Origin of the sequence: Dactylosporangium sp. NPDC050588, assembly GCF_040654975.1 — a bacterium.
In the GTDB taxonomy this organism is placed as follows: domain Bacteria; phylum Actinomycetota; class Actinomycetes; order Mycobacteriales; family Micromonosporaceae; genus Dactylosporangium; species Dactylosporangium maewongense.
In genome coordinates this window covers 57,672-114,373 of record NZ_JBFAJA010000034.1, presented here as the reverse complement: position 1 = coordinate 114,373, position 56,702 = coordinate 57,672, and the positions used below count along the sequence as shown (strand labels likewise).

Here is a 56,702-nt window from a genome sequence, read left to right as displayed (position 1 = left end):
CGGTCTGGCCGCCAGCACGACCGGGGCGGTCCTTCGATCATGGGGTGGCGGCCGGGCGGCGGGGTGTCGGGGGTCAGCCGCAGGTGTCGCGTAGGACGCGCAGTGTGTTCTCCCACCCTAGGCGGCGCAGGTCGGCGTCGGACCAGCCGCGGGTCCGTAGCTCCTCGAACAGGGACTGGTACGTCGACACGTCGTGGAGGCCGGTGGGCAGGACCTCCGTACCGTCGAAGTCGCCGCCAATGCCGACGGCGGTGATGCCGGCGACGTCGCGGACGTGCTCCACGTGGTCGGCGACGTCGCGGACGGTGGACGGGGGGCAGGGGTTGGCGGCGATCCAGTCGCGCTGCAGGCGTTCGAACTCCTGGGAGCCGTACTCGGCGGGGATGGCGTCCTCCACGCGGACGAGCTCGTCGCCCCACTGGCGGCAGGTCTCGTTGAGGAAGAACGGCACGAACGTCACCATCACCACGCCGCCGGTGTCGCGGACCCGGGTGAGGACGTCGTCGGGGACGTTGCGTGGGTGGTCGCACAGGGCGCGGGCGGAGGAGTGCGAGAAGAACGCCGGCGCCGTGGACACGTCGAGCGCCGCGTGCATCGTCTCGGGGGCCACGTGCGACAGGTCGGCCATCATGCCGAGCCGGTTCAGCTCGCGGACCACCTCCACGCCGAACGCCGACAGGCCGCCGACCGCGGGCTCGTCCGTCGCGCTGTCGGCCCAGGCGGTGTTCTTGCCGTGGGTGAGCGTGAGGTAGCGGACGCCCAGGCGGTACAGACTGCGCAAAACGCCGAGAGAGTCATCGATGCAATGCCCGCCCTCGGCGCCGAGCAGCGACGCGATCCGTCCGGTTTCGCTGATCCGCTCGACCTCGTCGGCGGTCGTCGCCAGTGCGAGCTCGCCGGGGTGCGCGTCGACCAGCCGGTGCACCAGGTCGATCTGCTCGAGCACCTTCACGGTGGCCTCGGACTGAGGGATGCCGCACGGGACGTACACCGACCAGAACTGCGCCTTGACGCCGCCCTGCCGGAGGCGGGGGAGATCCGTGTGCAGCCCTGCGGCGTGACCCGCGATGTCGGCCGGGCCGCGCATCCGCAGCCGCCACGGCAGGTCGTTGTGGCCGTCGATGACTGGTATCGCACCGCTCATCCCCACGACTCTAGATGCGAAATGTGGAATTTGCCCGCATCACGTGAACGGTCCTCATATGGTGGGAGCGGCCTACACGAGGGGGAAGCCATGGGTAAGTCACAGAAGAACAGCAACTTCGACAGCCGCGGTATGCACCGCAGCGAAGACGACCTCGGCTACATGGACCCAGACCGTTCCGACGACATGATGATCACCCCGGACGCGGACATCACGGGACAGCAGGCGACCGCGAACACGGCCACCATGCAGGCGAAGAAGCTCCAGCAGGAGCAGCAGACCACCGCGCAGGACAAGCGGGCCAACCAGCCCGACCGCTGACCCAGTCCCTGGGGCCTTCGAGTCGGATGTTGAGACGGCACCGGCCGCCCGTGGCATGACGGGGGATCACTGGGCGCTGGTGCGACGTGTGCGGGGCAGGATCGTGGCGAACCCACGGCCTGCCCTTCATGCGCTTTATTGCGTTTGCGGCAGGTGTACGTCTTTCGTGTAGATCCAGAAGACGCGTTCGAGCCGGGCGCCGACCGTCTTCGAGTAGAACGCGACAGGCCCGGCCCACCCGATCTGCGCCGTCAGGTGCCCGTCGTCGAACTGGTCCGCGAGGCACCGCCGCAGCAGCACCCGCCCCACCCCGAGCCCCTCCGCCGCGGGCGCGGTGCCCATCGGCCCGAACCAGCTGGGGCGGTTCGCACCGTATGCCGCGAACCCCAGGATCTCGCCATCCCTCACCGCGACCCAGCACCCCATCGACTGCGCCGCTTCCCAGGCCCAGCCGTCGCCCCAGATGCCACGCACCCACTCCGGCGTGTCGCTGCCCGCCCGCAGGACCTTGACCCCGGCCTTCTCCAGCCGCTCCTCGTCCGCCTGCTGCGTCGCGCTCACCTGGCTCAGATCGGCCGTCATGTTCCAGGCGGTGTCGGTCCGCTGGTACCCGGCCCGCTCCGCCAGGCACACCGCCGGCGTGTACCGCACGTCGATCCCCGGCCACGCGTAGCACGGCGGGTTGCCCCCGATCCGGATCCTCCGCGCCCCGACCTCCGCCAGCCGCCGCTCCGCCGCCGCCAGCAACCCGCTGCCGATCCCCTCCCGCCGCCGCCCGGGCTCCACCGCGAGCAGCTCGATGTGCCCGAGCGCTGGGTCTCTGTCGCTGATCGACCCGAACACCACGCCGACCGCGTCCCCCGCCTCGTCCAGCTCCACCAGCCGCACGGCGACCCGCCCCTCAGGCGGCGCCGCCAGCCGGTTCACCAGCTCCTCCGCCTCCCGGGCATCGTCCGGCAGGTCCAGCGCCCCCGCACACAACCGAGCCGCCTCAGGCCCACCCACCCACTCACCGATCATTTGGTAAACATACCTAACTGTTCGACCACCCCGACCCTGTCACCTTGATCAAAGCGCGCCATCCGCAGCTTCGCCAGCCACGCGGCGCCCGTGTCGGGGCCTCCGCCGATACGAACCGATACCGCGGAGGACGCCCCCGCCGCGTGAAGGGTGGCGGTATCGACAGGCTGGACAGGCGCGGCGAGGGCAGCGGGTCGAGGTTGAGAGCTGGGCGGTGCGCCCGGGCCGGGCGTCGACCTGTTCGCGCTGGTACGGAACGGCAAGCCCCCTGGCCTGCACACGCCCGGTTGCGGGTCACGAGACACCGGTGGTGCGCACCTGAGCCCGTGCGAGGCGCAGGCGGTCGCGTCGTCGAACAGGGCACGGCAGCGTCGAAGGGTCGCGCCAGCGACGGCGGCCACCACGTCGACGAGGCCGGCGCCGGCGGTGTCAGCGGAGCCGCAGGGGGAGACCGTGGAGCGGTGGGCGGCGTCGAGTTGGAGGTTGTCCGGTAGCCGGTGCGCTGGCGAGGCCAGTGCCGGCGGTGTCGGCCGGGCCGCAGCGGAGGTCGAGGACCGGTGCGCGGCGTCGGTTAAGGGTTGGGTGATGGCGGGCTGTGTATCGGCGAGGTGGGCGCCGCGGTGTTGGAGGGTCCGAAGGTCAAGGGGCCGGTCTGGGTGGCAGCGGCGGCGGTGGCCCGTGTGCCGGCGAGGCCGCGTCCGCAGTGTTGGAAGGGCAAGTCAAGGGGTTCGGCGGGGTGGCGTCGATGAGGTGGGCATCGGCGGTGTCGGAGGGGCTGAGGGGAGAGGCCGAGGAGCGATAGGCAGTGTCGGGTTGAGGGACTGGTTGGGTGGCGGCGGTCCGTGTATCGGCGAGGCCGCCGCTGCGGTGTCGGAGGGCCGCGGGCAGAAGGCGATCGGGTGGTGGCCGGTGGTCGATGCGTCGATGAGGTCGCGTTCTGCGGAGCCGTGAGGAGAGACCGATGAGCGGTGGGCGGCGTCGGGCTGAGGGTTTGGCTGGGCGGTGCCATTGACCGGTGCGTCGGCGAGGCCGGCGCCGGCAGAGCCGCAGGGGGAGACCGTGAAGCGGTGGGTGGAGTCGAGTGAGGGGTAGCGGCGGCTGGAGTGTCTGCGAGACCGGTGTCGGACGGGCCGCATTGGGAGATCGAGGAGCGGTAGGCAGCGTCCGGACCTCAGGGATTGGTTGGGTAACGGAGGCCGGTGTATCGGCGAGGCCGGCGCCGCAGCGCCGGAGGGGTTCGACGGCCAAGGGTTGGTTTGGGTGGCAACGACGGCGGTGGCCGATGCGTCGGCGAGGCCGGCGTCCGCGCTGTTGAACGGGGGCGCAGGTCAATTGGGGACCGGTGGGTGATCGTCGGTGGCCGGTGTCGGCGAGGCCGGCGCTGCGGTAGCGGAGGGGCAGCGGGCAAGGGGTTGATCGGGTGGTGGCGGTGGTCGGTGCGTCGATGAGACCGGTTTTGGGGAGCCGTAGGAGAGACGGACGAGCGGTGGACAGCGTCGGGCAAAGGGTTGGTCGGGCGGTGTGTTGGCGAGGTCTGCGCTGGCGGCGTCGGCGGAGCCGTGGGGAACCGTGAAGCGGTGGGTGGCGTCCGGCTAGGGGTTTGGTTCGGTGGCCGGTGTCGGAGGGGCGGCGGGGGAGGTCGAGGAGCGGTGGACGGCAGGTCCAGCGGTTGGTTGGCGATGGCCGGTGTGCTGGCGAGGGCGGTGGCGGAGGGCCGTAGAGGAAGGTCGAGGAGCGACGGGGCGGAGGGCCGTAGAGGAAGGCGAGGAGCGACGGGGCGGAGGGTGGGCTTGACCCGTTTTGACGGACAGGGGTCGTTGTGGTGGTTCAGGCTGTCTGGGTTTCGTAGGTGGTTGGGCTGAGGTAGCCGAGGCTGGAATGCCGGCGGCGGGTGTTGTACCAGCCCTCGATGTATTCGAAGACCGCTTTGCGGGCGGTGGTGCGGGCGGGCCATGCCTGGCGGTGCACCAGTTCGGTTTTGAGGGTGGCGAAGAACGATTCGGCGACGGCGTTGTCCCAGCATTGCCCGCGTCGGCCGACGGACAGCCGGATGCCGTGGTCGGCGGCGAGGCGGGCGTGCTGGGCGCTGGTGTATTGACAGCCGCGGTCGGAGTGGAAGATCAACCCGGCGGTGGGTCGCCGCCGCCGCAGGGCGTCGTAGAGGAAGGCGAGGAGCAACGGGGCGGAGGGCCGTAGAGGAAGGTCGAGGAGCAACGGGGCGGAGGGCCGCAGAGGAAGGCGAGGAGCAGTGGGGCGGCGGGTTAAGGGGTCGGGTGGGTGGCGGTGGCGGCGGTGACGGCAGCCAGGGCGTCGACGAGGCCGGCGCCCGCGGTGTCCGTGGGGGCGCAGGAAGAGGTGGAGGTGTCGACGGGCTGGGTGGTGTGGATGAGGATGGCGCGGGTCTGTTCGATGTTGCCGATGAGGGCGGGATTGGCGGCCCACATCAGCGCGACCACGCCCGCCACGTGGGGGGTGGCCATGGAGGTGCCGCTCAGGGCGCCGTAGCCGCCGCCCGGCAGGGCGGAGACGACGGCGGCGCCGGGGGCCATCAGGTCGGGCTTCGGGAGGTTGTCGGGGGTGGGGCCGCGGCTGGAGAAGGAGGCGACCTGCGACGTGCTGGTGACGGCGCCGACGGTGAAGGTGGCGGCGTAGTTGGCCGGTGGGTCGGTGACGGTGGCGCAGCCGGGGCCCGTGTTGCCGGCGGCGGCGACGAAGAAGATGCCGGCGGCGGCGAAGGCGTCGACGGCGTGGCGCAGGGAGCGGGTGTCGCAGCCCTCGACGGAGGGGCAGCCCCAGGAGTTGGTGAGGACCTGCGGGGCGCGGGCGGGCTGGCCGTCGTGCATGGGGTCGGCGCCCGGGGGGAACGGCGCCAGCATGAACTGCAGGCAGCTCAGATAGTTGGCCATGCTGCCCAGGTTGCGCGGGAGGTTGGAGCACGCGATCCACTGCGCTCCCGGGGCGACCCCCACGCCGGCGCCGACCGCGGTGGCGAGGGTGTGGGTGCCGTGGCCGTTGTGGTCGGCGGGGGCGGCGGTGTGGTCGACGGGGTCGAACCAGGAGTCGTCGGAGCCGCGGAACGTCGTGCGCAGCGCCGGGTGGGTGACGTCGACGCCTGAGTCGGAGCTGCCGACGACGATGCCGCGCCCGGTCGTGAAGTGGGACCACACCTGGTCGGCCTTGATGAGCGTCAGGTTCCACGGCGGGGCGGTCGGCGCGGGCAGCCCGCCGCGGGTCGGTGCCGCGACGGCCGGCAGCGGGCGCAGCCGCGGGTTGAGCAGGACGCGGTCGACCTCGGGCCGGCCCTCCAGCCAGCGCCGCGCGAGCGGCCCGGCGGCCACCTCGATGCCGTTGACCAGGTAGAAGGGCGTGTAGTCGATGCCCCTGGAGCGCAGCGCGCCGCGCAGCGACGCCTGCGAGCGCTCGGCCGTGCCGACGAGCCGCTCATAGGTCTGCCGGATGCGGGTGGTGCGGTCGGGCACCTCGCGGAGGCCGCTCAGGTCGGCCTGCTCCTTCATGATCACGAAGAGGTGCTCGCCGTGGAAGCCGGGCTGGCCGAGCGTCGCATACACGGTGGCGCCGCCCGCGAGCACGACGGCCGCGACGAGCGCGGCGAACCCTGGCCGCCACACGATCCGCCCGGTCGCCGGCACCGCCGCCGCGGCGACCACCAGCGCCAGGACCAGGCCGACCAGGGCGCCGATCGCCGACCAGAACGCCACGTCGCGCAGCCCGAGCAGCAGCGACGTCTCCTCGGGGTCGATCAGGGCGAGCGGGCCGAACAGCGCGGGCGCCAGCAGGGCGAGCGCCGACGGGTGGCCGCGGCGGGCGAGCGCGGCCAGCGCGAACGCCAGCGGCGGCACCGCCACCATCGCGAACAGCTGCACCGCCGGCTCGCCGGCGCCCGCGACGAGCGTGACCAGGCCGACCCCGGCGGTCAGGCCGCCGATGGCGGTGCCACCCCAGACGCTGCGGATCGAGGAGCCGGCGGCGGCGAGCGCCGTGGCGGGTCGCACCGCGAGCCAGGCGACCGCCACCGCGGCGAGCGCGGCCAGGACCGTCTCCACCTGGCCGCCGAACGCGCCGACCCACAGCCACGGCAGCAGCGCGACGAGCCCGATCGCGAGGCACAGCCAGAACAGCCAGCCGCTGGACCGGGGCGCCCGCCCCCGGACGGCGCGGTGCACGGTCGCGGCGACCGCGGCGGTCACGGCGAGCAGCGCCAGGTAGCCCTCGTGGGCGGTGGTGGGGATGATCCGCGCCGTGCCGAGCAGCCCGCCGAGCAGCGCCGTCAGCGCCCACTGCCTGCCCGCGACCTGGGCGAACGCGACACGCGACAGCCGGGCGAGCAGGAAGGCGGGCCCCGCGACCAACAGGGCAGCGAGCCAGCCCGCGGCCGGCCACACGAACGACGGCAGCTCGAATCCCAACGCGAGCAGGCCTTCGCCGACGACCCAGACCCCGGAGTGGATGGCGACCGTGACCGCCACCGCCCAGAGGCCGAGGACAATGGTCAATCCCAGCGCCCAACCCCGTGATCGACCCATGGCCGCACTCTACGACCCGCCTACGACAGTTTCGGATGAGCGGCGGGGGCAAACTGAGGGGCATGCGGGAAACGGTCGACGCGGTGGTCATCGGCGCCGGGCACAACGGTCTGGTCGCCGCCAACATGCTCGCCGACGCGGGCTGGGACGTGCTCGTGCTGGAGGGGACCGGGCACGTCGGCGGCGCCGTCCGCTCGGCGGAGATCACCGCGCCCGGTTTCCTGAGCGACCTGTGCAGCGCGTTCTACCCCCTCGGCGCGGGGTCGCCGCCGCTGCTCGCGCTCGACCTCGAGGCGCACGGGCTGCGCTGGACGCACGCGCCCGAGGTCGTCGCGCACCTGTTCCCGGACGGGCGTGCGGCCGTGCTCAGCCGGGAGCTGGACCTCACGGCGGAGTCGCTGGAGCGGTTCGCCCCGGGCGACGGTGAGCGTTGGCGGCAGGTGTACGAGCAGTGGCGCCGACTCTCCGCCGACCTCCTCCCGTCGCTGCTGACCCCGTTTCCCCCGGTCCGTTCCGGGGTGCGGCTCGCCGCCCGCGCCGGGCTCGGCGAGGCGCTGCGCCTCGGCCGCCGGTTCCTCGTCCCGGCCCGGGTCCTCGGCGAGGAGCTCTTCCACGGCGACGGCGGCCGCCTGCTGCTCACCGGCCTGGCCCTGCACACCGACCTGGCCCCCGACGACGCGGCCAGCGGCGGCTTCGGCTGGCTGCTCGCGATGCTCGGCCAGCAGCACGGGTTCCCGGTGCCCGTCGGCGGCGCCCAGCAGCTCACCGACGCCCTGGTCCGCCGCGTCGGGCGCCGTGGCGAGATCCGCACGGGCGCCATGGTCGACCGGGTGGTCGTCGGCGGCGGCAGGGCGCTCGGTGTCCGGTGCGCCGACGGCCGGCTGGTCCGCGCGCGTCGCGCCGTCGTCGCGGACGTGCCGGCGCCCACCCTGTACCAGAGCCTGATCCTGCAGGAGCACCTGCCGGTCCGGCTGCTGCGGGATCTGGAAGGCTTCCGCTGGGACAACGCCACGCTGAAGATCGACTGGGCGCTGTCGGGCCCGGTCCCGTGGATCTCGCCGGACGTCGCGGGCGCGGGCACCGTCCACCTCGGCACCGATCCCCAGCGGTACGCGGCGGACCTCGCCGCCGGCCGCGCGCCAGAGGACCCGTTCCTGCTCATCGGGCAGATGACGACGGCCGACGCGACCCGCTCGCCGGCCGGCACGGAGTCGCTGTGGGCCTACACGCACCTGCCGCGCCCCGCGAAGCCCGGCGAGGCCGACGCGGAGATGGTCCGCACCCAGATCGCCCGGGTCGAGGACGCGGTGCGCCGGCACGCGCCCGGCTTCGACGACCTGGTTCTGGCGCGGCACGTCAGCGGCCCGGCGGAGCTGGCGCAGAAGAACCCGAGCCTCGTCGACGGCGCGATCAACGGCGGCACCGCGGCGGCGTTCCAGCAGCTCGTCTGGCGGCCGGTGACCGGTCTCGGACGCGCGGACACGCCCGTGGACAGGCTGTTCCTGGCGAGCTCCAGCGCCCACCCCGGCGGCGGCGTGCACGGTGCCGCCGGCGCCAACGCGGCCCGGGCGGCGCTGGCCCGCCACCGCCCGCTGCTCGGCGACGCCTACGCCGCCGGCATCGGAAGGGCGATGCGGGCGATCTACCGGTGAACCACACGGCGAGCAACCGGTGACCGAGGCGGCGAGCGACCGGTGACCGCTCCGCCTACCGGTGAGCCAGGCGGCGGGCGACCGGTGACCGCTCCGCGAGATCCGCCAGCCGGGTCAGCGCCTCGCCGTTGCGGTAGTGCAGCACCACGTCGCCGATCTTGTTCTGGACCGCGAGCATCGGCCCGTTGGTGAAATGCTCCTGCATCGTCACCCGGGTCGCCTGGTCGTCCAGCGGGTCGAGCGTGAAGCGCACCTGCCCCACGCCCGCGGGCCACAGACGGACCCTGAGCAGCAGCATCCGGCCCGGAATCCAGTCCAGCGACTCGCTGTGGTCCTTGATCGACATCGGCCACGGGCCGGCCTTGTGGTGCAGCCGCGAGCCGGGCTCGGGCCATGCGGGGTCGACGTCGCGGATGTGCGCGGTGCCGACGACCCAGTCGCTGTAGGTCCACCCGTCGGACAGGACGGCGAAGACCTGCTCCGCGGGCGCGTTGATGATGCGTTCGGTGATGGACACGATGATGTGATGCCCCGTGACGGGCGCGGCTACCGTAGTGAGGTGCGCCGTGAACCCTCCACGTCCCGTTTCGAGGCCAGCCGCCTGTCGCCCGCCCGCCGCGCGCAGGACGTCGCCAGGCTGCGCCGGGAGCGCTTCGACGTCCTGATCATCGGCGGTGGGGTCACCGGCGCCGGGGCGGCGCTCGACGCCGCGTCCCGCGGGCTGTCCGTCGCGCTCGTCGAGGCCCGCGACCTCGCCTCCGGCACCTCCAGCCGGTCCTCGAAGCTGATCCACGGCGGCCTGCGCTACCTGGAGCAGCTCGAGTTCGGCCTGGTCGCCGAGGCGCTGCAGGAGCGCGGGCTGCTCGCGACCCGGCTCGCGCCGCACCTGGTGCGGCCGGTGCCGATCCTGGTGCCGCTGCCCGCGCACCGGGGGCTGACCGGCGTCGTCCAGCGGGTCTGGCAGCGGGCGTACTACGGCGCCGGCGTCGGCCTCTACGACGCGTTCGCCACCGCCGCCCAGCTGCACGGGTCCGCGCCGCGGGGGATGCCGCTGCACCGGCACCTGTCCCGCACGGAGACCCACCGCCGCTTCCCGTCGCTGCGTGAGGACGCGATCAGCGGCGCCATCCAGTACTACGACGGCCAGGTCGACGACGCCCGGCTCGTCGCGACGCTCGCGCGCACCGCCGCCAGCCTCGGCGCGGCCGTCGTGCCCAGCGCCCGCGCGGTCGGGCTGCTCCGCGACGCGCGCGAGGTCACCGGCGTGCGGGTGCGTGACCTGGAGTCCCGCGAGGAGTTCGAGGTCCACGCCCGCACGGTCGTCGCCGCGACCGGCGTGTGGATGGACGACATCGCCGGCCTGCTGTCCGGCACCGGCCCGCGGGAGTCGGCGGGCATGCAGGTCCGCGCCAGCAAGGGCGTCCACCTGGTGGTGCCCCGCTCCGCGATCACCGGCGAGGCCGGCCTGATCCTGCGCACCCAGACGTCGGTGCTGTTCGTCATCCCCTGGGGCGGGCACTGGATCATCGGTACCACCGACACCGACTGGAACCTCGACCGTGGCCATCCGGCGGCCTCGGCGACCGACATCTCCTACCTGCTCGGCCAGGTCAACGAGGTCCTGGACCGGCCGCTGTCGACCGCCGACATCGAGGGCGTCTACGCCGGCCTCCGGCCGCTGCTGTCCCGCGAGGCCCGCCACCGGCAGCCGCACAGCAAGGACGAGCAGACCTCCGCGCTGTCGCGCACCCACGCCGTCGTCGAGCCGATGCTGGGGCTGATGCTGATCGCCGGCGGGAAGTACACGACATACCGGGTGATGGCCGCCGACGTCATCGACCGCGTCGCGCACCGCCTCGGCGGCCTGCGCCGGCACGGGGGGCTGGTCCCCGCCTCCCGCACCGCCGACCTGCCGCTGCTCGGCGCCGACGGCTACCACTCGCTGTGGACCAACCGCGCCGACCTCGCCCGCCGGCACGGGATCTCCGTCGGCGTCCTGGAGCACCTGCTGGAGCGGTACGGCTCGCTCGCCTTCGACGTCCTCGCCCTGGACCCGTCGCTGCGCCGCCCGCTGCCCGGTGCGCCGGAGTATCTCGCGGCCGAGGTGGCGTATGCGGCGCTCGCCGAGGGCGCACTGCACCTGGAGGACGTGCTGACCCGCCGGACCAGGATCTCCTTCGAGACCGACCACCGCGGCGCCGCCTCGGCCTCGGAGACCGCCGCGATCATGGGCGAGGTGCTCGGCTGGGACGCCGCGACCCGGTCCACGGAGATCGACCACTACCTGGCACGGGTCGCGGCGGAGCAGGAGTCGCAGCGCATGCCGGACGACCTGACCGCCGACGCCGCCCGCCTCGGCGTCCCGGACGTCCGCGGCTTCCGGTCCGACCGCCCGGTGACCGCATGAGAAATGAGCAGACCTTGACGAAGTCCGGGCAGCGTCCGGCATAGAAACCGGACGATGATGCTCGCATGGTGTGGGGCATCGGGATCGGCATCGCGCTGCTGCTGGTGATCGTGGCGGTCACCGCCGCGAAGAGGTCGAGCAGGCGGGAGCTCAGCCGCGAGGAGGTGCTGCGCCGGGCGCGCCTAGCCGGCGGGCAGGTGGCGCGGTCGAGCCGGAACAACCGGCGCGGCGCCGGACGCCGCAGGGGCCGTGGCGACGCCGACGGTGACGACGGCGGCGACGACGGCGGCGACGACGGCGGCGACGACGGCGGCGACGACGGCGGCAGCGACTGGGGCGGCGGCGACTCAGGCAGCGGCGACTGAAACGCTGACAAGAAAAAAGAAACGCTGACAAGAAAGAAAAGTGCAGTCGTCAGGCCCGGACGCACCGGCCGGGCCTGACGGACACCTCACTTCCAGCGCTTCGCGGACCAGGTGCTGGAGCTCCAGTAGTGCCCGCTCCAGTAGTGCCCCGACCACGTCCCGCCGGACCAGTAGTGGCCCGACCACGTGTCGTCGTACCAGGCCTCATCGGCCCAGCTCTCGCCGGCCCACGCCGCCGGGGCCCAGGTCCTCGACGCCCACGAGGTGCCGGTCCAGCCGTCGCCCGCCATGCGGCGGCCCATCCACACGCCGCCGTTCCAGGAGGTGCCGTTGCGGGCCGCCTGCGCCCAGACCGCGGAGTTGAAGCCGCCGAAGATGTCGAACTCGCCGACCAGCTGCTGGTTGTCGTGCACGACGTGGTTGGAGCCGCGCGCGGACTCCAGCGACCCGACGCCCGCCGCCGTGCCGGCGCTCTGGACCGTGGCCGGCGTCGCGGCCTTGACCGCCGCGGCCAGGTTGAGCTCGCCCACGCCGCCCGGCAGCGCCGTGGCGGTGCTCTTGAGCAGCGCCTTGACCTGGTCGGGGGTGAGGGTGGGGCGCTTCTGCAGGAGCAGGGCGATGCCGCCGGACGCCACCGCCGCGGCCTGCGAGCTGCCGCTGCCCCGGAAGTACCTGTCGCCCACGCGGGCGCCCGGGTAGGTCTGGTCGAGGTAGGAGCCCGGGTCGCGCAGCGACACGATCTGCTCGCCGGGTGCGGGTTCACCCAGCATGCAGGAGGGCTTACAGATAGTCACGTCCCGCGGATGCAAAGGGACATCCGGCGCCGACGAACATCCAGCGGGTGGACACCGGACGGCCAAAACCTGCTGAACACCTCATCGGCGACCCCGGAAGGCCGATCAAGTTGACAATGAACGTGCAGGGCGGCCCAGCACCGGTGACGATGGATCCAGTCACCGGTGCTCATTCGCGTGCCGCGCTGGACGACGCGCTGCACGACGTCGCCGGGTGCAGCCTGCTGTTGTTCGACGTCGACCACTTCAAGACGGTCAACGACGCCTTCGGCCACCTCCGCGGCGACCTGCTCCTGCGCCAGCTCGCCGACCGGATCGCCGAGCTCATCCGCACCGACGACATGCTGTTCCGCTACGGCGGCGACGAGTTCGTGCTGCTGCTGCCCGACACCGGCGCCGACGAGGCGCTGCGCCTCGCGATCCGGCTGACCGACGAGATCCGCGCCCGGGAGTTCGCCGGCACCCCGCCGCTGCACCTGTCGATCAGCCTCGGCGTGGCGACCAGCCCGATCGACGGTACCGACGGCGAGACCCTGATCGCCGTCGCCGACCGCCGCAACTATCTCGCGAAGCGCCGCGGCCGCGGGCAGGCGGTCGGCGACGACGTCGAGGTCTCGGGCGGCCAGGGCGGCGGCTCGTCCCGGCTGTGGGAGCGCGACGCGGCGCTGAGCAGCACGCAGGAGTTCCTCACGCGGGTCGCCGCCGGTGGCCACGCCGCCCTGCGGATCGTCGGCCCACCGGGCGCGGGCCACACCCGTTTCCTCCGGGAAGTAGCCCAGATCGCCCGTTTGCGCGGTTTTCCGGCGGTACTGGCGGCGGAGCGCACCCCCGGATGCATCCTCCTCGCGGACGTAGGTGACCCGCTGCCGGAGCTCGGGGACGCCGCGGCGATCGTGTACGCGACCACGAACCCGCGCGACGACGACCCGCGCCGCACCGGGCTGCGCGAGGCCGTCGTCGAGCTGACCCCGTGGTCGCCGGCGACGCTGCGCATCTGGATGCGCATCGCCCTGGCCGGCGAGCCCAGCAAGGCGCTGGTCGACCGGCTCGTCGAGCGCTCCGGCGGCCTGCCGGCGAAGGCCGAGGCGGAGCTGGCCCGGCTGCGGTCGCAGGGCGAGCTCATCGGCGCTTCCGACGGCACCTGGACGGTCAAGCCACCGAAGGCGAGGCGCCGCCGCAGCCGGCTGCCCGTGCCGATGACCCGGCTCGTCGGACGGGACCGGGAGACCGCGAAGGTCGCCGCCCTGATCCGGGACGCGCGGCTGGTCACGCTGGTCGGTCCCGGCGGCATCGGCAAGACCCGCCTGTCGCTGGCGGCCGCCACCGCCGCCGCCGACGACTTCGAGGGCGGCGCCGTGTTCGTGCCGCTCGCCGACAGCACCGACGCCGAGCAGATGACCGCCGCCCTGGCGCGGGCGCTGCAGGTCAGCGAGCTGCCCGACCAGCACCTCTTCGACACCGTGCTGGACCAGCTCGAGGAGTCGGAGCTGCTGCTGGTCCTGGACAACTTCGAGCAGGTCGTCGACGACGGTGCGGCCCTGGTCAGCGACCTGCTGGCCGCGGCGCCGGGCGTTCGCGCGCTGGTCACCAGCCGGGAGCGGCTCTCGCTCTACGGCGAGCAGGTGTACCAGGTGCCGACGCTCGCCGACTCGCCCGCGGTGACGCTCTTCGAGCAGCGCGCCCGGGCCGTCGACGCCGACTTCGAAATCACCATCGACACGGCGCTGCCGGTCGCGGCGCTGTGCCGGCGCCTGGACGGCCTGCCGCTCGCCATCGAGCTGGCCGCCGCGCACATCGACCGCTGGACCCCCGACGAGCTGCTCAACCACCTCACCGAGCACCTCGACCGCGACCTCGACTCCCTCGGCGGCGCCGGGCCGCGGGACCTGCCGGCGCGGCAGCAGACCCTGCGCGGGGCGATCGACTGGAGCTTCGTGCTGCTCGACGCCGAGGGACAGCGGCTGCTCACGGAGCTGTCCGTGTTCGCCGGCGGCTGGACGGCCGCCGCCGCGCTCGCCGTCACGCTGCCCGGCGGCGACCTCGACCTGCTGGTCAAGCGGCTCGAAGGGCTCGTCGACAAGCACCTGGTCGTCCGGGACGAGGACGACGGCCGGTTCCGGCTGCTGTCGACGATCCGTTCGTACGCCAGGCACCGGCTCGGCGACGAGGCCGCGCCCCTGGACCGGCACGCCGACTTCTACGCCGAGTTCGCGGAGGCGTCGGCCGCCGGCCTGTCCGGGCCGGAGCAGGTCGAGTGGACGGGCCGGGTCGAGGCGGACTACCAGAACGTGCGGGCCGCCTTCGCGCACGCGGGCGTGGGCATCAAGACCCGGATCTGTCTGGGGCTCTGGCGGTACTGGCGAAACGGCGCCCACATCAACGAGGGTCGCGAATGGCTCTCGGCGCTGCTGGCGGCCCCGGGACTCGAGGACGGCGCCCTGGCGCGGCTGCTGCACGCCGCCGCCATCCTCGCCGCGACCCAGGACGAGCACGAGGAAGCGTTCCGCTACGGCGCCTCCGCCCTGGAGAAGGCGACCGCGGCGGGGGACCGCGCCACCGTGGGCCACGCGCACAACGCGATGGGCATCGCGGCGATCGGCGGCGGCGACCACGCGGCCGCGACCGAGCAGTTCGGGCACAGCCTGGCGATCTGGCGGGAGCTCGACGTGCCGCAGGGGGTCGCCGCGTCGCTGGGCAACCTGAGCAAGGTCTCCCTGTCGCAGGGTGAGATCGCGGTCGCCGAGCGCTACGCCACCGAGTGCCTCGCGCTGGAGCGCGCCGCCGGCAACACGCGGGGCATCCTGCTCGCCCTGGAGTGCCTCGGGCAGATCATGCTCGCCCGGGGCGACGTCGCCGCGGCCCGCGAGGCTCTCGACGAGAGCCTCACCCTCAGCCGGCAGATCGGCGACGCGTTCGGCGCCGCGATGGCCCAGCACCAGCTCGGCCTCGCCGCCCGGCTGGAGGGCGACCGGGTCGAGGCGCTGCGGCTGCTGGTGACCGCGCTGGTCACCCGGCACGAGGTCGGCGACCGGCTGGACCTGGCGATCTCGCTGGACGTGGTCGCGGCGCTGGTCGCGGCCGACGACCCGGGGCACGCGGCGCGACTGATCGGCGCCGCGGACGGCCTGCGGGCCCAGCACCGGCTCGCGGAGCCGCCGGACGCGCAGACGCTGCGCTCCGTGACGCTGCCGCTGCTGCCGGACCACCAGCGCGACCGCGCCGCGGGCCGGGCGGTCAGCATCGAGCACATCGTGGAGGCCCTACAGTCCTCGTATGGTGTCGTTGGCTGACTGGCAGCGCCTGTTTCCCGGTGAAGCTTCGATCGGGGCCGATCTGATCGCCCGTTGGTCGGAGCCGCACCGGCGGTACCACACCCTCGACCACCTGGGATTCATGCTCCAGGTCATCGACGATCATGGCGATGCCGCCGACGACGTCGATGCCGTGCGGATGGCGGCGTGGTTTCACGACGCGGTCTACGAGCCGTTCGCCGCGGACAACGAGGAGCGCAGCGCCGCCCTGGCGCTGGACGTGCTGCCCGGCCTGGGCGTCTCGCCGGACCGGGTGGCCGAGGTCGCCCGGCTCGTCCGTCTCACGGCGGGCCACACCGTCGCCGGCGGTGACCGCAACGGCGCCCTGCTCGCGGACGCCGACCTCGCCATCCTCGCGGCGCCGCCGGCGGACTATGCCCGTTATGCGGCGTCTGTACGAGCGGAGTACGCGGCCGTCCCTGAGGAAGCCTTCCGCTCCGGGCGGGCACAGATCCTGGGGGCGTTCCTCGCCGAGCCATCGCTGTTCCGCGCGGTGCCGGCGCGGGCGGAGTGGACCGCCCGCGCACACGACAACCTGCGGGCCGAGATTACGACGCTTCTGGGTGCTCCGTGACGTTCTGCAGATACAAGGGCTCGCCCAGCTTCTCGATGAGGGCCAGCTGGGTCTCCAGGTAGTCGACGTGGTGCTCCTCGTCCTCGAGGATCTCCTCGAAGATGTTGGCCGACGTCACGTCGCCGATCGAGCGCATGTATTCGATGCCGCGCCGGAGCCGGTCGACGGCCTCCATCTCGATCTGCATGTCGCACTTGAACTGCTCCGGGACGGTCTCGCCGATCCGCAGCGCGAAGAGGCGCTGGTAGTTGGGCAGACCGTCCAGGAACAGGATCCGGTCGGTCAGCACCTCGGCGTGCTTCATCTCGTCGATCGACTCGTGCCGGGTGTGTTTCGCCAGGACCGTATATCCCCAGTTCTCCTGCATCTTGGCGTGAAGGAAGTACTGGTTGATCGCCGTGAGCTCGGCAGTCAGTTGTTCGTTGAGAAATTCAATGACTCGTGCATCCCCCTGCATGTGGGCAGGGTAGCCGCTTTTCTAGGCCAAAGCGGGCAATACAGCATTCGGCGCCTCGGCCTCGATCAGGTCCGCCACCCGATCGAGGCAGGTCCCGCAGCCGGTGCCGGCGCCGCACTCGTCGCCGACGGCGTCCTCGCTGTGCGCCCCGGCGCGGATGACCCGCCGGATCTCGCACTCCCGGACGCGGGCACAGATGCAGACATACACGGTGGCACTCCTCGCTTAGCCTTACCTAAGCAAGGGTCGCCTAAGTTACCCCCAATAACAACCCCTGAGCAGCTATTTCACTGTCCTGGATGCGTCCGCAGAACCGGACAAATGTCGTGGCCGACGCAGCCCGGCAGCTTTCAGGCGCGCCACGATCTCCTTGCCGGTCACCCGCTCCGCGCCCAGCCAGACGGCCCGCTGCGCCATCTCGGCGGGCACGTCGTAGTGATCCCGCTCGAACCCGCGCCGCGGCGCCCCCAGCAGCTCCGCGAACGCGTGCAGCTCCGCCACCGACACGTCACTGATCAGATGGGCCCAGAACCTGCCGTGCGCCGGCCACCGCGGCGTGTCGATGTAAAGCACGCCTACTAGCCTGCCAAACATGGATCTCAGCATGGATCTCATTCAGGCGCTCCGTGCCGCGCTGCCTCACGAGGGTGGTGTCCTCACCGACCCGGACCTGCTGCGTTCGTACGAGCACGACGAGGCCGACCTGTGCGCGTACGGCACCCCCGCGGTCGTCGTGCGTCCCCGGACCACCGGCCAGGTCTCCGCCGTCCTCCGCGCCGCGAGCCGGCACCGCGTCCCCGTCATCCCGCAGGGCGCCCGCTCCGGCCTGGCCGGTGGCGCGAACGCCATCGACGGCGCGATCGTGCTGTCTCTCGTCGCCATGAACGAGATCATCGACATCGACGCCGCGAACCGTGTCGCCGTCGTCCAGCCCGGCGTCGTCAACGCCCAGCTCCGCCGCGCCGTCGCCGACAAGGGCCTCTACTACCCGCCCGACCCGGGCTCCTGGGAGCAGTCCACCATCGGCGGCAACGTGTCCACCGACGCCGGCGGCATGTGCTGTGTCAAGTACGGCGTCACCAGCGACCACGTCATCGGCCTCGAGGTGGTCCTGGCCAGCGGCGAGGTCCTCAACTGCGGCCGGCGCACCGCCAAGGGCGTCGCCGGCTACGACCTCACCAGCCTCTTCGTCGGCTCCGAAGGCACCCTCGGCGTCATCACCGAGATCACCGTCAAGCTGCGCCCCGCGCCCGCCGACTCGCTCACTCTCGTCGCCGTCTTCGACACCCTCCCCGCCGCGGGGGCCGCCGTCTCGTCCGTGATCGCCTCCGGCCTGCAGCCCAGCATGCTGGAGGTCATCGACCGGGTCAGCCTCAGCGCCATCGAGGCCTACCGCCCCATGGACCTGCCCACGACCGCCGCCGCGCTGCTCATCGCCGCCGTCGACTCCGGCAGCCGGGCCCCCGACGACCTCGCCGCGATCGCCGCCCTCTGCCGCCACGCGCAGGCCTCCGACGTCCACGTCGCCACCGACAGCGTCGAGGCCGACGCCCTTCTCGCCGCCCGCCGCCTCGCCCACCCCGCGCTGGAGCAGTTCGCCGCGCAGCTTTACCCGGGCGGCGGCGGCATCATGGTCGACGACGTCGCCGTCCCGCGCACCCGGCTCGTCGAGCTCATCGAAGGCATCGAGTCCATCGCCGCGACCCACGGCGTGGTCGTCGCCACCGTCGGCCACGCCGGCGACGGCAACCTCCACCCCATCATCGTCATCGACCGCTCCGACCCCGCCAGCCTGGCCCGCGGCCAGAAGGTCTTCGACGCCATCATGTCCCTGGGCCTCGCCCTCGGCGGCACCTCCACCGGGGAGCACGGCGTCGGCCTCCTCAAGCGCGACTGGCTCGCCCGGGAGATCGGCCCCACCGGCCTGAAGGCGCACCGCTCGATCAAGGCCGCCCTCGACCCCGACAACATCCTCAACCCCGGCAAGATCTTCTGACGCTTCCGCGCCCGTCAGCCTCGCACCGGCAGGGCGGCGCTGATGGTCGCGCGGACCGTCTCGGCGGCCGGCGGAGCGACGCGGCGGTCGGCGTACAGCAGGTGACCCGTGCCGATCAGCATCCTCGCCAGGGTGTCGGTGTCGGCCCCCTGGGCGATGCGGCCCAGGCCACGCTCGGCGGCCAGGTAGGCGGCGATCGAATCCGCCGCCTCCTGCAACACCGGCAGGCTCGTGGGCCAGGTCTGGCGCAGCCTGGCGCGCAGCTCGTCCCGGAACGTCATCAGCGGCACCACCGCCACCGCCACCGAGGTGAACAACTCCTCCAACGCCTCGGCGACGTTGTCCTGGACGGTGCCCGTGCCCACGGCGGCTCGCAACGTCTCTCCCCGGGCCACCGTCCGCCCGGCGTGGTCGCGGACGAGCTCGACGAGCAGGTCGTCGAAGTCCTTGAAGTGCCGGTGCAGGACGCCTTTGGCGCAGCCGGCCTCCGCTGTGACCGTCCTGCTGGTCAGCGCCCCCGGCCCGTCCCGCAACAGCACCCGCTCCGCCGCGTCGAGCAGCTGCTGCCGCGCGTCGCGTAACGCCACCCCAGTCGGCACCGTGCCTCCCGTCCTGCTGTTCCGGGCTCGCGCCCCCTACATGTGGGCGCTTGCCCATTCCGAATGGGCGATTGCCCACTTATAGTGGGCGCATGGCCACTCTACCGCCGTCTTCGCCCCCGCCCCCTCCCTCCCTCGACCCGGCGCCGGGTCCGTTGCCAGCTTCGGCGCCGGCTTCGGGGTTCTCGCCGGGTTCGGGGCCGTGGCCGGGTTCGGCTTCGGAGCCGGGTTCGGGATCGTCGCCGGCTTCGGGATCGCCGTCGCAGTCGGTGCCGGCGTTGTCGTCGCAGCCGGGTCCGAGCCCGGAGCAGCGCCGGGCGGTCGCCGAGTCGTTCGGCGTGGACGCCGGGCGCTACGACCGGACCCGCCTCGCCTACCCGGAGGCGCTGATCGCCCGCATCACCGCCACCGCACCCGGCCCAGACGTCCTCGACGTCGGCTGCGGCACCGGCATCGCGAGCCGCCAGCTGCGAGCCGCCGGCCACACGGTGCTCGGCGTCGAGCCGGACCCCCGGATGGCCGCCTTCGCCCGCGCCGCCGGCATCGACGCCGAGGTCTCGACCTTCGAGTCCTGGGACCCCGCGGGCCGCTCCTTCGACGCCGTCGTCGCCGCCACCGCCTGGCACTGGGTGGACGCCTCGGCGGGCGCGGCCAAGGCCGCTGAGGTGCTCAGGCCGGGCGGCCTGCTGGCGGCCTTCTGGCACACCTGGGAGCTGCCTGCGACCGTCGCGGAGACCTTCGCCGAGGTCTACCACCGGGTCCTGCCCGACACCCCCTTCACCATCCAGGCATCGGTGCAGGGCGTCGCGATGTACCGCCCGATGTTCGTCCAGGCCGCCGACGGCATCCGCGCGACCGGCGCCTTCACCGAGCCGGAGGAGTGGACCTTTTTCTGGGAGCACACCTACACCACGGCCACCTGGCTCGACCAGCTCCCCACGTCAGGCGTCCTCACCCGCGTGCCCCAGGACCGCCTTACCGAGATCCTGGACAGCGTCGGCACCGCCATCGACCACCTCGGCGGCTCCTTCACGATGCCCTACACCACGGTCGCCATCACCGCCCTGCGACACGTCCAGTAGCCGCCGCCGGCCAGCCGGTGGCCGCCCGCGACCGACCCGTCTCCAACGCGGACGGACACCGACGCTGACGAATACCCCCACCGACGGGTCCCGGCGCCGATGAAACTGTCGCCGTCGCAGGCACCCGGTCGCTGCGAGGACCTGTGTCGACGGTCGGCGCCTCTGTGGGCTGCTGGTCCGGTGTCTGGTCGCCTCGGTGAGTTCGTCGACTGCAGGGGTTGTCGCCTGCAGGGGTTGTCGACTGTAGGGGTTGTCGCCTTCGGTGGGTCGGGCGCGTCGACGAGTCGGGCGCTGGGACACGTTGCTGGACACCGAAGCGGTGCCGAGCGCCAAGGCCTGCCGGACCCAGCTGCGCCCTGGGGCGCCACCCCGAGCCCGACCGACGGTGCCGACGCCCCCACCGGCGCAGGTGCGACCCCGGGCTGATGGGGCTCCTACCGCCGCGGTCTCCAAGAGGCGGATGCCACACCGACGGACCTGACGCCGACGCGAACGGACACCCGCACCGATGGGGTGCCGACCCAACGGACCTGACGCCGTCGCAAGCACCCGGCCGCTACGAGGAACCGTGCAGACGGTCAGCGCCTCCGCGGGCTGCCGAGCCGCTGGGATGGTCGCTTCAGTGGACTGGCCGGTTCGCTCGGATGGACAGTCGGCGGGCAGCAGGTCCGGTGGATCGGCCGCCTCGGTGAGTCAGTCGCTTCCAGGGTTGTCACATCCGCGGGTTGGCGCCTCGGTGGGCCGGGCGCGTCGACGAGTCGGGCGCTTCGCCAGGACGCGGTGCTTGACGCCGAAGCGATGCTGAGCGCCAAGCCTGCCGGACCTATCTGCACCCCGGGGCGCCACCCCGAGCCCGACCGACGGCACCGCCGCGCCCACCGGCGCAGGTGCGACCCGCGCCGCTGGAGCTCCTACCGCCGCGCCCTCGATGAGCACGACGGCCCGCTCACCACGACGGCCCGCTCACCACCGGAATGCAGGCGTCACCCGTCGCCGGCCTCCTTCGCCGCGCGCTCCACGCGGTCGTAGTGGCTCGCCCACCAGGCCTTGTCCTCGGCCGGCAGGTTGTCGTTGCCCTGGTGTAAGCCGGCGGCGCCGTCGATCAGCTCGCGGATGATGTCGGCGTGACCGGCGTGACGGTCCGTCTCGGCGATCATGTGGATCAGGATCCGGTGCAGCGTCACGTCGCGGTGCCCGGCGGACCACCACGGCACCTGCCCGGCGGCGTCGAGCGGCAGCGCCTCGATCGTGGCATCGGAGTGCGCCCACACCCGCCTATACAGGGCGACGATCTGCTCGCGACTCTCGTCGGGCGTGGCCCACGTGTCGGCACTCGGCTCGGCATCCTCACCGATCCACGGCATCGGCTCCTCGAACGGCCGGCCGAACGTCACACCGAAATAGCCCGACTCGACGCTGGCCACGTGCTTCACCAGACCGAGCAGGTTGGTGCCGGTCGGCACCAACGGGCGCCGTGCGTCGTATTCCGACAGCCCTTCCAGCTTCCACAGCAGCGCATCGCGGCCGGCCTGCAGATAGCGGTGGAGGTCAGCTTTGCTCATGCCCGCAGCATCCCACGGGGGTATGACAAAAACCCGAAAGGTTGCTGTCCTCGCGATCGGCCAGCTCTTGCAGGCCGATCTGCGCTGGAGGGTCCGTCGGCGGTTACCCCGGCATCTGCTCATCGCGTTGCAGGCGACCACCGAGATCCGTAAGACGACCATCCTGGCTCCGCTGTCGTCCGACTTGACCAACGCGTTGATTGCGTTGCTGGAAGAAGTCGCCGTCCGTGACGACACAACCCACAATGATGAGCTGTCAGCTGCCGTCGAACGCCTGGCGCCCTACCTCTTACGAACCGTCAGCTCGGCGTGGATCGACGTAGATCGGTACCACGCCTGGTACCGATCGGTTGGTAGTCGGCTCACCAGCGGCCAACGCTTTCTTGCTGCGCGAACCGCAGCAGCCATCCACCTCCAACTGATCGGGCGCCCGCTCGCGGACCTGCGGCAGAAGTTGACCGATCGAAACTGGGCGACCCGCGAGGCTGTGGTGCAGGCTGTCGTCAGTGGCTGGCCGGAGCACCCCGACACTCTCGCCTGGCTTCGCACCCTCGCCACCACCGACGACGACCCGGCCATCCGTCAAGTCGCGGTCCAGGCCACTCGACGGGTCAATGGGCGCAGCAGAACTGTGTAGTCCACCTACGAACAGCCACTGCCGTCTTCAGGTTGATCAAGGCACACTCATCTAGCCGCTGACCGCGTGGCTTGACCGGCATCGAGGATCGCTACCCCGGCGAGAGGACGGCACGCCGGTTACACGCTGCGACGGTACGACAGAAGGGATGCGTCAACTGTCACCCGTCAACTGAAGCTGATGTATAAACCGGTCAAACGGAACTCGGCGATCGGGATGCGAGCGGGCAAGCAGGCATCCGCCTCGGAGTATTGGGTGGCGCCACGTGGACCCCGGATGTGCCGACCTCCTATACAAGGATCAAGCGGCCCGAAATGGGCCGCACGCGCCGCCGCCTGGACGCCTGGCCCGCCGGCTCGCTCAGCCGCTCGCTGGCGGTCCGGCTCACCCTCACCGGAAATCGATCTCCAGTCGAGTTATCAGACAGTCACGCCACATCATCACGTAACGCGGCGTGTCAGGTGGCGAGGGCGGCGGTGACGACGGCGGCCTCGTCGCACTGGCCGTTGGCCTCGAGGGCGTCGGCCAGGACGCGGGCCGCGTAGATCCGGCTGCGCACGTCCTCGCCGGCCAGGGTCTGCGCCTGCCGGGCCCAGTCGAGGGCCTCGACCTGCCGGCCCGCGGCGAGCAGGGCGCCGGCGTAGGCGGCCACCGCGTGCCGGCGGGAGAACATCACCGACGGCCCGGGGCGGTCCGCGGCCACGCAGCCGAGCACCTCCAGCGCCGCCGCCAGGTCGCCCTGAGCCTGGCGGGCCAGGCCGAACAGGACCCGCGGTGCGACCTTCGCCGCTTCGAGGACGTCGTGGGTCTCCACGACCTGCAGGACGGCCCTGGCGTCGTCCTCGGCGGCCGCCGCGTCGCCGCGGTCCAGGCTGACGAAGCCGCGCATCGTCCGCGACATGCCGATGAGCAGCGGATGGCCGGTCTTCTCGCCGTACTCGGTGGCGTCGGTGAGCAGGTCGAAGGCGTGCGCGGGCTCGGCCAGCTCGCGGGCGACCACGCCGCGGACCACGAGCGCGAGGCCGCGCCCCCAGTCGTCGCCGGCGGCGGCGAAGTCGCGGTAGGCCCGGCGCGCCTCCCGGTCGGCGTCGGCCAGGTCGCCGCTCTCCGCGGCCGCGAAGGCCTCGACCGCGCGCAGGGTGCCGACCGCCCAGGCGTCGCCGACCCGCTCACCGAAGGGCAGGAACGCCTTCGCCAGGCGCCTGGCCTCGCCGAGCCGGCCGGCGAGCAGCCGGACGAAGGCGGTGGTGCCGCGCAGCCAGGCCCGGCCGACGGGGTCGCCCAGCTCGGCGAAGCGGCGGGCGGCCCGGCCGAGGGCGGCGTCGGCGCCGGCGAAGTCGCCGCGGGTGGTGGTGACCCAGGCCAGGTGCTGCAGCGACCAGGCCTGCGCCCGCCGGTCGCCGGAGCTGACCGCGATCTGGAAGGACTCGGCGAAGCGCCCGCCGGCCTCGGCGAGCCGGCCTTCGAGGAAGTCGGCCATGCCGAGCCGGCGCATGGCGTCGCCCCGCTCGTACGTGAGGCGCGCCTCCGTCGCCGCTTCGAGTGCTTCGTTGAGGGTCTGGTAGCTGCGACGCTGGTCGCCGGTGGCGCGGTAGGCGCGGCCGGCGACGAGCAGGGCGCCGACCCGGACCGCGGGGTCGTCGGGTGCGTTGGCGGTGACCTTCTCGGCGCTGGCGAGGGCTTCGGAGACCCGGCCGAGCTGCAGCAGCGCCCGCGCGTGCACGAGCCGGTCGCCGAGCGGGACGGTGCCGAGGGCGGCGGCCCGGTCGGCGGCCTGGGCGGCCTGGGCGGGCTCGCCGGTGGCGAGGGCCTCGCGGGCCGCGCGGCCGAGGGCCTGCACGCCGAGCGGCGCGGCGGAGCGGGCGAGGGAGTCGGGGCGCAGCCCGACGACGTCGGCGAGGCGGGAGGCGCGCTCGGCGTGGTCGGCGATGAACGCGTCGGCGGCGCCGGCGGTCATGTTGAGGCCGGTGACGGTGCCGCCGGTGTTGCCGGAGGTCTGCCAGGCGGTCATCGCCGCGGCCGCCCAGCGGGACAGCGCGGCGTGCCGCTCGGCGAGGTCGGCCTTGCCGATGCCGGCGTACGCGGCCTCGCGCAGCAGCGGCGTGGCGAACGCGTACCCGCCGCGGGCCCGGCGCAGCATGCGCCGCTGGAGCAGCTCCTCGACGGCGCGCTCCAGCTCGACGGCGGCGACGACGGCGGGCCGGGCAGGCTGGCCGGGCGGGTTGAAGCGCAGCGCCTCCAGTGCCCGGCTGGGCACGGTGTCGCCGATGACGGCCGCATCGCGCAGCACGGCGCGGGTGTCGGCGGGCAGCGCGTCGATGCGGGCGGCGAGGACGGCGGCGAGGTCACGGGAGAGCAGCCGCCCGCCGAGGGAGCCGGGGGTGAGCCGCCAGCCGACGGGGTCGCTGCCGGGCACGGTGCTCAGCGCGCCGCGCTCCTGCAGGAGAGTGACCAGTTCGGCGAGGTAGAACGGGTTGCCTTGCGCGGTCGCGAGGAGCCGGTCCTCGTCGGGTGCCGCGAGCCGCCCGCCGCCGAGGTACGCGCTGAGCAGCCGCGCCGCGTCGGCACCGCGCAGCGGCGGGATCGGCACCAGCTCGGCGTCGGGCACGCGGGTGAGGACGCCGGCGGAGCGGACCAGCTCGGGCCGGCCGAGCAGCACGATGAGGACCGGGCCGGTGATCCGCTCGATGACGGCGCCGAGCGCGTCGACGGTCTCGGCGGTCGCGTCGTGCAGGTCGTCGACGATGACGACGAGGGGCGTCTCGGCGGCCATGCCCGACAGCAGCTCCGCGACCGCGTTGGGCACGGCGTGCAGGTCGAGCTCGTCGGGTTTGGCGCCGGGCGCGACCCAGGACGCCTCCGCCGACGAGCCGGAGTAGCCGATGAGGCTCAGCAGCAGGTCGGTGGCGAAGCGGGGCGGCTCGGGGCGGCCGCGGGCGGCGCGGGCCAGCCGCTGCGCGAGGCGGCGCAGCCGCTCCTCGACCGCTTCACGGGTGAGGTTGGTGGCGTCCGGCGGCAGGCCGATCGCGGCGCGGACGAGGTCGGCGAGGGGCGCGAGCCGGCGGCGTTCGCCGAAGGCGGCGCAGTGCACGGACAGCACGCGGGCGCCGCCGCCGGGCGCGAACCCGGCGCTCGGCGTGTAGCCGGCGCTGCCGAGGTAGCCGGCGGCGAAGCGCTCGATCTCGCCGGCCAGCCGGGACTTGCCCAGCCCGGCCTCGCCGGTGAAGACCAGGACGCGGGTCTCCTGCCGGTCGGCGATCTCGGCGAGCCGGCCGGAGACGCGGGCGAGCTCCGCCTCGCGGCCGACGAACGGCGCCTCGTCGCCGAGGCCGGAGCGGGTGCCGGGGGCGTCGAGCAGGCCGAGCAGCTCGAACGCTTCGACCGGCTCCCGTTTGCCTTTCAGGCGCAGGGGGCGCAGCGCGCGCCAGGAGGCGAGCCGCCGGGTGGTGGCGGCGGTGCGGTCGCCCGCGTAGACGGCGCCGATCGCGGCGGCGTCGGCGAGCCGGGCCGCCGTGTTGACGGTGTCGCCGATGACCGTGTATTCGATGCCCGCCTGTACGCCGGCGACGACGGTGCCCGTGTTGAGTCCGATGCGCAGCCCGAGCGGGGCGCCGCCGCCGCGCTCGTCGTCGAGGACCCGGCGCACCGCCCGCTGCATGGACAGCGCGGCGCGGACGGCCCGCTCGGCGTCGTCCTCGTGGGCGACGGGGGCGCCGAAGACAGCCATGATGCCGTCGCCGGTGAGCTTGTCGACGTGTCCGCCGAAGGTCTTGACCGCGCCGGCGAGCGCGGCGAGCACCCGGTCGGTGACCGCGCCGACCCGCTCCGGGTCGAGGTCCTCCGACCAGGCGGTGAAGTCGGACAGGTCGCCGAAGAGCACGGTCACGATCCGCCGCTCGGCGGCCGGGAGGGTGGCCGCGGCCGGCAGCGCGGAGCCGCAATGGTGGCAGAACCGCGCACCCGGAACGGCCACGGTTCCACACACCGAACACGTCACGTTGCGTCCAACCCTGGCTGGGGTGGTTGTGATTCCCGACTCAGATAGGCAAGTTGCGCCCGGACCGACCACTCGGCCGCTTCCCACAGGCTGCGGTCGACATCGGCGTACACCAGAGCGACGACCTCGGCGGGATCGGTGGCGCCCGCAGCGAGCGCCGCCCGGACCTGTTCGAGGCGGGCCTGGCGGTGCTGGTGGTAGAAGCGGGCGGCGACGGCGGTGTCGGTGAGTGCCGGACCGTGTCCGGGCAGCGCGGGGACGCCCTCGAAGCCGGCCAGCAGTCGCAGGCTGTTCAGGTAGTCGCCGAGGTCGCCGTCGGGCCAGGCGACGATGGTGGTTCCCCGGCCGAGGATGGTGTCGCCGGTCAGCATCAGCCGCTGGTCGCCGTGCCGTGCGGCGAAGCAGACGGAGTCGGCGGTGTGACCGGGCGTGATGACAGGTTCGATGAGGACGCCGTCGACGTCGAGTGTCGCGTGTACCGGCGGCTGGTGGACCGGCGCGCCGGTGAGCTCGGCGAGGCGCGGTACACCTTCGGTGTGGTCCTCGTGGCTGTGCGTGAGGATGATGGCGGCGATCGGCGCGTGGCCGGCGACTGCCCGCAGGTGGCCCTCGTCCAGCGGGCCCGGGTCGACGACGACGCAGCCGCCGCCGGGCGCCCGCAGGAGCCAGGTGTTGGTGCCGTCGAGTGTCATCGGGCCCGGGTTGGGCGCACGGACCAGCGTCACCCAGTCGGGCAACGACGTGAGGACCCCGGCGGTCGGGGCGGTGACGTGGCTTACCACGAAGTGATCGTACGGCGGGCCGGTTCCCACGACACGTCACCCGACCGGGCATCGAACCCGCGCGGGGGTCCGTCGCTCAGGCGACCTCGAAGATCGCTTCGACCTCGACCGGGGTGTTGAGCGGCAGGGAGGAGACGCCGACGGCGCTGCGGGCGTGCCGGCCCGCCTCACCGAAGACCTCGGCGAACAGCTCGCTGGCGCCGTTGATGACGCCCGGCTGGCCGGTGAAGCCCGGTGCCGACGCGACGAACCCGACGATCTTGACCACCCGGACGACCTTGTCCAGGCCGACCAGGGCGTGCACGGCGGCGAGGGCGTTGAGCCCGGCCTGGCGGGCGAGCTCCTTGGCCTGCTCGGGGGTCACCTCGGCGCCGACCAGGCCGGCGGCGGCGAGCTTCCCGTCGACCATCGGCAGCTGCCCCGAGACATACACGTGGTTGTTCGTCTGTACGGCCGGCACGTAGGCGGCGACCGGCGGCACGACCGCCGGGATCGTCAGGCCCAGTTCCTCCAGCCGGGTGAACACCTCACTGCCCACGTCAGTCCGCCTTGGGGCGCTTGAAGTAGGCCACGAGGTTCTCCGGGTTGAGGCCCGGCACGATCGCCACGAGCTCCCAGCCGTCCTCGCCGAAGTTGTCCAGGATCAGCTTCGTGTTGTGGACCAGCAGGGGTGCGGTCAGGTACTCCCATTTCTGCATGAGGGGAGACTATCGGTCGCCTGCGGCGCGACGAGCGGACGCCGACCGAAATGGGGTCCCCCAATGCTCGCGCGCGACGGCTACCCTAAGGGCCGCGCCGCACGGGTCCCGGGAGCCGGACCGCCGGCGGACCGGCCGTCGCACACGAGGTGGAGACATGACACAACCGCCCCAGTACCCCGGGCAGCCCGAATACCAGGGCCAGCCGGGCGACCCTTACGCCGCGCCGGGTCAGGCACCGCAGCCTCCGCAGCCGGCTCCGGGTCAGGGCTGGCCGCCCGCGCCGGGCGTGCAGGACCCGTTCGCCGCGCCGCCCACCTCGGCGCCTCCGACCTCCGCTCCGCCGACGTCCGGCCAGCCGTATGCGATGCCGGTCCAGCCGCCGTTCCCGCAGGCCGGGTATCCGCAGCAGCCCGACCCGGCGCAGTATCCGCAGCAGGGTTACCCGCAGCAGCCGCAGTACCCGGCGACGGGCGCGTTCCCGACGGGTCCGCAGCCGACCGGGCAGTTCCCGACGGGTCCGATGCAGCAGCAGCCGACCAGCGGTTTCCCGGCCCAGCCCACGAGCGGCTTCCCCGGTCAGCCCACGAGCGGCTTCCCCGGCCAGCCGACCAGTGGCTTCCCGGCCGACCCCTACGCGGGCGGCTACCAGCCCGGCTACCAGCAGCCGGCGCCGCCGAGGAAGCGCGGCCTGATGATCACCCTGATCGTCCTGGCGGTCGTGCTCGTCCTGTGCGGCGGTGGCGGCGCGGCGGCGTACTTCGTCCAGAAGGGCAACCAGGGCAAGGGCCAGCCGAGCGCGGTCGACGCGGTCAACGGCTTCCTCAAGGCCGTCTACAAGGACAAGAACACCACCGAGGCGCTCAAGTACGTCTGCGCGTCGTCCCGTGACAAGAACAAGCTGGCCGCCCGGGTCGACGACATCAAGAAGTACGACGCCGGCCTGACCAGCCCGACCTACACCTGGCCCGCCCCGACGGTCGAGAAGCAGGACGCCTCCTCGGCGACGCTGGTCGTGCCGATCAAGGTCGCCACGAGTGACGAGAAGGTCGCCGAGTCGAAGTACAAGTTCCTCGCGACGAAGGACAACGGCTGGTGGGTGTGCGAGATCACCACCGCGTAGTCGCGGACGGCGCCCTGTAGCGTCGAGGGGTGACAACGCGCGAGTCTCAGGACGGGCGGGGCGGCCGTGCAGGAAGCATGGGCTGGCCCGCCCGTCTGCATGTGGTCACCGGCAAGGGCGGCACGGGCAAGACCACGGTCGCCGGCGCGCTGGCGCTCGCGCTGGCCAGGGACGGCCGGCGCACGCTGCTGATCGAGGTCGAGGCCCGGCAGGGCATCGCGCAGGTCTTCGACCGCGACCCGCTGCCCTACCAGGAGCTGCGGATCGCCACGGCGAGCGGCGGCGGCGAGGTCCGCGCGCTGGCCGTGGACGCCGAGGAGGCGCTCCTGGAGTACCTGGAGATGTTCTACCGGCTCGGCGTGGCCGGCCGGGCGCTGCGCAAGGTCGGCGCCGTCGACTTCGCCACGACCGTCGCGCCGGGGCTCCGCGACGTGCTGCTGACCGGCAAGGTCAAGGAGGCGGTGACGCGCACCGTCGACGGCCGCCGGGTGTACGACGCGGTCATCCTCGACGCGCCGCCGACGGGGCGGATCGGCCGTTTCCTCAACGTGACCGCCGAGACGGCCCGGCTGGCGAAGGTCGGCCCGATCAAGACGCAGAGCGAGGGCGTCGCGGCGATCCTGCGTTCGCCGATGACCGCCGTGCACGTGGTCACTCTTCTGGAGGAGATGCCGGTCCAGGAGACCGCCGACGCGATCGACGAGCTCAGCCGGCTCGGCATCCCGATCGGCACGGTGATCGTCAACGCGACCCGCCCGCCCGTGCTGGCCGGGGCGAAGGTGACCCAGGCGGACCTGCGCCGGGGGTTGACCGCGGCGGGGCTCACCGCCGACAAGGAGACCCTCGCGGGGCTGGCGGGCGAGGCCAAGGCGTACCAGACCCGGATCGCCGCGGAGGCGTCACTGCGGGCCGACCTGCAGGGTCTCGGCCGGCCGGTGGTGGAGCTGCCCGTGCTCCCGGGTGGTGTCACCCCGCAGGCGCTGGAGTCCCTCGGTGATCTCTTGCTCACCTGAGCTTGACCGAGCGATGAACGGATACGCTCGCTAGGTGGGGACCCCCAAGCTCGACGTCGACGCGATCCTCGCCGACCCGGCGATCCGCATCGTCGTCTGCTGCGGCTCCGGCGGAGTCGGCAAGACCACGACCGCGGCCGCGCTCGCGGTGCGTGCCGCCGAGCGGCACGGCCGTCGCACAGTGGTGCTCACCATCGACCCGGCGCGCCGGCTGGCGCAGGCGCTGGGCCTGACCGAGCTGGACAACACGCCGCGCCTGGTCAAGGGGCTGCAGCCCGACTCGGCCGAGCTCCAGGCCATGATGCTGGACATGAAGCGGACCTTCGACGAGGTCGTGCTCGAGCACACCGACCCGAAGCGGGCCGAGGAGATCTTCACCAACCCCTTCTACCAGGCCATGAGTTCCACGTTCTCCGGCACGCAGGAGTACATGGCGATGGAGAAGCTCGGCCAGCTGCGGGCCCGCGACGAGTGGGACCTGATCGTGGTCGACACGCCGCCGTCGCGCTCCGCGCTGGACTTCCTCGACGCGCCGGCGCGGCTGTCGCGGTTCCTGGACGGCAAGATGCTGCGGCTGCTGCTCGCCCCGGCCCGGGCCGGCGGGCGCAGCGTGTTCAACCTGGTGTCGGCCTCGTTCGGGCTGTTCAGCCGTACCGTCACCAAGATTCTCGGGGCGCAGCTGCTGACCGACCTGTCGGGGTTCGTCGGCGCCCTCGACTCGATGTTCGGCGGCTTCCGTGAGCGCGCCGAGCAGACGTACCGGGTGCTCCAGGCACCGGAGACGGCGTTCCTGGTGGTGGCGGCGCCCGAGCCGGACGCGGTCCGGGAGGCGATGTATTTCGCCGGGCGGCTCGCGGCCGACCGGATGCCGCTGGCGGGTCTCGTGCTCAACCGGGTGGTGTCGGTGCCCGCCGCGCTGAGCGCCGACGAGGCCCGTGCCGCCGCCGTCCGCCTCGACGAGCTGGGTGAGCACCCCTCGACGGCGGAGGTGCTGCGCGTGCACGCGGAGCTCGCGGACCAGCGGGACAGGCAGGCGGCGGTGTCAGGCCGGTTCCTGCGGGCCCACCCGGGTGTTCCGGTCGTGAAGATCCCGGCACAGCCCGCCGACGTCCATGACCTCGACGGGCTGCGCGCGATCGGATACTCGTTCTAGCCGGTGCCTCAGCCGGTCGGAACGAGCTCCTTGGTGGCGTCCTTCTCGTTACGATCCATGGCGGCCTCGAACATCTTGCGCCAGCTGGGCACCTGCGGGTGACGGCGCAGCAACGCACGGCGCTCGCGCTCGGTCATGCCGCCCCAGACTCCGAACTCGATCCGGTTGTCGAGGGCGTCCGCCAGGCACTCATACCGCACGGGGCAGCTCCGGCAGATCCGCTTCGCCACGTTCTGCTCGGCACCCTGGACGAACAAAGCGTCCGGGTCGCCATTGCGACACGCGGCGATGCTGGGCCAGTCGACGACCATGCTCATATTTCCTCTTCCCCCCTTGGACTCCCCCCGGGTCCATCCGCCGTGCTTGCCCCAGCGAATAGCACCCAAACCACGTCCCCCCATGGCTTTTGGATGCAGTTCGCCGGGCTACCCGGCGCGACAGGAGGGTCCCCGGCCACGGGAACCCCGAGAGGAGCTTTCCGGAACATCATGCTCTGTAGTCGTCCAGTTACGCAACGTTGTTGCACCAGGTTAACCGGCCTTATGTGATCCACCAAAAGGCCGGAGCGTGCTACTGCTGCGTCACGACCGGGTGCGATTTGCCCAAAAAGCCCGCATCCCCGCGATCCGTGTATCAGACTCGGCTACGGGTCAACCTCACGCCCGGTGTCACGCGTCTAGGACAACGAGGACGCCAGCATCAGGACGCGGCCTCATGACGCTGTCACGTAGTCTGAGGAAGTGACCTGGATGCGCAAACGCGAACACGGCCTGCTGCCCAATGCAGCATCACTCCTGCTGTGTGGGCTGCTCGCGGGCTTGGTGGTCGCTGCGGCCGCATTCCCCGCGGTCGCGATGTCGGGCCTCGCCGCGAAGGCCGGCGCCGACACGTTCGAGAATCTGCCGACCGACATCGATGTGCTGCCGTCGCCGCAGATCAGTTATGTCTACGCATCCGACGGCAAGACCCTGCTGGCGATGATGTACGACGAGAACCGCCGCGACGTCACCACGCTCACCGACGTCGCCGACGTCATGCGCAAGGCGATCGTGGCCGCCGAGGACAACCGGTTCTACGAGCACCGTGGCGTCGACGTGAAGGGTGTGGCGCGCGCGTTCGTCGCCAACCAGAACGCCGGCGGCACCGCCGAGCAGGGCGCCTCGACGCTGACCATGCAGTACGTGCGGCAGGCGATCTCCTACTCGGCCAAGACGCCGCAGGATGTGGTGGACGCCACCGACAAGACCCCCACGCGCAAGCTGCGCGAGATGAAGTACGCGATCGACCTGGAGAAGAAGCTCAACAAGGACGAGATCCTGCTCCGGTATCTCAACATCGCCGCGTTCGGTCACGGCGCCTACGGCATCTTCGCGGCCGCGCACGTGTACTTCGAGAAGGACCCGAAGGACCTGACCCTGCCCGAGGCCGCGCTCATCGCCGGCCTGGTCAAGGCGCCCGGCACGAGCGACCCGGCGACCGCCGAGGGCCTGCCCCGCGCGCTGGACCGGCAGAAGTACGTGCTCAACCAGATGGTCGCGATGGGCTACATCAACCAGCAGCAGGCCGACGAGGCCGGCAAGACCAAGCTGAACATCGTCGGCAAGCGCACGCCCGAGGGCTGCGAGTCGGTGCAGCGCCCCACCGAGCTGGGCGCCGGCTTCTACTGCGACTACCTGCGCCGCTGGTGGATGGAGCAGAAGGTCTTCGGCGAGGACCAGTACCAGCGCGCCAACCGGCTCCGCGCCGGCGGCTACACGGTGATCTCCGCCCTCGACGTCAACACCCAGGCCGCGGCCTTCAAGTACGCCGCCGACCAGCCGAACGTCGGCAAGAACGAGAAGATCCGGCTGGGCAACCAGAACGCGATCATGCTCGCCGCGGTCGAGCCCGGCACCGGCCGGGTCACGGCGATCGCGACGAACCGCACGTTCAGCAACGACAACAGCAAGAACGGGCCCAACACCAACCCGGACAAGAAGGGCCAGAAGGGCAACTACCCGAACACCACGGTGCCGATCATCACCGGTGACAAGGACATCCCCGGCTACCAGGCCGGCTCGACGTTCAAGATGTTCACCGCGGTGGCGGCGCTGGAGGCCGGCCTGCCCCTGGCGACGACGATCAACACCGAGAAGCAGTTCCAGTCGACCTTCAAGATCGACCCGAGCAGCCCGGCGGCCTGCAACGGCCCGTGGTACTGCCCGAAGAACGCCGGTGGCCAGTCCGGTCCGTACAACATGTGGACCGCGTTCGGCAGCTCCATCAACACGTACTTCGTGCCGCTGGAGCAGCAGGTCGGCGCCGACAAGGTCGTCGACGTCGCGAAGCGCCTGGGCATCCAGTTCAACGCCTCCGAGGACGCCAAGCTCGCCGCCAACCCGAAGGGCTGGGGCGCCTTCACCCTCGGCGTCAGCGCCACCACGCCGCTGCAGCTGGCCAACGCTTACGGCACGCTCGCCGCGGACGGCCTGTACTGCGACCCGACCCCGATCCTCGAGGTCAAGGACAACAGCGGCAAGAAGGTCGAGGGGCTCGACCCGAAGTGCAAGCAGGTCGTCGACAAGGAGGTCGCGCGGGCGGCCGTCGACATGGCCCGCTGCCCGGTCGGCGACCAGTCCGCCACCGGCAAGTGCGGCGGCGCCACCGCGGGCTACGCCCGCAAGTACGTCGGCCGCCCGGTCGCCGGCAAGTCGGGCACCACCGACTCGGAGAAGAGCGCCACGTTCGTCGCGATGACCAAGCAGCTCGCGGTCGGCGGCTTCCTCACCGACCCCGACTGGCCCGAGACCAACAAGGACATGAAGCACCCCCAGATCAACTACGCGACCCTGGGCACGCTCAAGGACGGCCTCGTCGGCAAGCCGGTGGTGCAGTTCACGGCGCCGACCAAGGACAAGTCGATGGGCAAGCTGGTGGAGATCCCGTCGGTCAAGTGCGCCCCGGTCGACCAGGCGCGCAGCCGGATCACCCGGGCCGGGTTCACCGTGACGGTCTCCTCCGCCCAGGTCGCCTCGCCCTGCCCGGCGGGCACGGTCGCCCGCACCGAGCCGGGCGGCGCCACGGTCAAGGGCGGGCAGGTCTCGCTGGTCATCAGCAAGGGCCCCGGCGCGGCGGCCCCGCCGTACCTGGGCGACAACCCGGACGGCATCCGTGACGACACGGAATGCCCGGTGCCCTGGGTCTGCTGACCCCGCTACGACGACAACGGCCGCCCCAGGAGCTCCTGGGGCGGCCGTTCCGTTGTGTCCTGCTGCCGCTCAGCTCTGTGCTTCGCTCAGCCCTTGGCGAGCTGGGCGCGGACCTCGGCGGCGACGCGGCCACCCTCGGCCCGGCCGGCGACGGCGGCCTGCGCGGCCTTCATCGCCTGGCCCATGTTGGGCGCCCCGCCCAGTCCGGCGAGCGCGTCGCGGACGATGCCCGCGAGGTCCTCCTCGGAGAGCTGGACCGGCAGATATCCGGCGAGCACCTCCTCCTCGGCGCGCTCCTTCGCCGCCTGCGCCTCACGGCCGGCGCCGGCGAACGCCTCGGCGGCCTCGCGCCGCTTCTTCGCCTCCTTGGTGAGCACCGAGAGGATCTCCTCGTCGGACAGCTCGCGGGCGGCCTTGCCGGCGACCTCGGCGTTGCGAACCGCGGTGATCGCCATCCTCAGGGTCGAGGTCACCAACTCGTCGCGGGCCTTCATGGCCTCGCGCAAGTCGGACTCCAGACGCTCCTTCAACATGAGTGCAGTCTATCCGCGGGGGACTTGGCCAAATTCTGTTGTAAAACCCCCGGTACGCTGAGCGGATGCGCTCGAAGACTGTCCGGCGCCTCGCCGTCGGTGCCGCCGCGGCCGGTGCTGCCACATTTGCCTATGCCTCGCTCGTCGAGCGCAACATGTTCACCCTGCGCAGGTTCGACGTCCCCGTGCTCTCCCCGGACGCCGAGCCGCTGCGGATCCTGCACCTCAGCGACTTCCACCTCACCCCCGGCCAGCACCGCAAGCAGCGGTGGATCGGCGAGCTGGCGGGCACCGACCCCGACCTCGTCGTGGTGACCGGCGACAACATGGCCCACGTGGATGCGGTGCCTGCCGTGGTCCGCGCACTGACACCACTGCTCGACCGTCCGGGTGCCTTCGTGTTCGGCAGCAACGACTACCGCGGGCCCGTGCTGAAGAACCCGTTCGGGTATTTCAACCGCGACAAGCCGTATGTGCAGGGTGCCGTCCTGCCCACCGAGGAGCTGCGCGACGTGCTCGCCGGCCACGGCTGGGCCGACCTCAACAACGCCCGGACGACGATCAAGGCCGGTGGCCGTACCGTCGAGCTGGTCGGCGTCGACGACCCGCACATCGGCCGCGACGACTACGACAGCGTCGCCGGGCCCGCCTCGGCCGACGTCGACGTGCGCCTCGGCCTCACCCACGCCCCCGAGCCGCGCATCCTGGACCGCATGGCCGACGACGGCTTCGACCTGCTCCTGGCCGGCCACACGCACGGTGGCCAGGTCGCGATGCCCTTCTTCGGGGCGCTCGTCACCAACTGCGGCCTCGACCGGCGCATGGCGAAGGGGCTGCACCGCTGGCCGTATTCGTCGGCGTTCCTGCACGTGTCGGCGGGCCTCGGCACCCACCCGACCGCGCCGGTGCGCTTCGCCTGCCCGCCGGAGGCGTCGATCCTGACCCTCGTGCCGCGATGACCTCCGTGGCGCCGGCGCCCGTCCCGCGGAAGTGGCCGCGGCGGGCCGCCTATGCCGGCGTGGCGGGCGCCGCGGGGCTCGCCGTGCTGCTGCCGACCGGCACCGCGGGCGCCGGCTGGTTCCTCGCCGGCCAGGTCCTCAACGTCAACGCCGCCCGGGCGTGGCCCGTCCGCGTCCGGGCGTACGCCGGCAACCGGATCACCCTGACCCGGACTCCCGACACGGCCCGCTCGATGCCGCTCGCCTTCGTGTGGCCCGCGGGGCACGCCGTGCTCGGCCCGGTCATCGCCACGGACCGGGTCAGCGTGACCCGGGAGATTACGACGCTGACGCGGGGCACGCTGACCAGCGGGCTCCGGGGGTACACCACCGGCTATGTCTACGAGGGCGACCCCTTGTCGGCCCGTGGCCTGCCCTTCGAGGAGGTGCTGGTCCCGGCCGAGCTCGGCGACTGCCCCGCGTGGCTGGTCCCGCCGACCAGCGGCCCGGCCGACGACACGTGGATCATCGCGGTCCACGGCCGGGGCGCGCCGCGCGGTGAGGCCCTGCGCATCCTGCCGACCCTGGCCGCCTCCGGGCACAACACCCTGGTCGTCACGTACCGCAACGACCCCGAGGCGTTCCCCAGCCCCGACGCCCTCTTCCACCTCGGCCACACCGAGTGGCGTGACGTCCTGTCCGCGATCGACTACGCCCGCACCGCCGGCGCCCGCCAGATCGTGCTCTACGGCTGGTCCATGGGCGGCGCCGCGATCCTCAACCTGCTGCGCTCCTGGTCGCACGACGGCTTCCTGCGCGGCGTCATCCTGGACTGCCCGGTCGTGGACTGGACCGCTACCCTGCGCATGAACGCCCGCCAGCTCAACGTGCCGCCCCTGTGGACCTGGACCGCGCTCAAACTCATCCAGCACCGCCTGGGCGTGCGCCCCGCGGACCTCGACTACGGCGACGTCCCCCTCGACGTGCCGACCCTGCTCTACGTCGACCACGACGACCGCACCGTGGCCCCGCAGCCGACGGTCGCTCTTGCCGCCGCGTCGCCGTCGGTACAGCTCGTCGAAACCCGCGAGGCAGGTCACTGCCGCAGCTGGAACCTGGATCCGGCCGCCTACGAGTCCACGGTGACCAGCTTTCTCAAGTCTCTCTGAGGCCACAGGGGATACCGAGTTGGAGCCCTGCCGAGCGTGGGCTACGATTACTCGGCACGCTCGGGGTATAGCGCAGCTTGGTAGCGCGCTTCGTTCGGGACGAAGAGGCCGTCGGTTCAAATCCGGCTACCCCGACTTCGTGAACCACCTGGTGAGGGTCGGTTTCCTGGCAACAGGACACCGGCCCTTCTTGGTGTCCGGGACCGCTCTGGGAGACGCCGGGGAGACAACCCCGCTCCCGGCCGGTCACCTCCCCTCCCGCAGCATCCGGTCCAGGACCGCCACCGGCGACCCGGGAGCCATCCGCCGCCGCTCGACCAGCGCGTCCTCCCAGACCTCCGTCAGGCCCTCCAGGAGTCGCCGGACCATCTCCTTGGTGACATGGGAGTACCGGGCGCCGATCGAGCCGTCCTCGTGCCCCATGTGCTCGTCCATCACCACCGGCGGCGTGCCCAGCTGCACCATGAGCGTCTTGTACGAGTGCCGCAACCCGTGCGGGGTAAGCCCGGGAGCGATCGGCGCCCAGCACGCCGTAGCCCGCCCCGAGGCGTCGCGCCCGCGAAGCGGGATGCCCGGCCACGGCTCGCCGAGCAGCGGCACGGGACGCGGCAGCGCAGGCGCGGAGGCCGGATGCCAGCCGGTCGCCGCCGGCTTGAACAGCCAGGTGGCGAACCCGCTCCGCCGCCAGTGCGAGGCCAGCTCGCCGGACCGGGCACCGCGCACGTACCCCAGCTCGGCGATCGCCGAGCCCACCGCCGCCCAGGTGACGTCCGTCACGATCGAACGCTGATTGAGCACGTTGGACACCGTCCCTGTGGACACGCCGGCCAGCCGGGCGACGTCGACAAGCTTCGGCCCTGGCGCCGGGGCAGCTCCGTTCGCCTCCCTGTGACCGCTGAACGCGTAGGTGAAGCCGTGACATGCGCACGCCTTCGGCCTCGACCGCCCGATCTGCTCCCGCAGCATCGCAGCCAGGACCGGCGGCACCGCGATGGTCCGATACGAGTCGTCCTTCGGCGGGCACCGGACGAGCGCGCCCGTGTCCAGCTCGTACAGCTGCCACTCCACACGGACCACATCCGGCCGCACGAACTGCATCTCCAGCGCGCCTGCGCGTCAGGCGGCGGACGGGCACCGACGGGCACGGACGGGGTCAGCGGCTCCTGCGCGACGGGCGGGGCGACGGCTCCTGTGGACGATCAGCGGATGCCCGGGTATCGATGGCTGGTGGGGGTTGTGGCCGATGCGTGACGGCGAATGTCGGGTGGCTGTCGTACCGTTCTAGCCGTGGCCGATGCCGTACCCCTGCCGACGGTGCCCGGGATGACCGGGTTGACCGTGTTTGCGCGTGGCGGGTATGCGACCGTCTACCGGGCGACGCAGGAGTCGGTCGGGCGGGAGGTGGCGGTCAAGGTCGAGCATCGCACGCTGGAGTCCGAGCGGGACCGGCGGCGGTTCATGCGGGAGGCGCGGGCCGCCGGGCGGATGTCGAGCCACCCGCACGTGGTCGACCTGTTCGACGCGGGGGTCACCGACCTCGGGCACCCGTACCTGATCATGGAGCTGTGCGACGGGTCGTACGCCGAGCGGATGCGGGACTCGCCGCTCAGCGCGGCCGAGGCGCGGGACGTCGGGTTCAAGATCGCTGATGCGCTGGCCGACGCGCACGCGCTGGGGGTGCTGCACCGGGACGTGAAGCCGGCGAACATCCTGTTCAGCCGGTTCGGGGAGCCGGCGCTCGCGGACTTCGGGCTGGCGATCCTGGCCGAGTGGCGCGACGAGTCCATGACGCTCGACACGCTGACGCCGGCCTACGCGCCGCCGGAGACGTTCCGGCAGTCGCCGCCGGCCGGGTCCGCGGACGTGTATTCGCTGTGCGCCACGCTGTACGCGCTCATGCGTGGGCGCCCGCCGCGGTGGCGGGAGGACCAGGCGCCGAGCCTGCTGTCGCTGGTCGACATGTTCAACGAGCAGATCCCCGACCTGCCCGGCTGCCCCGAGAGCCTGATGGCGGTGCTGCGGGCCGGCATGGCCAACGACGAGACCGCCCGGCCGTCCGCGATCGAGCTCCGCGACCAGCTGATCAACCTGCGCCTGGAAGCGCCGCCGCAGGTGGTCGTCCCGCCGCTCGGATCGCCGCCGGTGGAGCCGGTGTACACGTCGAAGCCGCCGACCGAGATGAGGGAGGATCCCGACAAAACGGTCCAGCACGGCATCGAAGAGCGGCCGGAGATCGTGCTCGACACGCCGACCCCGCCGCCGGGCGCCAAGCGGTTCATCCTGGTCGCCGCGGCCGTCCTGCTGCTCGTGGCGGCCCTCGCCGGCGCCGGTATCGCGTACAACCTGAAGGCCGGCAAGAAGGAAGGCCCGGACCCGGCGAAGAGCCCGACCGCGAGCGCGGCCCCCGAGAAGGGCGTCCCGGCGACGATCGCCTGCCCGCCGACCGCGCCGAAGGCCGCCCGCTGCTCGCAGACCGTGGAGTGCTTCGACGCGGCCAAGAAGCCGGTCGGCTGTGAGACGCCGCACACCTGGGAGGTGTTCGCCTACGGCGAGCTTCCCAAGGGCAGCCAGGTGCGGTCGGCCCAGGACAGCCAGACGGTCCGCGAGGTGTGCAGCGTGAAGACGTTGCTGCTCGTGTACCTGCCGGCGGTGGGATGGGACGTGGACGTGCTGCTGCCCGACGTGGCGCAGCAGCAGGCGGGACCGACCACGTTCCGCTGCCTGGCCGGCGAGCCGCCGGGCACGTTCACCGGCCAGCAGCTGCGCGTCAGTAGGACTTCTCCTGCCCCATCAGGTGCTGGGCGACGAAGTTGAGGATCATCTCCCGCGAGACCGGCGCGATGCGGCCGGCGCGGGTGGCGCCGAGCAGGGTCGCGACGCCGTACTCGGTGGTCATGCCGTTGCCGCCGTGTGCCTGGATCGCGGTGTCCACGGCCAGCGCCGACGCCTCCGCCGACGCGTACTTGGCCATGTTGGCGTTGACGCCCGCCTCCAGGTCGCGGCCCGCGTCGTAGAGGGCCGCCGCCTTCGCGACCATGAGCCGGGCCAGCTCGACCTGGATGTGCGCGTGCGCCATGGGGTGCGCGACGCCCTGGTGGCTGCCGATGGGGCGGCCCCAGACGGAGCGGGAGGCGGTGTAGGTGGAGGCCCGTTCCAGCGCATACCGCGCGGTGCCGCAGGCCATCGCCGCGACCGTGATCCGCTCCGGGTTGAGGCCGGAGAACAGCGCCGGCAGGCCCGCGTCGGGGTCCTCGCCGATCAGGCAGGAGGCCGGGACCCGCACCTCGTCGAAGAACAGCAGGAACTGGTTCTCCGGCGACACGATCTCCATGTCCAGTTTGGACATGGTGAGTCCGGGGGCGTCCGTGGGGACCATGAACAGCGCCGGCTTGAGCTTGCCGGTGCGGTCGTCGGCCATCCGGGCGACGAGCATGACCTGCGAGCATTCGTCGACGCCGGAGATGTACACCTTGCGGCCGGTGATCACGTAGTCGTCGCCGTCGCGGCGGGCCACGGTGGACAGTTTGTGGAAGTTGGAGCCGGCGTCGGGCTCGGTGATGGCGAAGCAGACCTTCCGCGTGCCGTCGGCGAAGCCCGGCAGCCAGCGGGACCGCTGTGCCTGCGTGCCGTGCCGGTCGACGATCGTCGCGGCGATCGCGGGCGACACCACGAGCAGCAGCAGCGGCGCGCCGGCCGCGGCCAGCTCCTCGCAGACGATCGCCAGCTCGGTGATGCCGCCACCGCCGCCGCCGAACTCCTCGGGGACGCTGACGCCGAGGTAGCCGAGCTTGGCCGCCTCGTCCCACAGCTCGTCGGAGTGCTCGCCGGCCTTCGCCTTGCGCACGAAGTACTCGTGCCCGTAGCGCTTGCCGAGCTTCGCCACCGCGTCGCGGAGGTCCTGCTGTTCCTGGGTGTAGTCGAAGTCCATGAGGGGTGGGCTCCAATCGGGCGGAAATCAAAGCGACAGTCGCAAATAGCGATAACCAGAGCTAGGCCGGCGACAGCACCGCCAGCAGGGCTCCCGACTCCACCTGCGAGCCGGCGGCGACCCGCAGGTCGCTGATGACCCCGTCGGTGGGGGCGTGGACGGGGTGTTCGAGCTTCATCGCCTCCACGGTCAGCAGCAGCTCGCCGGCGGCGACCCGCTGGCCGGGCACGACGAGCACGCGGCCGACCGCGCCGGGCAGCGGTGCGATCAGGGAACCTTCGGGCTGCTCGGCGACCGGCAGCGGGTAGCGGGGCAGCTCGGCCAGCGTCACCGAACCCTCGGGACTGTCCACGTAGGACACCGGACCGACCTCGTGCACGGAGAAGTGCAGCCGCACCCCGGCGACGTCGAGCACGACCTGGTCGCCGGTCGCGGACAGGATCTCGACCGGCGGGTGGTCGGGCGCGCCGGCCGGGTCGAGCGCGGCGCCCGGCAGGTCGACGTCGTCGGGGTCGACGCGGCGCACCGCCCAGGCGGCCAGGTCGTTGAGGCGGTCCAGCCGGTAGCCGACCTCGATGATGCCGGTCGGCCCCTCGTACACCACCGACTGCAGCGAGCTCGGGACGTTGCGCCATCCGGAGGGCAGCCCCGGCAGGGTGGCCCGCTTGGCGCGGCGGGCGGCGCCGGACAGCGCGGCGGCGAGGCACGACAGGCGCACGGCGTCCACGGAGGACAGCAGCGGCACGAAGACCTCGGGGTGCCGGTCGAGGAAGCCGGTGTCGGTGCCGCCGGCCAGGAACGCCGAGTGCCGCAGCACCCGCACCAGCAGGTCCCGGTTGGTGGTGACGCCGTGGAAGCGGGCGCGGGCGAGGGCGTTGGACAGCATCCGGGCGGCCTCGGCGCGGGTCGGCGCCCAGGCGATGAGCTTCGCGAGCATCGGGTCGTAGTGCACGCCGACCACGGAGCCGTCCACGACCCCGGCGTCCAGGCGCAGCCCCGGGGCGGGCAGCGGGCCGAACGCGTGCGCGACGCCCGGCACGTCGAAGCGGTGCAGCGTGCCGGTCGAGGGCATCCACGCGTAGGCGGGGTCCTCGGCGTACAGGCGGACCTCGATCGCGTGCCCCCGCAGCGGCGGCGGGCCGTTGAACGGCAGCGACCCGCCCTCGGCGACGACCAGCTGGAGCCGCACGAGGTCGACGCCGACGACGCACTCGGTGACCGGGTGCTCGACCTGCAGGCGGGTGTTCATCTCCAGGAAGAAGAACTCGCCCGACGGCGCGAGGAGGAACTCGACGGTGCCGGCGCCCACGTAGGACACCGCCCGGGCGGCGGCGATCGCCGCCTGGCAGAGCCGGTCCCGCAGCTGCGGGTCGACGGCCGGCGACGGCGTCTCCTCGACGATCTTCTGGTGCCGGCGCTGGATGGAGCACTCGCGCTCGCCGAGCGTCACGACGTTGCCGTGCGAGTCGGCCATGATCTGGACCTCGATGTGGCGGGCGCGTTCGATGTACCGCTCGCAGAACACTGTGCCGTCGCCGAACGCCGACGCCGCCTCGCGCCGCGCGGCCGCGACCGCCTCCGCGAGCGACTCGCGGTCCCGCACGATGCGCATGCCCCGGCCGCCGCCGCCCGCGGACGCCTTCACCAGGACCGGGAACGCCTCCACCTGCTCGGGCTCGAGCGCGGTCGGCAGCATCGGCACGCCCACGTCGGCGAGCAGCGCCTTCGCCTCGATCTTCGAGCCCATGAGCGCGATCGCCTTCGGCGACGGCCCGACCCAGGTGAGCCCGGCGTCGATGACGGCCCGCGCGAACTCGGCGTTCTCCGACAGGAACCCGTAGCCGGGGTGCACCGCGTCGGCGCCGCACTTGCGGGCCGCCGCGATGAGCAGGTCGCCGCGCAGGTAGGTGGCGGCCGGCGCGTTGCCCGGCAGGTGGACGGCGTAGTCGGCCTCGGCGACGTGCGGCGCGTCGGCGTCGGAGTCGGAGTAGACGGCGACCGTCTCGACGCCCATCGCCCGGCAGGTGGCGAACACCCGCCGGGCGATCTCGCCGCGGTTGGCGACAAGTAGCCTGCGAATCACGGCTGGTCCTTTGCTTAGAGGCGGAAGACGCCGAAGTTGGGGTTCTGGTCACCTGAACGGACGAGTGCCAGGCACATGCCGAGCACGGTGCGGGTGTCGCGCGGGTCGATGACGCCGTCGTCGTACAGGCGGCCGGACAGGAACAGGGCGGCCGACTCCTGCTCGACCTTGTGCTCCACCATGAACCGCATGGTGCGGTCCTGCTCCTCGTCGTAGGCGTGGCCCTTGGCCTCCGCGGCCTGCCGGGCGACGATCGACAGCACCCCGGCGAGCTGCTGCGGGCCCATGACGGCCGACTTGGCGTTGGGCCAGGTGAAGAGGAACCGCGGCTCGAAGGCGCGGCCGCACATGCCGTAGTTGCCGGCGCCGTAGGACGCGCCGATGTTGACCGTCACGTGCGGGACCCTGGAGTTCGCCACCGCGTTGATCATGAGCGCGCCGTGCTTGATGATGCCGCCCTGCTCGTATTCGCTGCCCACCATGTACCCGGTGGTGTTCTGCAGGAAGAGCAGCGGCGTGCCGGCGGCGTTGGCGAGCTGGATGAACTGGGCCGCCTTCTGCGCCTCGGCGGAGAAGAGCACGCCGCGGACGTTGGCGAGGACGCCGATGCGGTGGCCGTGGATGGCGCCCCAGCCGGTGCACAGGGCCTGCCCGTAGGCGGGCTTGAACTCGTCGAACTCGCTGCCGTCGAGGATCCGCGCGAGGATCTCGCGGGGATCGAAGGGGACGCGGAGATCGGCGCTCGGGATGCCCAGGAGGTCATCGGCGTCGAACTTGGGCTCGGCGCCGTAGCTCCGGCCGACGGAATGCCCGAAATTGCGGACGACGCCCCGGGTGAGGCGGAGCGCGTCGCGCTCGTCCTCCGCGATGTAGTCGGCCAGGCCGGAGCGGGAGGCGTGCATCGCGGCGCCGCCGAGCGTCTCGTCGTCGACGGTCTCGCCGGTGGCCATCTTCACCAGCGGCGGGCCGGCGAGGAACACCTTCGCCCGGTCCCGCACGAAGATCGTGTAGTCCGACATGCCGGGCACGTACGCGCCGCCGGCCGTCGCGTTGCCGAACACCACCGCGACCGTCGGGATGCCCGCCGCCGACAGCCGGGTCAGGTCGCGGAACGCCGCACCGCCCGGGATGAAGATCTCCGCCTGCTGGGGCAGGTCCGCGCCGCCGGACTCGACCAGGTTGATCATCGGCAGCCGGTTCTCGCGGGCGATCTGCCCCGCCCGCTGGGTCTTCTTCAGCGAGAACGGGTTGACCGCGCCGCCGCGGACCGTGGGGTCGTTCGCCACGATCACGCACGGCGTGCCCTCGACGATGCCGATGCCGGTGACGACGCTCGCCCCGACCGGGTAGTCGGTGCCCCACGCGGCGACCGGGCAGATCTCCAGGAACGGCGAGTCGCGGTCGACCAGCAGCTCGATCCGCTCGCGGGGCAGCAGCTTGCCGCGGGCGTGGTGCCTGGTCACGTACTTCTCGCCGCCCCCGCCGCGGGCCTGCCGCAGCGCCGAGTCCAGCTCGGTCAGCCGCTCCAGCATCGCCTCCCGGTTGTCCAGGTAGGCGGCCCCGCGCGGGTCCAACGCACTGGTCAGGATCGGCATGCCTCAGACCCCCAACTGCTTCGCGATGATCTCGTTCATGATCTCCGTGGTCCCGCCGCCGATGCCCATGATCCGAGCGTCCCGGTAATGGCGCTCGACCTCGGCGTCGCGCAGATACCCGAGGCCACCGTGCAGCTGCACGGCCTGGTCGACGACGTGGTCGCAGGCCGCGACCGCCGTGTTCTTCGCCATCGCCACCTCCGTAACGAGTTGATCGCCGCTTGCGACACGCAGCGCGGTGTGTCGCACATAGGTGCGGGCGACGTCGACCTGCCGGGCCATCTCGGCGAGCCGGTGCATGACCAGCTGCCGACCGGCGAGCGGCCGCCCGAACGTGTGCCGGTCGCGGACCCAGGCGAGCGTCAGGTCGAGGCACCGCTGCGCGGTCGCGTAGCACTGCACGGCGAGGGACAGCCGCTCGGCGGCGAAGTGCGCCAGCAGCGTCTGGATGCCGCCGACGTCGTGGCTTCTCGGCACCCGCACGTCCACGAAGGACAGCTCGGCGGTGTCCGAGCAGTGCCAGCCCATCTTCTCCAGCCGTCTGGTGACGGTGAAGCCTTCCGCCACGACCAGCCGCACGCCGTCCTCGGTCCGCACCGCAGTGGTGGCAAAGTCGGCCCTGGCGCCGCTGGTGATGAAGAGTTTCGTGCCGTTCACGGTGTACGAGTCGCCGTCGGTCTTCGCGGTGGTCCGGATCCCGGCGACGTCGGATCCGCCGTCAGGTTCGGTGATCGCCAGGCAGCCGATGCGCTCGCCGCGCAGGGTGGGCCGCACGTACCTGTCGATGAGGTCGGCGTCGCCGCTCGCGACGATGTGCGGCAGCGCGATCCCGTGGGTGAACAGGGCCGCGATCAGCCCCGACGAGCCACCCGACTGGATGATCTCCTCGGTGACCACGATCGAGTCGAGCAGGTCGCCGCCCTCGCCGCCGACCTCCTCCGGGAACGCGATCCCGAGCAGGCCCAGCTCGGCGGCCTTGCGGTGCAGGTCGCGCGGCACCTCGCCGGCCCGCTCCCACGCGTCGAGGTGCGGCACGATCTCGTTGCGGGTGAATTTCCGCACAAGGTCCCGCAGCTCCGGCTTCGCGAACGCGTCGATCATGGCAGCAGCTCGTTGGGGATGTCGACGACCCTCGATCGCAGCCACTCGCCGAGGGCCTTGCCCTGCGGGTCGAAGCGGGTGCTGGCCGCGACCCCGTCGCCGAGGATGCCGCGCACGACGAAGTTGAGCGCGCGGAGATTCGGCAGCTCATACCGGCTGACGTCGCGGACCTCCGGCAGCAGCGTCTTGAGCAGGTCCTCGGTGAGCGTGGCCCGCAGCCACGCGTACGCCTCGTCGGAGCGTGCCCAGACGCCGATGTTGGCGTCGCCGCCCTTGTCGCCGGACCTGGCCCCGAACAGCGTCCCCAGCGGCACTCTCATCGGACCTCCACTGTGCTGCCGTCAGGCAGGACCGCGACGTGCGGGACCTCGCCGCGCGGTACCGAACCCGCTGAGAACACTCCGAAGGGCGTGGCGTCGCCCGGCGGGCCGGTCAGCGTGAGGCCGGGGTAGGAGGCCAGGGCCAGCTCGACGGCCGCCTGCGAGAAGGCCCGGCCGGCCGCCTTCTGGTCGGTGCTCTTGATGTGCACGGCCAGCAGCGCGCTCGCCCGCTGCTCGTCGTCGGCGTCGGGGTGGTCCGTGCGGGCCAGCGTGAACTCCATCGGGTGGTCCAGCCTGCGCCGCAGCTGCCGCTCGACGAGGGCCGCCTTCTCCTCGATGCGCAGTCCACACAGGACGAACGTCATGCTGTTGCGGAAGCCGCCGAGGGCGATGGTGCCGACCTTCAGCGTGTCCGGCGGGGGGCTGCCCTTGACCCCGGTGACCTCGACCCGGTCCTGTCCGAGCTGGGTGAGCCGGATCGTGTCGAAGTGGGTGGTGACGTCCGGGCCGAGGTACTCGGGGGCGCCGATCTCGTACAGCAGCTGCGCGGTGACCGTGTCGACCGTGACGGCGCCGCCGGTGCCGGGGTGCTTGGTGATGACCGACGACCCGTCCCCGTGCAGCTCGGCGATCGGGAAGCCGGCATGGTCGAGGTCGGGGATCTCGGTGAAGAACGAGTAGTTGCCGCCGGTCGCCTGGGCGCCGCACTCGAGGATGTGGCCGGCGACGGTGGCGCCGGCGAGGGCGTCGAGGTCGCCGGGGGTCCAGCCGTAGCGGGCGATGCCGGGGCCGACGACCAGGGACGCGTCGGTGACCCGGCCGGTGACGACGACGTCCGCACCGGCCTTGAGGCACTCGGCGATGCCGAACGCGCCGAGGTACGCGTTGGCGTTGGGCGCGATGGCGTCGCCCTCCACGTGCGCGACCTTGACGCCCGGCGCGACGGCCTCGATCGCCTTCCGCAGGCCGGCCGGGTTGAGGCCGCCGGCGTTCGTGACGATCTTCGTGCCCTGGTCGCGGGCGGTCTGCAGGAAGCCTTCCAGCTGCCTGAGGAACGTCTTGGCGTAGCCGGTGCCCGGGTCCTTCATGCGGTCCTTGGCCAGGATCAGCATGGTCAGCTCGGCGAGATAGTCGCCGGTGAGCACGTCGAGCGGGCCGCCGTCGAGCATCTCCTGCCAGGCGGTGGCGCGGTCGCCGTAGAACCCCGAGGCGTTGCCGACGCGGATCACTGCCGCGGCTCCCGCTTCTGCCCGGGCGGCCCGGCGAACGCCTGGGCGAGGGTCATCCACTCCCGCGCCTCGTCACCGGTGGCCTGCAGCCCGAGGTCGGCCGGGTTTCTGCGCTGGGTGACCAGCAGACAGAAGTCCAGGGCCGGGCCGGCGACCCGGTTCGGCGCGTCCTCGGGTCCGAACGTCCACAGCGCGCCGTCCACCGTGGACAGCTCGACCCGGAACGGGCCCGCCGGCGCGCCACGGCCGTGGCTGAGGAAGCTGTGCCCGATCGTGCGGAAACCGAGGTTGGCCACGTGCCGCAGGCGGTCCGTCGGGCGGCGGTGCTCCTGGGCGTCGGGCCGCTCCGGGAACGTCTCGGCCACGTCCTGGCCGTGCGCCCACGTCTCCATCATCCGGCCCGTCGCGCTCGACAGCGGCGACATCGCGGTGCCGAACCACGGCAGCTTCTCGTCCTTGGGTCTACCGGCCAGCGCCTTCGCCAGCGCGTCGCGGCCGTCGCGCCAGCGGCGCAGCAGCTCCTCGGGCGGGGCGATGTGCTCGGCCGCCGCGCGGTCCACCATCGTGAACGGGTCCTCGATCGCGCTCATCCGCTCGATGAACGCCGCCGGGTCGGTCGCCGCGAGGGTCGCCACCGTGTCGGTCCAGTGCAGGTGCGCGATCTGGTGCGCGACCGTCCACCCTTGCGCGGGGGTCGGCCGGCTCCAGTCCTTGTCGTCCAGCGCCGACACGAGGCGGTCGAGCGATGCCGACTCCGCCTCCAGGTCTTGCAGGACGTCGTCCAACGTCACCATCTCAGGTCCCCAGGATCGTCGTGAGCTGCACTTTCCACGCCGCGAGCAGCTGGCCGCGGCGGTGACTGTCGTCGGTGAGCAGGTTGGCCACGCCGAGGCCGCGCAGCAGGTCGAGGGTCGCCTGCACCGCCTCGCGGACGCCCGGGCGGCGCTCGTCGGCCCCGAGCAACTCGACCGTCAGGCGGTGCATCTCGCGGCCCACCCGCGCCTCCAGGGGCACCAGCGCGTCGCGGAGGTCGGCGTCGGTGCGGGCGGCGACCCACACCTCGAGGGCGGCGACGAACAACGGACCGGTGAACGCGGCCGCCAGCATGTCCAGGACCTTGTCGAGCCGCTCGTCGCGGTCGCCGGTGAGCGCGGCCGCCTCGGTGCGGATCTCCTCGGCCCGCCGCTCGGCGAGGTGCGTGACGGCGGCGAGCACCAGGGCGGCGCGGGTCGGGTAGTGGTGCAGCTGGGCGCCGCGGGAGACGCCGGCGCGCTCGGCGATGACGGTGGTCGTGGCGCCCGACCAGCCGTGCAGGACCAGGCAGTCGACGGTCGCCTCCAGCAGGCGCTGCTGGGTGGCGCGGCTGCGCTCCTGCTGCGGGGCTCGGGTTGCGCTCACACCTTCGAGGTTGGCCCGTTCAAAACAAACAGTCAAGCCTGACTTTTTTGACCGCAAGCAAAAAGGCACGCGGCGGCGTGCCTTTTTGGGGTGTCTGTTCCGCTCCTCTGTCCTGTTTCTCTGTGGTCCTGTTCCTCTGTGCCTCAGACGCGGGCGCGGCGGGCCAGGCGCTCGGGGTCCATGATGATGACGCTCTTGCCGTCGAGGCGGAGCCAGCCGCGGGAGGCGAAGTCGGCGAGGGCCTTGTTGACCGTCTCGCGCGAGGCGCCGACGAGCTGCGCCATCTCCTCCTGGGTCAGGTCGTGGTTGACCCGCAGGACGCCGCCGTCGCGGGTGCCGAAGCGGCCCGCCATCTGCAGCAGGGTCTTGGCGACCCGGCCCGGCACGTCGGTGAAGATCAGGTCGGCGAGGGCGTCGTTGGTGCGGCGCAGCCTCCTGGCCAGCACGCGCAGCAGCTGCTCGGCGATCTCCGGCCGGTTGGTCAGCCAGGGCCGCAGCGCCTGCTTGCGCAGCCGGGCCAGCCGCGTGTCGAGCACCGCCGTGGCGGTCGCGGTGCGCGGCCCCGGGTCGAAGAGCGACAGCTCGCCGACCATGTCGCTCGGGCCCATCACGGCGATCAGGTTCTGCCGGCCGTCCGCGGCGCGGCGACCCACCTTGATCTTTCCGGACAGCACGATGTACAGGCTGTCGCCCGGCTCGCCCTCACTGAACACGATCTCGCCCTTGCGGACGTCGATCGTCTCCATCTCCTTGGCGAGGGATTCGGCAGCCTCGGGCTCGACGCCCTGGAAAATGCCGCTGCGCGCCAGTACCTCGTCCATCGCGTCCACCTCGAATCCGTCGGCGCGTCGCTCGCCATGAGCAATCACGCGAACGTCAGTTTATGCACACGGGGTCGTCTCCCGGGCGTCGGGCAGGGTGATCACAATACATGCCGACCTGCGGGCGCGCCCCTTCTCGACGGTACCGGTGACGCAGCGGAACCGGACGGTCACGAGGTCGCGGGGGTGCGATATGTTCGCCGCGGGGCGAGTGGACCCCACCGGTTTCAGCTGTGGGGTGGGAAGCGCATGACGGTGTACGGCGGATCGCCTTCCCGTTGGCCCGACGATCGCGAGCAGCCTCCACAGGACCAACCGCCCGGCCGCGACGAAGGTTACGGCCCGCCCGGCCAGGATCCGCGCGCCGGCGACTGGGCCGCCGAGCCCGGGACTGCGGCGTGGGGCGCCGACGCCGGTGCCGCCGTCTGGGGCGGCGACGGTCGTGGTGCCGATCCCGCGACGGCCGCCTGGCGCGCCGACACCCGTCCTGACCCCCGCTCCGGCGATCCCCGTGCTGGCGATCCTCGTCCCGGCGATCCGCAGGGCGGCGAGCTGCGCGGCGGCGACTTCCGGGCGACGCAGCCGCCCAGCGCGTGGGCGCCCGACGACGCCCGCGGCCCGCAGCCGACTTCCGGCCCGGCCTTCGGCGGGGGTGCGCAGGGCACCTCCCAGGTCCGGGGGAGCGCTTCGCCGGCCGGACCGCTGTTCGACCCGGCCGGCCCGCCGCGGGGTGCCGCGCCGGCCGGCTATGACGGCCCGCCCCCGGTGCGGGGCTCGGCCGCGCCGCCGCCCCCGCCGTTCGACGCGGGCCTTCCGGCGCGGGGCAGCGCCCAGCCGACCGGCTCCCTGTTCGACCCGGGCGCGCCGGCCACCGGCCAGGTCCGGGGGAGCGCGCAGCCGTCGGGCTCCATGTTCGAGACCGGCGGGCAGCCGACGGGGCAGGTCCGGGGGAGCGCTTCGCCGGCCGGACCGCTGTTCGACCCGGGCGCGCCGGCCACGGGCCAGGTCCGCGGCAGCGCCAGGCCGGTGAGCGGCACGTATGGCGCCGCCGCCGTCCCCGGCGCCGAGCCGACCGGCACGTTCCGCGACGCGGACCCGCAGGCCACGGGCGCGTTCCGGGAGGCCCGGCCGCCGGCGACGGGGACCTTCCGCGACGGCGACCCGCAGGCCGCCGGCACCTTCCGCGACGGCGACCCGCAGGCCACCGGCTCGTTCCGTGACGGCCGCCCGCCCGCGACCGGCACGTTCCGCGACGCGGACCCGCAGGCCGCGGGCGCGTTCCGGGAGGCCCGCCCGCCCGCGACGGGGACGTTCCGTGACGCGGACCCGCAGGCCACCGGTGCGTTCCGGGAAGGCCGGCCGCCGGCGACGGGGACGTTCCGCGACGGCGACCCGCAGGGCGGCGCGCTGCGGGACGTGCCGCCGTCGGGGCCGCTCAGGGATCCGCACCCGCAGGCCACGGGCACGTTCCGCGACGCCGGGCTGCGGGCCTCGGGCGGTGCGGTGAGCGGTCCGCTGTACGGCGAAGGAACCGCGTACGGCGAAGGACCCAGCTACAACGACGGCCCCTCCGGCCGGGGCTTCGGCACCGGGCAGTCCTCGGGGCCGGTCTACGGCGCCCAGGCGGCCGGGCCGGTCTACAACGCCACGCGGGCGCCGGACCCGGGGGCGACCCGCGGGCCGGACGACCTGTTCGCGGCGCAGGCGTATCAGCCCGAGGAGCGGGCCGGGCGGCGGAAGCTGCCGCTGCCCGGGGAGGCGCCGCCGGAGAAGAGCGGGGGCGGCCGCCGGACGGCGATCATCCTGGGCGTGCTCGCGGCGCTGGTGATCGGGGCCGGGACGGCGGGCGCGGCGACGTTCCTGGGCGGTGACGACCCGGAGCCGGCCAAGAGCCAGCCGGCGGTCGCGCAGCCGGGCGGCCAGGCGAGCACGCCGGGCGGCGGCACGTCCGCGCCCGCGGCGGGCGGGGCGGCCGGGCAGGAGGTCACGATGACCGCCACCGGCGACATCGTGATGGGCATGGCGCCGGGCGGGCTGCCGCCCAACAACGGCAAGGGGTTCTTCGACCCGGTCAAGGAGTTCCTGACCGCGGACTTCCAGATGGGCAACCTGGAGCAGGTGCTGACCGAGGACACGGGCGTCGGCAAGTGCTCCGCGGAGTCGGCCGGCAAGACGTGTTTCGCGTTCCGGACCCCGCCCGGCTACGTCAGCAACCTCAAGGACGCCGGGTTCCACATGATGACCATGGCGAACAACCACGCCTACGACTTCGGTGAGGTCGGGTACAAGAACTCGCAGAAAGCCCTCGACGGCGCCGGGATCAAGTACACCGGATGGCCGGGGATGATCTCGGTCGGCGAGGCGAAGGGCGTGAAGATCGCGGTCGTCGGGTTCTCGTCATACAAGTGGTCGAACCTGTGCAGCGACCTCGGCGCGGCGGAGACGATCATCAAGGAGGCCGCGACCAAGGCCGACCTGGTCGTCGTCCAGGTCCACCAGGGCGCGGAAGGCTCCGACAAGACGCACACCAAGCCCGGCACGGAGTTCTTCCTCGGGGAGAACCGGTGCGACACGATCGCGTTCGCGCACAAGGTGATCGACGCCGGCGCCGACCTGGTCGTCGGGCACGGGCCGCACGTCATGCGGGCGATGGAGTTCTACAAGGGCCGGCTGATCGCGTACAGCCTCGGCAACTTCGCCGGCTACAAGGCGCTGAGCTACAACGGCACCGTCGGCATCGGCGGGGTGCTCAAGGTGACGATGACCGGCGACGGCACGTTCAAGAGCGGATCGCTGACCGCGACGTACATGGTGGCGCCGGGCCTGCCGAAGCCGGACCCGAAGAAGCAGGCGATCCCGTTCGTCTCCAACCTGACGAAGCAGGACTTCCCGTCCACGGGGGCGAAGATCGCCGCCGACGGGACCATCACCCAGCCAGGCGGCTGACGTTGGGCCGGCCGGCTCCGCGCGGTGACGCTGAGCCGGTCGCCGCCGGGCGGCGACGTAGAGTCGGAGCGTGACTGAGACTGCGCTGGGGCTGAAGCGGCGTGCGCGCAGGATGGGGCGGGCACTCGCGCAGATCCATCCCGACGCGCACTGCGAGCTGGATTTCAGCACCCCGCTGGAGCTTGCCGTCGCCACGATCCTGTCCGCGCAGACCACCGACGTGCGGGTCAACCAGGTGACCCCGAAGCTGTTCGCGCGCTACCCGGACGCCGCCGCGTACGCGGCCGCCGACCGGATCGAGATGCAGGACATGCTCGTGCCGCTCGGGTTCTTCCGCAACAAGACCGACTCGCTGATGAAGCTGGGGCAGGCGCTGATCGATCGGCACGACGGGCAGGTGCCCGGCACGCTCGACGCGCTCGTCGCGCTGCCCGGGATCGGGCGTAAGACCGCCAACGTGATCCTCGGCAACGCGTTCGGTGTGCCCGGCATCACCGTCGACACGCACTTCCAGCGGCTCACCCAGCGCTGGCACTGGACCACGGAGACCGACCCGGTGAAGATCGAGCACGCGGTCGGGGCGCTGATCGAGCGCCGCGACTGGACCATGCTGTCGCACCGGGTGATCTTCCACGGGCGCCGGGTCTGTCACGCCCGCAAACCGGCGTGCGGTGCCTGCACGTTGCGGCGCGACTGCCCCTCGTACGGGATAGGCGAAACGAGCCTCGAGGCGGCGATCGGCCTGTTGAAGGGGCCACGGGTCGCCGAGCTGACCGAACTGGCGCTCGCCTCATGAAGCGCCTGCTCACCGGGCTGGTCGTGGCCGCCCTGCTCGCCCTGTCCGGCTGTACCGGCGACGCACCGGCAGCCGACGACACAGCCGCCGCCGCACCGACCGGCCCGCCGTGCCTGACCCCCGTCGAGTCGCCCGCCGCCGCCTCGAACGACGGCAAGCCGCTGCCCGCGATGGCCGTGAAGTGCTTCGACGGCGGTCGCTACGTCGACGCGGCGCTGCTCGGCAACGCGCCGACGATCATCAACCTGTGGGGGTCGTACTGCGAGCCCTGCCGCACGGAGCTGCCCGCGTTCCAGCGGTTCGTGACGGCGGCCGGCGGCAAGGTCCGGGTCGTCGGCGTGGTCGTCAAGGACTCGCGGAGCGCCGCGCAGTCGGTGATCGATGACAAGAAGCTGACATTCCCGATGCTGGAGGACCGCGACCAGCAGTTCTCGATCGCGTTGAGCCAGGCGGTGGGCAAACCCGTCTCCAGCGCGCTGCCGGCCACACTGTTCGTCGCGCCGGGGGGACGGATCGTCCACACGTACCAGGGGGAAGCCCTCGACGAGGAGAAGATCCGCGCCCTCACGGCCGGGTATCTGGGGATTGAGGTGCCCGCGTGAGTGACCGTCCCGACTGGCTCCAACCCCTGCTCGACCGCCTCCGGGACACCTCGGCGAGCGACTTCACGCGACTGCCGACCCCCGACGGCGAGGGGCCGCGGCAGAGCGCGGTGCTGGTGCTCTTCGGCGAGCAGGAGGAGAGCGGCCCCGACATCCTGATGCTGCAGCGGGCCGCCACGATGCGGAACCATGCCGGCCAGCCCGCGTTCCCGGGCGGCGCGGTCGACCCGACCGACGCCGACACGATCGCGTGCGCGCTGCGCGAGGCGGAGGAGGAGGTCGGGCTCGACCCGGCGAGCGTCGAGGTGATCACGACCCTGCCCACCCTGTGGATCCCGGTGAGCAACTTCCTCGTCACGCCGGTCGTCGCGTGGTGGCGCTCGCCACATCTCGTCGGCCCCGCCGATCCGGCCGAGGTGGCCCGGGTCGAGCGCCTGCCGATCCGTGACCTGGTCGACCCGGCGAACCGTCTCCGCGTGCGTCACCCGAGCGGCTGGATCGGTCCGGCGTTTCGGATTCACGACATGTTGGTGTGGGGGTTCACCGCCGGCGTGGTCTCCACGCTGCTGGAACTCGGCGGATGGGCGGTCGAGTGGCCGACAGACCGGGTTGAGGAACTGCCGACACCTGGTGCCGCCCCCGTAGGCTGAATGCGTGTCTGGCAGCGTGATCGATATCGTCCTTGTGCTCCTCGTGGTGATGTTCGCCGTCAACGGCTACCGCCAGGGGTTCCTCGTTGGTCTGCTGTCCTTCGCCGGGTTCTTCGGCGGCGCGCTGCTCGGACTGCGCATCGGGCCACTCGTGGCCGAACACTTCGATGACGACCCGATCCGGGTCGTCATCTCGTTGGCGGCGGTCTTCGGGCTCGCGGTCGCCGGTCAGGCCCTCGCCAGCTTCGTCGGCAACCGGCTGCGCACGGCGATCGTCAACCGCACCGCGCAGGGCCTCGACAACGCCGGCGGCGCGGTCGTCTCCGTCATCGCCGTCCTCGTCGTGGTCTGGCTCGTCGCCGCGCCCCTGAGCCAGTCGTCGCTGCCGTGGCTGGCCCGCTCGGTGAGCAACTCGTTCATCCTCAACGGCGTCGACAAGCTCATGCCTTCGGAGGCCGACAAGCTGTCCGAGGCGCTGCGCGACACGGTCGACACGCGCGGCTTCCCCGACGTGTTCGACGGCCTCTCGCCCACCCGCGTCCGCGAGGTCGAGGCGCCCGACCCGAAGCTCGCCGGCTCCGAGCTGGTGAAGAAGTCGGAGCGCTCCGTCGTCAAGGTCCGCGGCGTCGCGCAGAGCTGCTCCCGCCGCATCGAGGGCTCCGGCTTCGTCTACGCCACCGACCGCGTCATGACCAACGCCCACGTCGTCGCGGGCACGAAGTCCACCACGGTCGAGGTCAACGGCTCGCAGAAGAAGGCCGTCGTCGTCGCGTACGACCCCGACCGTGACCTCGCCGTCCTCTACGTCAAGGGGCTGAACGCCCCGATCATGCCGTTCGCCACGAAGAAGGCCGAGACCAACGCCGACGCCATCGTGATCGGCTACCCGCTGGACGGCCCGTACAACGCCCAGTCCGCCCGCATCCGCGAGCACCGCAACATCACCGGCCCCGACATCTACGAAGACGGCAAGGTCACCCGCGAGATCTACACGATCCGCGCCCTGGTCCGCAGCGGCAACTCCGGCGGCCCGCTCGTCTCCCCCGACGGCACCGTCCTGGGCGTCATCTTCGCCGCCGCCGCCGACGACCAGAACACGGGCTTCGCCATCACCGCCGACGAAGCAGCGGTCGTCGCCGACGCCGGCAAGACCCACACCGACCCGACAGGCACAGGCAAGTGCGCTTGATGCCTTTTCGCCTCCTGTACGGCATTGCCGCCGGGGGTCTTTCGGCTCGCTGACGCTTGTTTGTGGTCGGCTGGTGGCCGCGTGGTCCTACGGCTCCGATGACTGCTCCGGTGTGCTCCCGTGTGCTCCGGGCTGCTCCGATGGCCCCGGTGTGCTCCGGTGTCAGAAGCGCTTGGCGTGCCTGGCTCTGTGACGGAGCACGACTCCGGCGGCGCCGGCGGCGAGGATCAGCAGCATCGCCAGCAGTCCGACGGTGATGCTCGACCCGACCGGCACGCTCCTGTCCGCCACCTGCCGGGCCCGGGCCAGGCCGGCCGCCTCGCTGGCCGGCAACGGCGCGGCGCCGCCCTCCTGCGGCACCTCGGTGGCCTCTTCCCTCGGCGCCGCCCCACTCTGAGCAGGCTTCCCGGCCTCGCCCTTCGGCGGTGCCACGGTCAGCGGGTTCGCGACCACCTCGGCCACCGGCTCCCGCAGCGCCGCCAGCGGATCGACCTCGCCGAACCCGAACTCGTCGTCCCGCCCCGCCGGCCCCAGATCCTTCGCCGTGCCGATCAACCGGTTGATCACGTTCGCGGCGCTCATCGTCGGATACTTCGCCCTGACCAGCGACGCCGTCGCAGCCACCAGCGGCGCGGCGAAGCTGGTGCCCTGCACCTGCCAGTACCCGCCACCGGGCCTGGCACCGGTGAGATTGTCAGCGGGCGCGGTCAGCACCGTCTCCGGCCCCGTCAACGAGCCTGTCCACAACCCGCCCGCCCCGCCCGCCGCACCGCCGGCGTTGTCACTGGCGGTCGTGCTCGGCGCCGGCTTCGCGCTCGGCTGCGCCGAGCCTCCGCCGCTCAGCCCGGCCACGGCGACGACGCCGGGCTCGCGGGCCGGGTACCAGACCTCGTGGATCGACGGGTCCGTCGCCACGTTGCCTGTGCAGGCCACGACGACGACGTCGTGCGTCGCCGCGTACCGCAGCGCCTCGGCGATCTCGTCG

General features: G+C 72.4%; 45 protein-coding genes, 1 tRNA gene and 3 pseudogenes (1 of these 49 only partly in view). 22 read left to right on the top strand and 27 right to left on the bottom strand.

The genetic code is table 11. The features are described from left to right. Positions 1 to 73: 73 nt before the first annotated feature. Positions 74 to 1,144, bottom strand: coding sequence for a dipeptidase (locus AB0I21_RS24345; protein ID WP_344514250.1), 1,071 nt, complete (start codon positions 1,142 to 1,144; stop codon positions 74 to 76). A 90-nt stretch (positions 1,145 to 1,234) separates the two neighbouring features. Here AB0I21_RS24345 and AB0I21_RS24340 point away from each other — a divergent pair, with 90 nt between their 5' ends. After that, positions 1,235 to 1,465, top strand: coding sequence for a hypothetical protein (locus AB0I21_RS24340; RefSeq protein ID WP_354889113.1), 231 nt, complete (start codon positions 1,235 to 1,237; stop codon positions 1,463 to 1,465). 135 nt (positions 1,466 to 1,600) lie between these two features. Here AB0I21_RS24340 and AB0I21_RS24335 read toward each other — a convergent pair whose 3' ends face one another. From AB0I21_RS24335 to AB0I21_RS24325, 3 genes are all read right to left on the bottom strand, one after another. Next, positions 1,601 to 2,485: a GNAT family N-acetyltransferase gene (locus AB0I21_RS24335; RefSeq protein WP_360564362.1), complete on the bottom strand. Its 885-nt coding sequence runs from the start codon at positions 2,483 to 2,485 to the stop codon at positions 1,601 to 1,603. A 1,827-nt stretch (positions 2,486 to 4,312) separates the two neighbouring features. Further along, positions 4,313 to 4,699 (bottom strand): integrase core domain-containing protein, encoded by a 387-nt coding sequence (locus AB0I21_RS24330; RefSeq protein WP_360564360.1) that lies wholly within the window; start codon positions 4,697 to 4,699, stop codon positions 4,313 to 4,315. A 47-nt stretch (positions 4,700 to 4,746) separates the two neighbouring features. Beyond that, complete coding sequence (locus AB0I21_RS24325) at positions 4,747 to 7,029, bottom strand: S8 family serine peptidase (RefSeq protein ID WP_360564358.1); 2,283 nt, start codon at positions 7,027 to 7,029, stop codon at positions 4,747 to 4,749. 62 nt (positions 7,030 to 7,091) lie between these two features. Here AB0I21_RS24325 and AB0I21_RS24320 point away from each other — a divergent pair, with 62 nt between their 5' ends. Continuing rightward, a complete protein-coding gene (locus tag AB0I21_RS24320) occupies positions 7,092 to 8,681 on the top strand; it encodes an NAD(P)/FAD-dependent oxidoreductase (protein ID WP_360564357.1) in 1,590 nt (529 codons plus the stop codon). A 55-nt stretch (positions 8,682 to 8,736) separates the two neighbouring features. Here AB0I21_RS24320 and AB0I21_RS24315 read toward each other — a convergent pair whose 3' ends face one another. Next, positions 8,737 to 9,198 (bottom strand): SRPBCC family protein, encoded by a 462-nt coding sequence (locus tag AB0I21_RS24315; RefSeq protein WP_360564356.1) that lies wholly within the window; start codon positions 9,196 to 9,198, stop codon positions 8,737 to 8,739. A 9-nt stretch (positions 9,199 to 9,207) separates the two neighbouring features. Here AB0I21_RS24315 and AB0I21_RS24310 point away from each other — a divergent pair, with 9 nt between their 5' ends. Beyond that, positions 9,208 to 11,088 carry a glycerol-3-phosphate dehydrogenase/oxidase gene (locus AB0I21_RS24310; RefSeq protein ID WP_360564354.1) on the top strand — a complete coding sequence of 627 codons (1,881 nt, stop codon included), beginning with the start codon at positions 9,208 to 9,210 and terminating at the stop codon, positions 11,086 to 11,088. Positions 11,089 to 11,153: 65 nt separating this feature from the next. Then, complete coding sequence (locus AB0I21_RS24305; protein ID WP_360564353.1) at positions 11,154 to 11,453, top strand: hypothetical protein; 300 nt, start codon at positions 11,154 to 11,156, stop codon at positions 11,451 to 11,453. Between the two features lie 86 nt (positions 11,454 to 11,539). Here the strand turns inward: AB0I21_RS24305 and AB0I21_RS24300 are convergent, their stop codons facing one another. Continuing rightward, the gene (locus tag AB0I21_RS24300) at positions 11,540 to 12,223 is read right to left on the bottom strand and encodes a S8 family serine peptidase (RefSeq protein ID WP_360564352.1); all 684 of its coding nucleotides are present in this window, start codon (positions 12,221 to 12,223) and stop codon (positions 11,540 to 11,542) included. Positions 12,224 to 12,396: 173 nt separating this feature from the next. On the opposite strand from AB0I21_RS24300, the gene AB0I21_RS24295 reads away from it, so the two are divergent. Next, positions 12,397 to 15,537, top strand: coding sequence for a diguanylate cyclase (locus AB0I21_RS24295; protein ID WP_360564377.1), 3,141 nt, complete (start codon positions 12,397 to 12,399; stop codon positions 15,535 to 15,537). Next, positions 15,521 to 16,132 carry a metal-dependent phosphohydrolase gene (locus tag AB0I21_RS24290; RefSeq protein ID WP_360564350.1) on the top strand — a complete coding sequence of 204 codons (612 nt, stop codon included), beginning with the start codon at positions 15,521 to 15,523 and terminating at the stop codon, positions 16,130 to 16,132. Before AB0I21_RS24295 ends, AB0I21_RS24290 begins: the two co-directional genes overlap by 17 nt. Here AB0I21_RS24290 and bfr read toward each other — a convergent pair. The 3 genes from bfr to AB0I21_RS24275 all read right to left on the bottom strand — a co-directional run bounded on the left by bfr (position 16,107) and on the right by AB0I21_RS24275 (position 17,162). Beyond that, positions 16,107 to 16,589 (bottom strand): bacterioferritin, encoded by a 483-nt coding sequence (bfr, locus tag AB0I21_RS24285; protein WP_344514230.1) that lies wholly within the window; start codon positions 16,587 to 16,589, stop codon positions 16,107 to 16,109. The two genes, AB0I21_RS24290 and bfr, sit on opposite strands and share 26 nt — an antisense overlap. Positions 16,590 to 16,610: 21 nt before the next feature. Continuing rightward, positions 16,611 to 16,799 carry a (2Fe-2S)-binding protein gene (locus AB0I21_RS24280; protein WP_344514228.1) on the bottom strand — a complete coding sequence of 63 codons (189 nt, stop codon included), beginning with the start codon at positions 16,797 to 16,799 and terminating at the stop codon, positions 16,611 to 16,613. A 72-nt stretch (positions 16,800 to 16,871) separates the two neighbouring features. Next, positions 16,872 to 17,162, bottom strand: a complete 291-nt coding sequence (locus tag AB0I21_RS24275) for a DUF4031 domain-containing protein (RefSeq protein ID WP_344514226.1) — start codon at positions 17,160 to 17,162, stop codon at positions 16,872 to 16,874. Between the two features lie 31 nt (positions 17,163 to 17,193). Here AB0I21_RS24275 and AB0I21_RS24270 point away from each other — a divergent pair, with 31 nt between their 5' ends. Further along, on the top strand, positions 17,194 to 18,585 hold the full coding sequence (locus tag AB0I21_RS24270; protein WP_360564347.1) for an FAD-linked oxidase C-terminal domain-containing protein: 1,392 nt from the start codon (positions 17,194 to 17,196) through the stop codon (positions 18,583 to 18,585). 14 nt (positions 18,586 to 18,599) lie between these two features. Here AB0I21_RS24270 and AB0I21_RS24265 read toward each other — a convergent pair whose 3' ends face one another. Next, a complete protein-coding gene (locus AB0I21_RS24265; RefSeq protein ID WP_360564345.1) occupies positions 18,600 to 19,184 on the bottom strand; it encodes a TetR/AcrR family transcriptional regulator in 585 nt (194 codons plus the stop codon). A gap of 278 nt (positions 19,185 to 19,462) precedes the next feature. Between AB0I21_RS24265 and AB0I21_RS24260 the strand changes: the two genes are divergently transcribed. Continuing rightward, positions 19,463 to 20,266 (top strand): class I SAM-dependent methyltransferase, encoded by an 804-nt coding sequence (locus AB0I21_RS24260; RefSeq protein WP_360564344.1) that lies wholly within the window; start codon positions 19,463 to 19,465, stop codon positions 20,264 to 20,266. A gap of 983 nt (positions 20,267 to 21,249) precedes the next feature. Here AB0I21_RS24260 and AB0I21_RS24255 read toward each other — a convergent pair. Further along, positions 21,250 to 21,828 carry a DinB family protein gene (locus AB0I21_RS24255; protein WP_360564342.1) on the bottom strand — a complete coding sequence of 193 codons (579 nt, stop codon included), beginning with the start codon at positions 21,826 to 21,828 and terminating at the stop codon, positions 21,250 to 21,252. Between the two features lie 22 nt (positions 21,829 to 21,850). Here AB0I21_RS24255 and AB0I21_RS24250 point away from each other — a divergent pair, with 22 nt between their 5' ends. Further along, positions 21,851 to 22,465, top strand: coding sequence for a HEAT repeat domain-containing protein (locus tag AB0I21_RS24250; RefSeq protein WP_360564340.1), 615 nt, complete (start codon positions 21,851 to 21,853; stop codon positions 22,463 to 22,465). A 502-nt stretch (positions 22,466 to 22,967) separates the two neighbouring features. Here the strand turns inward: AB0I21_RS24250 and AB0I21_RS24245 are convergent. The 4 genes and pseudogenes from AB0I21_RS24245 to AB0I21_RS24230 form a co-directional block, all read right to left on the bottom strand. After that, positions 22,968 to 26,462, bottom strand: a pseudogene (locus AB0I21_RS24245) (adenylate/guanylate cyclase domain-containing protein); the annotation flags it as partial. Then, positions 26,459 to 27,244: an MBL fold metallo-hydrolase gene (locus tag AB0I21_RS24240; protein WP_360564338.1), complete on the bottom strand. Its 786-nt coding sequence runs from the start codon at positions 27,242 to 27,244 to the stop codon at positions 26,459 to 26,461. The pseudogene AB0I21_RS24245 and the gene AB0I21_RS24240, both read right to left, overlap by 4 nt. Positions 27,245 to 27,320: 76 nt before the next feature. Beyond that, positions 27,321 to 27,782: a RidA family protein gene (locus tag AB0I21_RS24235; RefSeq protein ID WP_360564336.1), complete on the bottom strand. Its 462-nt coding sequence runs from the start codon at positions 27,780 to 27,782 to the stop codon at positions 27,321 to 27,323. Between the two features lies 1 nt (position 27,783). After that, entirely contained in the window at positions 27,784 to 27,942 is a 159-nt protein-coding gene (locus tag AB0I21_RS24230; protein WP_344515934.1) for a hypothetical protein, read from the bottom strand. A gap of 157 nt (positions 27,943 to 28,099) precedes the next feature. Between AB0I21_RS24230 and AB0I21_RS24225 the strand changes: the two genes are divergently transcribed. From AB0I21_RS24225 to AB0I21_RS24215, 3 genes are all read left to right on the top strand, one after another. Next, entirely contained in the window at positions 28,100 to 29,065 is a 966-nt protein-coding gene (locus tag AB0I21_RS24225) for a hypothetical protein (protein WP_360564334.1), read from the top strand. A gap of 77 nt (positions 29,066 to 29,142) precedes the next feature. Continuing rightward, entirely contained in the window at positions 29,143 to 30,078 is a 936-nt protein-coding gene (locus tag AB0I21_RS24220) for an ArsA-related P-loop ATPase (RefSeq protein WP_360564332.1), read from the top strand. A 34-nt stretch (positions 30,079 to 30,112) separates the two neighbouring features. Beyond that, the gene (locus tag AB0I21_RS24215) at positions 30,113 to 31,231 is read left to right on the top strand and encodes an ArsA-related P-loop ATPase (protein WP_360564330.1); all 1,119 of its coding nucleotides are present in this window, start codon (positions 30,113 to 30,115) and stop codon (positions 31,229 to 31,231) included. An 8-nt stretch (positions 31,232 to 31,239) separates the two neighbouring features. Here AB0I21_RS24215 and AB0I21_RS24210 read toward each other — a convergent pair whose 3' ends face one another. After that, entirely contained in the window at positions 31,240 to 31,548 is a 309-nt protein-coding gene (locus tag AB0I21_RS24210) for a WhiB family transcriptional regulator (protein WP_344515926.1), read from the bottom strand. A 432-nt stretch (positions 31,549 to 31,980) separates the two neighbouring features. On the opposite strand from AB0I21_RS24210, the gene AB0I21_RS24205 reads away from it, so the two are divergent. Further along, positions 31,981 to 34,419 (top strand): transglycosylase domain-containing protein, encoded by a 2,439-nt coding sequence (locus AB0I21_RS24205; protein ID WP_360564328.1) that lies wholly within the window; start codon positions 31,981 to 31,983, stop codon positions 34,417 to 34,419. Between the two features lie 86 nt (positions 34,420 to 34,505). Here AB0I21_RS24205 and AB0I21_RS24200 read toward each other — a convergent pair whose 3' ends face one another. Continuing rightward, positions 34,506 to 34,952 carry a GatB/YqeY domain-containing protein gene (locus AB0I21_RS24200; RefSeq protein WP_360564326.1) on the bottom strand — a complete coding sequence of 149 codons (447 nt, stop codon included), beginning with the start codon at positions 34,950 to 34,952 and terminating at the stop codon, positions 34,506 to 34,508. 65 nt (positions 34,953 to 35,017) lie between these two features. On the opposite strand from AB0I21_RS24200, the gene AB0I21_RS24195 reads away from it, so the two are divergent. The 3 genes from AB0I21_RS24195 to AB0I21_RS24185 all read left to right on the top strand — a co-directional run bounded on the left by AB0I21_RS24195 (position 35,018) and on the right by AB0I21_RS24185 (position 37,194). Beyond that, entirely contained in the window at positions 35,018 to 35,911 is an 894-nt protein-coding gene (locus tag AB0I21_RS24195; RefSeq protein ID WP_360564324.1) for a metallophosphoesterase, read from the top strand. Further along, positions 35,908 to 37,059, top strand: a complete 1,152-nt coding sequence (locus AB0I21_RS24190; protein WP_360564322.1) for an alpha/beta fold hydrolase — start codon at positions 35,908 to 35,910, stop codon at positions 37,057 to 37,059. The genes AB0I21_RS24195 and AB0I21_RS24190 overlap by 4 nt, the downstream gene beginning before the upstream one ends. Before the next feature lie 61 nt (positions 37,060 to 37,120). Then, positions 37,121 to 37,194, top strand: a tRNA-Pro gene (locus AB0I21_RS24185). Positions 37,195 to 37,305: 111 nt separating this feature from the next. On the opposite strand, the pseudogene AB0I21_RS24180 reads toward AB0I21_RS24185, so the two are convergent. Further along, positions 37,306 to 38,163: pseudogene (locus AB0I21_RS24180) on the bottom strand (LacI family DNA-binding transcriptional regulator); the annotation flags it as partial. Positions 38,164 to 38,346: 183 nt separating this feature from the next. On the opposite strand from AB0I21_RS24180, the gene AB0I21_RS24175 reads away from it, so the two are divergent. After that, positions 38,347 to 39,873, top strand: a complete 1,527-nt coding sequence (locus AB0I21_RS24175) for a serine/threonine-protein kinase (RefSeq protein WP_360564320.1) — start codon at positions 38,347 to 38,349, stop codon at positions 39,871 to 39,873. Here the strand turns inward: AB0I21_RS24175 and AB0I21_RS24170 are convergent. From AB0I21_RS24170 to AB0I21_RS24135, 8 genes and pseudogenes are all read right to left on the bottom strand, one after another. After that, positions 39,827 to 40,987 (bottom strand): acyl-CoA dehydrogenase, encoded by a 1,161-nt coding sequence (locus AB0I21_RS24170; RefSeq protein WP_360564318.1) that lies wholly within the window; start codon positions 40,985 to 40,987, stop codon positions 39,827 to 39,829. The two genes, AB0I21_RS24175 and AB0I21_RS24170, sit on opposite strands and share 47 nt — an antisense overlap. Before the next feature lie 61 nt (positions 40,988 to 41,048). Next, positions 41,049 to 43,070, bottom strand: coding sequence for a biotin carboxylase N-terminal domain-containing protein (locus AB0I21_RS24165; RefSeq protein ID WP_360564316.1), 2,022 nt, complete (start codon positions 43,068 to 43,070; stop codon positions 41,049 to 41,051). 14 nt (positions 43,071 to 43,084) lie between these two features. Next, positions 43,085 to 44,665, bottom strand: a complete 1,581-nt coding sequence (locus tag AB0I21_RS24160; RefSeq protein ID WP_360564314.1) for a carboxyl transferase domain-containing protein — start codon at positions 44,663 to 44,665, stop codon at positions 43,085 to 43,087. Between the two features lie 3 nt (positions 44,666 to 44,668). Next, positions 44,669 to 45,766: an acyl-CoA dehydrogenase family protein gene (locus AB0I21_RS24155; protein WP_360564312.1), complete on the bottom strand. Its 1,098-nt coding sequence runs from the start codon at positions 45,764 to 45,766 to the stop codon at positions 44,669 to 44,671. After that, positions 45,763 to 47,255: pseudogene (locus AB0I21_RS24150) on the bottom strand (acyclic terpene utilization AtuA family protein). The gene AB0I21_RS24155 and the pseudogene AB0I21_RS24150 overlap by 4 nt, the downstream one beginning before the upstream one ends. Before the next feature lie 56 nt (positions 47,256 to 47,311). Then, positions 47,312 to 48,109 (bottom strand): TIGR03084 family metal-binding protein, encoded by a 798-nt coding sequence (locus AB0I21_RS24145; protein WP_360564310.1) that lies wholly within the window; start codon positions 48,107 to 48,109, stop codon positions 47,312 to 47,314. 1 nt (position 48,110) lies between these two features. Then, the gene (locus tag AB0I21_RS24140; protein WP_354889074.1) at positions 48,111 to 48,749 is read right to left on the bottom strand and encodes a TetR/AcrR family transcriptional regulator; all 639 of its coding nucleotides are present in this window, start codon (positions 48,747 to 48,749) and stop codon (positions 48,111 to 48,113) included. A gap of 107 nt (positions 48,750 to 48,856) precedes the next feature. Then, positions 48,857 to 49,534: a Crp/Fnr family transcriptional regulator gene (locus tag AB0I21_RS24135; RefSeq protein WP_033363643.1), complete on the bottom strand. Its 678-nt coding sequence runs from the start codon at positions 49,532 to 49,534 to the stop codon at positions 48,857 to 48,859. Positions 49,535 to 49,783: 249 nt separating this feature from the next. Between AB0I21_RS24135 and AB0I21_RS24130 the strand changes: the two genes are divergently transcribed. From AB0I21_RS24130 to AB0I21_RS24110, 5 genes are all read left to right on the top strand, one after another. Beyond that, a complete protein-coding gene (locus tag AB0I21_RS24130) occupies positions 49,784 to 52,480 on the top strand; it encodes a CapA family protein (protein WP_360564308.1) in 2,697 nt (898 codons plus the stop codon). Between the two features lie 112 nt (positions 52,481 to 52,592). Beyond that, positions 52,593 to 53,276: an endonuclease III gene (nth, locus tag AB0I21_RS24125; protein ID WP_360564375.1), complete on the top strand. Its 684-nt coding sequence runs from the start codon at positions 52,593 to 52,595 to the stop codon at positions 53,274 to 53,276. Next, positions 53,273 to 53,878, top strand: a complete 606-nt coding sequence (locus tag AB0I21_RS24120) for a TlpA disulfide reductase family protein (protein WP_360564306.1) — start codon at positions 53,273 to 53,275, stop codon at positions 53,876 to 53,878. The genes nth and AB0I21_RS24120 overlap by 4 nt, the downstream gene beginning before the upstream one ends. Positions 53,879 to 53,904: 26 nt before the next feature. Beyond that, a complete protein-coding gene (locus AB0I21_RS24115; RefSeq protein WP_344514195.1) occupies positions 53,905 to 54,528 on the top strand; it encodes a CoA pyrophosphatase in 624 nt (207 codons plus the stop codon). Between the two features lie 4 nt (positions 54,529 to 54,532). After that, the gene (locus tag AB0I21_RS24110) at positions 54,533 to 55,717 is read left to right on the top strand and encodes a MarP family serine protease (RefSeq protein WP_360564304.1); all 1,185 of its coding nucleotides are present in this window, start codon (positions 54,533 to 54,535) and stop codon (positions 55,715 to 55,717) included. Between the two features lie 162 nt (positions 55,718 to 55,879). Here AB0I21_RS24110 and AB0I21_RS24105 read toward each other — a convergent pair whose 3' ends face one another. Continuing rightward, positions 55,880 to 56,702, bottom strand: the 3' portion of a protein-coding gene (locus AB0I21_RS24105) for a S8 family serine peptidase (protein WP_360564373.1). It continues 446 nt past the right edge of the window; only the last 823 of its 1,269 coding nucleotides appear in the window; its start codon lies beyond the right edge, outside the window; the stop codon is at positions 55,880 to 55,882.

What these genes read in the sequence shown, in the direction of transcription:
- nth (WP_360564375.1), top strand. Translation starts at nt 52,593, where the DNA reads ATGGGGCGGGCACTCGCGCAGATCCATCCCGACGCGCACTGCGAGCTG.
- AB0I21_RS24145 (WP_360564310.1), bottom strand. Translation starts at nt 48,109, where the DNA reads ATGGTGACGTTGGACGACGTCCTGCAAGACCTGGAGGCGGAGTCGGCA.
- AB0I21_RS24170 (WP_360564318.1), bottom strand. Translation starts at nt 40,987, where the DNA reads ATGGACTTCGACTACACCCAGGAACAGCAGGACCTCCGCGACGCGGTG.
- AB0I21_RS24320 (WP_360564357.1), top strand. Translation starts at nt 7,092, where the DNA reads ATGCGGGAAACGGTCGACGCGGTGGTCATCGGCGCCGGGCACAACGGT.
- AB0I21_RS24220 (WP_360564332.1), top strand. Translation starts at nt 29,143, where the DNA reads ATGGGCTGGCCCGCCCGTCTGCATGTGGTCACCGGCAAGGGCGGCACG.
- AB0I21_RS24325 (WP_360564358.1), bottom strand. Translation starts at nt 7,029, where the DNA reads ATGGGTCGATCACGGGGTTGGGCGCTGGGATTGACCATTGTCCTCGGC.
- AB0I21_RS24300 (WP_360564352.1), bottom strand. Translation starts at nt 12,223, where the DNA reads ATGCTGGGTGAACCCGCACCCGGCGAGCAGATCGTGTCGCTGCGCGAC.
- AB0I21_RS24255 (WP_360564342.1), bottom strand. Translation starts at nt 21,828, where the DNA reads ATGAGCAAAGCTGACCTCCACCGCTATCTGCAGGCCGGCCGCGATGCG.
- AB0I21_RS24230 (WP_344515934.1), bottom strand. Translation starts at nt 27,942, where the DNA reads ATGCAGAAATGGGAGTACCTGACCGCACCCCTGCTGGTCCACAACACG.
- AB0I21_RS24130 (WP_360564308.1), top strand. Translation starts at nt 49,784, where the DNA reads ATGACGGTGTACGGCGGATCGCCTTCCCGTTGGCCCGACGATCGCGAG.
- AB0I21_RS24335 (WP_360564362.1), bottom strand. Translation starts at nt 2,485, where the DNA reads ATGATCGGTGAGTGGGTGGGTGGGCCTGAGGCGGCTCGGTTGTGTGCG.
- AB0I21_RS24155 (WP_360564312.1), bottom strand. Translation starts at nt 45,766, where the DNA reads ATGATCGACGCGTTCGCGAAGCCGGAGCTGCGGGACCTTGTGCGGAAA.
- AB0I21_RS24305 (WP_360564353.1), top strand. Translation starts at nt 11,154, where the DNA reads ATGGTGTGGGGCATCGGGATCGGCATCGCGCTGCTGCTGGTGATCGTG.
- AB0I21_RS24295 (WP_360564377.1), top strand. Translation starts at nt 12,397, where the DNA reads ATGGATCCAGTCACCGGTGCTCATTCGCGTGCCGCGCTGGACGACGCG.
- AB0I21_RS24340 (WP_354889113.1), top strand. Translation starts at nt 1,235, where the DNA reads ATGGGTAAGTCACAGAAGAACAGCAACTTCGACAGCCGCGGTATGCAC.
- AB0I21_RS24310 (WP_360564354.1), top strand. Translation starts at nt 9,208, where the DNA reads ATGCCCCGTGACGGGCGCGGCTACCGTAGTGAGGTGCGCCGTGAACCC.
- AB0I21_RS24225 (WP_360564334.1), top strand. Translation starts at nt 28,100, where the DNA reads ATGACACAACCGCCCCAGTACCCCGGGCAGCCCGAATACCAGGGCCAG.
- AB0I21_RS24190 (WP_360564322.1), top strand. Translation starts at nt 35,908, where the DNA reads ATGACCTCCGTGGCGCCGGCGCCCGTCCCGCGGAAGTGGCCGCGGCGG.
- AB0I21_RS24160 (WP_360564314.1), bottom strand. Translation starts at nt 44,665, where the DNA reads ATGCCGATCCTGACCAGTGCGTTGGACCCGCGCGGGGCCGCCTACCTG.
- AB0I21_RS24120 (WP_360564306.1), top strand. Translation starts at nt 53,273, where the DNA reads ATGAAGCGCCTGCTCACCGGGCTGGTCGTGGCCGCCCTGCTCGCCCTG.
- AB0I21_RS24200 (WP_360564326.1), bottom strand. Translation starts at nt 34,952, where the DNA reads ATGTTGAAGGAGCGTCTGGAGTCCGACTTGCGCGAGGCCATGAAGGCC.
- AB0I21_RS24345 (WP_344514250.1), bottom strand. Translation starts at nt 1,144, where the DNA reads ATGAGCGGTGCGATACCAGTCATCGACGGCCACAACGACCTGCCGTGG.
- AB0I21_RS24205 (WP_360564328.1), top strand. Translation starts at nt 31,981, where the DNA reads ATGCGCAAACGCGAACACGGCCTGCTGCCCAATGCAGCATCACTCCTG.
- AB0I21_RS24135 (WP_033363643.1), bottom strand. Translation starts at nt 49,534, where the DNA reads ATGGACGAGGTACTGGCGCGCAGCGGCATTTTCCAGGGCGTCGAGCCC.
- AB0I21_RS24195 (WP_360564324.1), top strand. Translation starts at nt 35,018, where the DNA reads ATGCGCTCGAAGACTGTCCGGCGCCTCGCCGTCGGTGCCGCCGCGGCC.
- AB0I21_RS24290 (WP_360564350.1), top strand. Translation starts at nt 15,521, where the DNA reads ATGGTGTCGTTGGCTGACTGGCAGCGCCTGTTTCCCGGTGAAGCTTCG.
- bfr (WP_344514230.1), bottom strand. Translation starts at nt 16,589, where the DNA reads ATGCAGGGGGATGCACGAGTCATTGAATTTCTCAACGAACAACTGACT.
- AB0I21_RS24210 (WP_344515926.1), bottom strand. Translation starts at nt 31,548, where the DNA reads ATGAGCATGGTCGTCGACTGGCCCAGCATCGCCGCGTGTCGCAATGGC.
- AB0I21_RS24250 (WP_360564340.1), top strand. Translation starts at nt 21,851, where the DNA reads ATGACAAAAACCCGAAAGGTTGCTGTCCTCGCGATCGGCCAGCTCTTG.
- AB0I21_RS24270 (WP_360564347.1), top strand. Translation starts at nt 17,194, where the DNA reads ATGGATCTCATTCAGGCGCTCCGTGCCGCGCTGCCTCACGAGGGTGGT.